This window comes from Cupriavidus basilensis OR16, from assembly GCF_000243095.1.
Lineage (GTDB): Bacteria > Pseudomonadota > Gammaproteobacteria > Burkholderiales > Burkholderiaceae > Cupriavidus > Cupriavidus basilensis_D.
Genome location: NZ_AHJE01000100.1, coordinates 1 through 52,350, shown reverse-complemented (window position 1 = coordinate 52,350; position 52,350 = coordinate 1). Strand labels below are relative to the sequence as shown.

Below are 52,350 nucleotides of genomic sequence, written 5' to 3'. Positions count from 1 at the left end.
GCGAGCGGCCGGTCTGGTCGAAACCGCCGCCCGGGTTGGCGCCAATCATGAACTTCACGCTGTCGAGCGCGAACGCGGGCGCGGCAGCCACGGTGGCGGTGATCGCGGCCGAAGCCATGACGACGTGGGCAAAGCGATGAATCGAACGACGCATTACGGTCTCCTGTTCTTTTTTAGAGGATTACCGGTGAACGGTTGCCGGCGAAGCTGGCGAGGACCGACCCGGAGGTGTCCGGCTGGCAGTGAAGCGGGCTGTCGGGGGCGGGGGAGTCGTGCGGTGCGCCGGTGCGCCGGCGCTGCGTGCGTTGAGCGCCCGGCTTGGCCTTGTCTCCCGTCCCTGGCAGCGCTTGCATGCCGGACTTGTTCTTTGGCTTTCTGACTTGGTCTGGCCAGTACGGCGGCCATGGCGCGATTCTAGGGGGTAGAAACTGTCAAAAGGCTGTCAATTCGTCAGGGAATGGGGTGGGGTTTACGTGGGGGTGGATGTATGGACATTGGGTTCTCTTGGGCTTTTTCGGGCTTTTTGATTTTTTTGGCGCCTTCTCATTCCCCGATCGGCAGCGCCAGGACCGCCCTGACTCCTTTGCCCTGCACTGCAATCCCCAGCTCCACCGTGCCCCCGAACCGCGCGGCCATCTCGCGAGAAATCGCCAGTCCCAGGCCGGAGCCCGGCTCTACATTGCCAACCCGCCGGTAGAAACGCGCAAACACCTTTTCGCGCTCCTCGGCAGGAATGCCCGGCCCATCGTCCTCCACCACCAGGCAGGCGCTATGCGCCAGGCGCGAGGCGGAAAGCGTGATGCGGCTGCCGCGCGGCGAATACTGGATCGCGTTGTGGACGAGATTGGCAAAAGCCTCGCGCAGCAGCGCGGCATCGGCCCGTACCGGCAGCGCCAGCCCCAGCGGCCTCTCCCAGCCAAAATCCTGCTGCTTGCCGCGCGCCAGCGGCAGGTAGTCCAGCGCCACCTGCTCGGCCACGGCCACGGCGTCGATCAGCTCCAGCGGTTCGGCGTCGCCGGGCGTGTCGCTGCCCGGGTGTTGCCGTACCCGCGCCAGCGCCAGCAACTGGTTGGTCAGGCGGGCGGCCTGCTCCAGCTGCGTGACGATGCCGCCTACCGCCTCTCCGGCGGCATCCCGCGCCTGCGCGGGATCGGCGCTGGCGCAAAGCTGGCGCTGGGCGAATTCGGCTTGCGTCTTGAGGATGGCCAGCGGCGTGCGCAGCTGGTGCGCGGCGTCGGCGATGAATTGCGCCTGTCGCGCACGCGCGCCAGCGGGCGCAGCACGTAGGTGATGCCGGCCACCAGGATCCCCGCGCTGATCAGGATCAGCAGCACGTCGCGCGCCAGCGCGCCGCGCCACACGGTGGCGATCAGCGCAAAGCGCGGCTCGGCGGTTTCGGCCACCTGCACGATGACGCGCATGTGCGCGTTGGGGCGATACACCGGGTGCGCCAGCACGGCGATGCGCACCGGGTCGCCGCGATAGTCGGCGTCGTAGAAGCGCGGCTGGTTGCTGGCGATCTCCCCCTTGGGCAGCGGCAGGTCGTCATAGCCGGTGACGGTTTCGATCTGGCCGTTGCGCTCGAGCGAGACGCGGTAGAAGACATGGGTCTGCGCCGCGGTCTCGAACATCTCCATGGCGGCGTCCGGCAGCGCGATCTGCACGCTTTCGCCGGCCATGCCGATGGCGTTGTCGATGGCGCGCACCGAGCCGTACAGGGAACGGTCGTAGGCCGCGTTGGCAGCGTCGCGCAGCGTGCCGTAGGTGAGCCACGTGTCGAGCGCCATCATGGCCGCCAGCGCGGGCACGAGCAGCAGCAGCAACTGGCGGCGCAGGCTGCCCTGCAGCCAGCGCCGCAACCAGTGCCGTGGCAGGCGGCGCAGCATCAGGGCTGTCCTTCCGGTTCCAGCAGGTAGCCGAAGCCGCGCAGCGTGACGATGGTCACGCCGTGGCCCGAGAGCTTCTTGCGCAGCCGGTAGACCAGCACTTCGATGGCATCGGGGCTGACGTCGGCATCGAGCGAGAACACCTTGTCGAGCAGTTGCGCCTTGGTCAGCGGCTGGCCGCTCTTGGCCAGCAGCGCGCCCAGCAGCGTCGACTCGCGCGGCGTGAGCGCCAGGGGCGCGCCGGCCAGCGAAAAGCTGCGGGTCTCGCCGTCGAACACCAGCGAGCCGCACTGCAGGCGCGGATGGGCGCGGCCGCGGCTGCGCCGGATCAGCGCCAGGATGCGCGCTTCCAGCTCTGCAATGGCAAAGGGCTTGGGCAGGTAATCGTCGGCGCCGAGGTTGAGCCCGCGCACGCGCTCGTCGAGCGTGTCCTGCGCGGTCAGGATCAGCACCGGGGTGCGGTCGTCGCGCCCGCGCATGGACTTGAGCACGGCCAGGCCGTCCTTGCCGGGCAGGCGCAGGTCGAGCACCACCACGTCGTATTCCTCTGCCATCAACCGCGCCTCAGCCTGCAGGCCATCGGCCACGTGCTCGATGACGAAGCCACCCTGCTCCAGGGCGCGCGCCACCCAGCGCGCCAGTTCAATCTCGTCTTCCACCAGCAATAAGCGCACGGCGGCCCTCCCCTGCTCGATAAGCGTCCGTTCTGAAAAAACGCGAGGGCCCCGCCGCCATGGCTGGCAAGGCCGCCGCCGCCGCGAGGACACGCCGCGGGCGCTTATAATACCTCCGCCCAGGGCTGCGCGCGGCGAGTGCGCCATGGCCCCTTCTGGCCACCGATGTCACCACCGATGGTTCCCGCCTTGCGCAAGCTGCCCCCTTTCCCATCCCGCCCCCAGCCTCCCGCCAAGATCGCCGAACCACCCGCGAGCTTGGACCGGCGACGCCTGCTGGTCACCGCCACGGCCGCCACGCTGGCGGCGGGGCTGAGCCACGGCGCGCATGCCCAGGCCGTGCCGCCGGTGCCGGCGGGCTACCCGGCAAGCTATGCCGAGATCATCGCGCGGGCCGTGCAGGAAGGCTCGGTCAACGTCCATGCCTCCACCGACACGGAGATCGCGCGGCCGCTGCTGGCCGCGTTCGAGGCGCGCTACCCGGGCATCAAGGTGCGCTATCAGGACCTCAACACGCTGGAGCTGAATAGCCGCTTCCTGGCCGAGAGCGCCGCCCTGGGCGCGGGCCAGGCGGGCGGCCCCGACTACGCCGACGTGCTGTGGAGCACGGCAATGGACCTGCAGATCAAGCTCGTCAACGATGGCCACGCCCTGCGCTACGCCTCGCCCGAGCGGGCCGGCCTGCCGGCGTGGGCCGCCTGGCGCGACGAAGCCTGGGGCACCACCTTCGAGCCCGCCGTGATTGTCTACAACCGCCGCCATTTTGCCGGCATGCGCCCGCCGCGCAGCCGCACCGGTCTGGCACGCCTGCTGCAGGAGAACACGCCGCGCTGGCGCCAGCGGGTGGTGACCTACGATGTGGAAAAGTCCGGGGTGGGTTACCTGCTGGCGCAGCAGGACGCACGCATGGGCGACGAGTTCTGGTACCTGGCCCAGGCGCTCGGGCGCTGCGGCGTGCAGTTGTCGGCGTCCACCGCGAACATGATCGAGCGCATCGCCTCCGGCGAATTCGTGATGGGCTACAACCTGCTGGGTTCGTACGCGCTGTCGCTGATGGAGCGCGGGGCCGAGATCGATGTGATCGCGCCGCGCGACTACACGCTGGTGATGTCGCGCGTGGCCTTCATCGCGCGCCGCGCGCCGCATCCCAACGCGGCCCGCCTATGGCTGGATTTCCTGCTGTCGCGCGCGGGCCAGACGTTGCTGGGGCAAAGCGCCTCGCAGCTCTACACGATCCGTACCGACACCGACAGCGTGCACACCGCCGCGGCGCTATCGGAGCGGCTCGGCTACGCGCTCAAGCCGATCAGCGTCGGCCCCGGCCTGCTGGCGGCGCAGGACACGCTGCGCAAGCGCAATTTCCTCGCGCGCTGGCGCGAGGCCGTCCGGGGCTGAGCGGCGCTCGCGCCGCCGCGGGATCAGCCGGGCAGCGCCTTGGTGGCAAGTGCTTGCGCGGCCTGTTCGGTCTCGGCCTTCTTCTTGGCCTCCTGGCACATCGAGGCCACTTCTTCCTCTAGCTTCGGCACAGGACGCGCCACATAACCCCGGCGCAAGGCCGGCGACAGCTTGAGGGTGTCGATGAAGGCATCGGCCACCCGCTCGGCATTGCTCTCGAGATCGAAATCCTCGGGGGCGAACAGCCAGTGGGACAGCATGCCGCCAATCGAGGCGTGGAACACGTTGACGGCAAGGTCCAGGTCGAGGTCGGCCGGCAACTGCCCGCGCTCCATCGCCATGCGCAGGTGCTCGCGCATCTTCACCGCGCCCTCCTGGTGCGACTGGCGCTGGCGCTCGAAGATAGCGCCGTTGTCCGCCACCATCTCGCACTTGTGGAAGACGATCTCGAACACGCGCCGCCACTGCGGGTTTTCCACGGTCTGGCGCAACACAAAGGCGCAGATGTCGCGAATGCTGCCCAGCGGGTCTTCCTGGCTGGCGATGCGTTGCGGCTCGCACAGTGCCTCGAGCGGCAGGTGGACGCGGTCGGACATCGCGGCGAAAACATCGCTCTTGTTCTTGAAGTGCCAGTAGATCGCGCCGCGCGTCACGCCGGCCGCCTCCGCGATATCGGCTAGCGAAGGGCGGGCAACGCCGCGGGCGTGAAAGACCGCCTCGGCCGCGTCGAGAATGCGATGGCGTGTTTCAAGCGCCTCTTCCTTGGTGCGTCTGACCATGATGTTCTCTGGTGCCGGCCACGAAGGACCGGTCTGGTTCTGTCTCCCTGAGTGCTGGCGATGAAGCCCGCCTTGCACTTTGCGCGCCGCGCTGGCGCGTTAGGACGTGAATATATAGGGCGGCCATTGCCGCATTGCAACAAGTTCTTACATACATGCTTGAATGTATATATAATACGCGTTCGCCTGACTTTCGGCCAGCCCATCGGCGTGATGGGCGGCAGACGGCGGCGCGCGCCTCTCCACGGTTCGCGCTGCCATGTCGGCTTGTCGTTACTAATTTGCAACCTTTCGTCGCATGAGCCACGAAAGTGTTGCGGATTGTGGCTAGCATTACTCTTTTTGCCCGCCTCTGTGCCTTATGCCAGCGGTGGGCCGCGCCGTATCCGGATACGACACCGGGAGCGCATGCGGCCGATCTCAAATTGCCATCATGGGGTTATCGATGAGGAAGTCCCAACGTATCACTTGCGTTGCCGCGGCCGTGTTGTCGGCGCTTGCGCTGTCCGCCTGTGGCGAAAAGAAGCCGCAGGGCGGCGCCATGCCGCCGCCGGAAGTGGGTGTCGTCACCGTCACGCCCACGACGATCGCTGTTATCAATGAACTGCCGGGCCGCCTGGAAGGCGTGCGCACTGCAGAAGTGCGGGCGCGGGTCGCCGGCATCGTGCTGTCCCGTAACTACACGGAAGGCGGCGAGGTCAAGGCCGGCCAGTTGCTGTTCAAGATCGACCCCGCGCCCTACCAGGCCCAGCTCGAATCGGCCAAGGCCAGCCTTGCCCGCGCCGAAGCCAACGCCGTAGCCGCGCGCCAGAAGGCCGAGCGCTACAAGCCGCTGGTCGCCGTCAATGCGGTGAGCAAGCAGGAATACGACGAAGCCGTGGCGGCCGCGGGCCAGGCCACCGCCGACATCGCCTCGGCCAAGGCTGCCGTTACCACCGCCCAGATCAACCTCGGCTACACCGCCGTCACCGCGCCCATCAGCGGCCGCGTGGGCCGCGCGCTGGTGACCGAAGGCGCGCTGGTCGGCAGCGGCGAAGCCACCAAGCTGACCATCGTCGAGCAGGTCGACCCGATCTGGGTGACCTTCACCCAGCCCGCGAGCGAAGTGATGAAGCTGCGCCGCGCCATCGAGAGCGGCAAGGTCAAGGGTGCCGACGGCGGCGCCCGCGTCCACCTGTTCATCGAGGACGGCCACGAGTACGAGCAAACCGGCAAGCTGCTGTTCTCGGACATGACGGTAGACCCGACCACCGGCGCCATCACGCTGCGCGCGCAGTTCCCCAATGCCAAGCGCGAGCTGCTGTCGGGCACCTTCGTGCGCGTCAAGATCGAGCAGGGCATGGACGAAAACGCGCTGACCGTGCCGCAGCGCGCATTGATCCGCAACGCGCAAGGCGCGTCGGTGATGGTGGTGGGCGGCGACGGCAACGTCGCGGCGGTGCCGGTCAAGGCGCCTCAGGCCATTGGCGAGAACTGGATCGTCACCGAGGGCCTGAAGGGTGGCGAGAAGGTGATCGTCGAGGGCTTGCAGAAGGTCAAGGTCGGTGCGCCCGCCAAGGCCGTGCCGTTTGTCTCGAAGACCGCCGCCGCCTCGGCGCCCGCCGCGCAGCCGGCCGCCAGCGGAGCCTCGGCTCCTGCCGCGGTGACCGCTGACAAGTCGGACGCCAAGCAGGGCTAATCACAGCGCAATTCGAAGGGAGCCAGTGTTATGGCCAAGTTTTTCATTGACCGGCCGGTGTTCGCGTGGGTGCTTGCGCTGATCATCGTGCTGGGGGGCTTGCTGTCGGTGGTGCAACTGCCGATCGCCCAGTACCCCAACATCGCCCCGCCGACGATCTCGGTCACGGCGACCTATCCGGGCGCATCCGCCAAGACGCTTGAAGACTCGGTCACCACGGTGATCGAGCAAGAGCTCAACGGCATCCCCGGGCTGCTGTACTACAACTCCACCAGCGAAGCCACCGGCCTGTCGACGATCACGATCGCCTTCCAGCCGGGCTCCAACATCGACCTGAACTCGGTCGAGGTGCAGAACCGTCTCAAGCGCGTGGAAGCGCGCCTGCCGGCGGAAGTGCGCCAGCAGGGCGTGCGTGTGGACAAGGCCGGGAACAACTACATGATGTTCCTGACGGTCGCGTCCAAGTCCGGGCAGGCCGACGCCATCCAGCTGGGCAACTACATCTCGTCCAGCGTGATCGATTCGATCCGCCGCGTGCCGGGCGTGGGCCAGGCCGACCTGTTCGGCACCGAGTACGCCATGCGCATCTGGGTGGATCCGGCCAAGCTGACCGGTTTCAACCTGACCCCGCAGGACGTCACCGCCGCCATCTCGGAGCAGAACGTCCAGGTCGCCGTGGGCGAACTGGGCGGCACGCCGTCACCCAAGGGCACCGAGCTCAACGCCACCGTCACCACCGAGAGCCGCCTCACCACGCCGGAGCAGTTCGCCAACATCTTGCTGCGCACGAACCCGGATGGCTCCTCGGTGCGCATCAAGGACATCGGCCGCGTCGAACTCGGCGGTGCCGATTACTCCACGCTGGCCCGTACCAACGGCAAGGCCTCGGCGGCTATCGCCATCAAGCTGGCCCCGAGCGGCAATGCGCTGGCCACCGCCACCGCGGTGCGCGCCAAGATGGAAGAGCTCTCCAAGTTCTTCCCGTCCGACTACCAGTACTCCGTGCCTTACGACACCTCGGCCTTCGTCAAGATCTCGATCGAGGAAGTGATCAAGACCCTGGTCGAAGCCGTGGTGCTGGTGTTCCTGGTGATGTACCTGTTCCTGCAGAACATCCGCGCCACCATCATCCCGACCGTGGTGGTGCCGGTGGCCCTGCTGGGCACCACCGGCATGCTGCTGGCCTTCGGCTTCTCCATCAACGTGCTGACCATGTTCGGCATGGTGCTGGCGATCGGTATCCTGGTGGACGATGCGATCGTGGTGGTGGAAAACGTCGAGCGGATCATGAGCGAGGAAGGACTCTCGCCACGCGACGCCACGCGCAAGGCCATGGGCCAGATCACCGGCGCCATCATCGGCATTACGCTGGTGCTGACCGCGGTGTTCATCCCGATGGCGTTCTTCTCTGGCTCGGTGGGTAACATCTACCGCCAGTTCTCGCTGTCGCTGATCGCGTCGATCGCGTTCTCGGCGCTGCTGGCCTTGACGCTCACGCCGGCGCTGTGCGCCACGTTGCTCAAGCCGGTCGAGGCTGGCCACCACCACGAGAAGAAGGGTTTCTTCGGCTGGTTCAACCGCACCTTCGCACGCGCCGCCACCGGCTACCAGAGCATGGTGGGCCGCATCCTGGCGCGCGCCGGACGCTACCTGATCATCTACGCGCTCATCGTCGTCGGCATGGTGGTGCTGTTCAAGCGCCTGCCCTCCTCCTTCCTGCCCGAGGAAGACCAGGGCTACATGATCACGGTGGTGCAGCTGCCCAACGGCGCCACGCAGGAACGCACCATCGGCGTGCTCAAGCAGATCGAGGACTACTACCTGCAGAAGGAATCCAAGGTGGTGGACCAGATGATCACCGTGGCGGGCTTCTCCTTCTTCGGCCGCGGCCAGAACGGCGGTATCGCGTTCGTGCGCCTGAAGGACTGGAAGGAGCGCAGCGGCAAGGACGAGACCGCGCAGGCACTGGTTGGCCGGGCTTTTGGCGCCCTCTCCTTCATCAAGGACGCCATCATCTTCCCGCTGAATCCGCCGGCGATCTCTGAACTGGGCAACTCCTCGGGCTTCGACTTCCGCCTGCAGGACCGCACCGGCCAGGGTCACGCCAAGCTGATGGAAGCGCGCAACATGATGCTCGGCATGGCGGCGAAGAATCCTGCGCTGGTGGGCGTACGCCCCGAAGGCCAGGAAGACGCGCCGCAGCTGCAGATCGACATCGACCGCGAGAAGGCACGCGCGCTGGGCGTCTCGGTGGCCAATATCAACGCCACGGTGGCCATCGCCTTCGGCTCCTCCTACGTCAACGACTTCATCTATGAAGGCCGTGTGCGCAAGGTGATTGCCCAGGCGGAAGGCGACGACCGCAAGCTGCCCGACGACCTGACCAAGCTGCGCGTGAAGAACAAGAACGGCGACATGGTTGCGTTCGCTGCCTTCGCCACTTCCAAGTGGATCATGGGCTCGCCGCGCCTGGAGCGCTACAACGGCCTGCCGGCAGTGAAGATCGCGGGCCAGGCCGCACCGGGGCGCAGTACCGGCGAAGCCATGAAGATCATGGAAGAGAACTTCGCCAAGCTGCCGCCGGGCTTCGGCTTCGAGTGGTCCGGGCAGTCGTATGAAGAGCGCCTGGCCGGTTCGCAAGAGCCGATGCTGTACACGCTGTCGCTGATCATCGTGTTCCTGTGCCTGGCCGCGCTCTATGAGAGCTGGTCGATCCCGGTCGCGGTGCTGCTGGTGGTGCCGCTCGGCGTGCTCGGCGCGCTGCTCGGCGTGACCTTGCGCGGCATGCCCAACGACGTGTACTTCAAGGTGGGCCTGATCGCGACCATTGGCTTGTCGGCGAAGAACGCCATCCTGATCGTGGAATTCGCCAAGGATCTGCAGGCGCAGGGCCGCAGTGTCATCGACGCTACGCTCGAAGCCGTGCACCTGCGGTTCCGCCCGATCCTGATGACCTCGATGGCCTTTATCCTGGGCGTGCTGCCGCTGGCGATCGCCTCCGGCGCGGGCTCGGGTGGCCAGCGCGCCATCGGTACCAGCGTGATCGGCGGCATGATCACCGCCACGGTGCTGGCGATTTTCCTGGTGCCGGTGTTCTTCGTGGTGATCCGTAGCCGCTTCAAGGGCAGCAAGCGCGAGCAGATGCTGAACGAGCAAGGGCTCGAACCCAAGGAAGGAATCTGACATGACAAAGACACTGACCACGCTGTTGCTGGTGGCGGGCGTCCTCTCGGGTTGCACACTGGCACCCGTTTATGAACGCCCTGCCCCGCCGGTGGCCACCAGCTTCCCGGCTGCGCCGGAAGGCTATGCGGCCGCCGAAGTGAAGACCGGCGAAACCCGCCGAGCGAGCGAGATCGGCTGGCGCGAGTTCTTCCGCGACCCGCGCCTGCAAGCATTCATCGCCACTTCGCTGGAGAACAACCGCGACCTGCGCACCGCCGCGCTGCGCATCGAGGAAGCGCGCGCGCTGTACCAGGTGCAGCGCTCCGACCTGCTGCCCACGGTGAACGCCACTGGCGGTTTCAACCGTTCGCGTACCCCGGCCTTGCAGTCGGCTTGCAGTCGGCCACGGGCAAGCCGTTCGTCTCCGAGTACTTCCAGGCGGGCGGCTCGATAGCGTCCTACGAGCTGGACTTCTTCGGCCGTGTGCGCAGCCTCACCAACGCAGCGCTGTCGCAGTACTTCGCCACCGAGGAAGCACGCCGTTCCGCGCAGATCTCGCTGGTCTCGGAAGTCGCCAAGGCGTATCTGTCGGAGCGCTCCTTCGCCGAGCAGTATGAGTTGGCGCAGAACACGCTGAAGACGCGCGAGTACACGCTGAGCCTGGCCAAGCAACGCTTCGATGCGGGCGCCACATCGGCGCTGGATCTGCGTGACAACGAATCGCTGGTGGCGCAGGCTCGCGTCTCCGCCGCGCAGCTGGCACGCCAGCGCGCGCAGGCGCAGAACGCGCTCGAAGTGCTGGTGGGCAAGCCCCTTGGCACCATCGAGAACCTGCCTGCGGCGATGAGCTTGTCGGACGAGCGCATCATCAGCGACATCCCGGCCGGGCTGCCGTCGGACCTGCTCGAGCAGCGTCCCGACATCCGCCAGGCCGAGCAGCTGTTGCTCTCCGCCAACGCCAATATCGGCGCGGCGCGCGCGGCGTTCTTCCCGCGCATCACGCTCACCGCCAATGCCGGCGCGATCAGCCCGACCTTCTCGAGCCTGTTCGATTCCGGCACCGGCGCGTGGTCGTTCGCACCGCAGCTGGTGCTGCCGATCTTCGACTACGGCCGCAACCTGTCCAACCTGGACCTGACCAAGACGCGCAAGAACATCCAGATCGCCAACTACGAGAAGACCATCCAGACGGCCTTCGCGGAAGTGGCGGATGCACTGGTCGCGCGCGGCACGCTGGAAGAGCAGGTAACCAGCCAGGAGCAGGTGCGCAACGCCGAGGCAGCACGCTACGAGTTATCGACGATGCGCTTCAGGAATGGCGTGGCCAGCCAGCTTGACCAGCTCGACTCGCAGCGGCAGCTGTTCGCTGCCGACCAGGCCCTGATCCAGGCGCGGCAACTACGCCTGAACAATGCCATCGACCTGTACCGGTCGCTTGGCGGTGGCCTGAGCGAGACCGGTCCGGTGGCCTCGGCCGACACCAAGCCGGCGGCGACCACGCAGTAAGACAGCCTTTTCGTCCTGCCATCCGGCGCATGTCGTGCTGGATGGCCTCAAGCGAAGTGCCTTTGGCACTTCGTTTTTTTTGTGCGCCCGGCAGGGCGCGTCCCTGTATGTCGCGCTGGGCTGGCATGCGACGAGTGAGATGGCCAAGGCCATGCGCGTGTAGCGCCTGTAGCGCCTGTAGCGCGTCTGGCGCGGGCTAGCTGGCCCAGCGCAGCGCCAGGCAATCGTCCGCCGTCCGGATCACGTGCGTGCCTAGCTTGCCACCTTCGCGATCGAGCGTGGCGCGCAGCCATGACACGCCTTCCCGTGGCGCGCGGCGCAGGCTGAAATGCCGGATCTGCATCGGCACGGCGGACAACGCGCGCAAGGCGCCGGTCGCGGCGTCGATGTGCGTGAAGTACATCAGCGCCAGGTCCGGCCGATAGGACTGTTGTCCGCCAATGCCTTCGTAATCGTTGAGGAAGTCCCCGCAGCCGTAGAGGATCAAGCGGTCGCGATACACCTCGATGCCTTTCACGTGATGGGATGAATGCCCGTACACGATATCGGCGCCGGCGGCGTCGATCAGCCGGTGCGCGAAAGCCCGCTCCGCACGCGATATCTCGAAGCCCCAATTACCACCCCAATGCAGCGACACCACCACGATGTCGCCCGCCTGCCGTGCAGCCGTCACGTGGCAAGCAATATCATCGGCGGCGCGCGCCGAGATGGAGGGCAGGAAATTCACGCCGGCCTGCCCCGCCGCCGCGGCCCAGTCTGCCGGCACACCGCTGGTTTCGGTCGCGTAGGCAAATACGAGCACCCTTGCGCCTCGCGCAAGTCCGATCACGGCGGGCGCTGCGGCTTGTACCGCGTTGCGTCCGGCGCCCGCGGTCCGCATACCGGCGCCGTGCAGCACGGCCAGGGTTTCGTAGAGCCCGGCGCGGCCCCAGTCCAGCACATGGTTATTGGCAAGCACGCAGCAGTCGAGCCGTGCGCTGGCGAGGCACGACACATTGCCAGGGTGCATCCGGTAATGGATGCCCTTGCCCGGCTGCGCATCCTCGCTGGTGGTCACGGCCGTTTCCAGGTTGACGATGCGCGCATCCGGCTGGCATTGCTCGAGCAGCGCGAGCGTGTCGCCCCAGGGATAGGCAGGATCAACGGGCCGCGGTATCGCGCCTGTCGCGCGCTCGGCCAGTTCGACGTAGCCGCTCGCCGAACGCAGCCAATGCTCGTACAGGTGCGGCTTGCCCGGGTGCGGCAGGATCTGGTCGATGCCGCGGCCCGTCATCACATCGCCGCACAGGAACAAGCGCACGCATGTGCCGCTGGCCGAAGCCAGATCGCCGGGTGTTGTCCGGGTCGCATTGTCCATCGCGCACGTCCTTTCTCACCAGCGGTGGGCACGCGGGAACCGCATGCCGCACCGCCGTTTCCATTTTGCGCCGTCGCTCGAACCATGCGCGGCTCGGGGCGGGGCGCGAGCGCCAAATGTGCAGCCAGGCAGGCAGAAAGGTGGCATGCCTGCGGTCAATGACTAGCGCAGGCGATCCAATGCGCGCCGCTTACGCGCCGACCGGCTTGCCTTCCTTGTGCCGTACCACGATGGTCGACGACCTGGCCGGCTTGCTCGGGTCGGGCCACTGGTTGGTAGGGTGCTGGATATTGATGAAGAAGGTGGTCAAGTCCGGCGTATAGGCAATGCCGGTGATCTCGCAGCCATGCGGTCCCACGAGGAAGCGCTTGCACTCGCGTGTCTGCTGGTCGACAAAATGCATCGAATTCGCGCCGAAGACATTGGTGGTGCTGCTGCCGGTGCCAGCGTCGGTCTGCACCCACAGGCGTCCCTTGGGATCCACGCGAATGCCGTCCGGGCTCGAGAACGTATTGCCCTTGATATTGCCCTTCAGGTTGGCGGCGGCCAGGGACGGGTCGCCGGCCAGCAGGAAGATCTCCCAGGTAAAGGTCGTGGCCAGCGGCGAGTCTCCCGCTTCCTTCCACTTGATGATGTGGCCGTGCGAGTTGTTCACGCGAGGATTGGCTGCGTCGGTCACCAGGCGTCGACTGTTGTTGGTCAGCGTACAGAACAGGCTCTTGTCCACTCCCACCGTGATCCATTCCGGCCGGTCCATCAAAGTCGCGCCAGCCACGCGCGCCGCCGCCTTGGTATTGATCAACACATCCGCCTGCGTGTTGAAATCGACCGTCACCGGTGTCTGCGGTCCCTGCGTGGTATTGCCCGGATCGGTTGCGCCAGTCACCAGACCGTTCTTGCCTTGCGTCAGCTCGATCCACTGGCCGGAGCCGTCGGCATTGAACTTGGCGACATAGAGCGTGCCCTTGTCCAGCAGATTGATGTTGGCCTGGCGGTTGGTTGGATTGAACGCGTCCGCGGGAATGAACTTGTAGATGCAGCCCGGCGTGCTGTCGTCACCCATGTAGAAGGCGACATGGTTGTCGCCGTTGGTCATGAAGGCAGTGTTCTCGTGGTCGAAGCGTCCCATCGCGGTGCGCTTCGTCGGTACCGCCAGTTCGTTCAGCGGATCGATCTCCACGACCCAGCCGTAGCCGACCTCCGGATTGGTCGGATCCAGGTAGTTGTCGGTAGTTTCTTCGCAGGTCAGGTAGGTGCCCCAGGGCGTGTTGCCACTCGCGCAGTTGTTCAGCGTGCCGACCACGCTGGCGCCAACCGCGCTGGCGGCGGGGCCGCTGACCTTGTAAAGCGTGTTGCCGGTATAGCGCTTGTTGTAGCGCGAGTTCTTCTTGACCTGCCACTTGCCGCCAACGAGTTCGATCTCGATGATGGATACGCCCACCGAGGACAATGCGATCTTCTTCTGCTCTGGCGTCGCCGTGGCGGCACTATAGCTGCCGCTGGCAAACAGGATGGCGGCATCCAAGGTTTCGTGATTGATCGCCAGCAAGCCGCCCTTCTGCGGGTCGACGCCCGGCAGCGCAAAGAAATGCATGCCGTCATGATTGCCGCCGGCCTGACGCTCGGTTTCGGCGGACGACTGCGGCGTACCGCTGTATCCGGGCGCACCGACTTCGACCGGATCGCCGGCCGAGAACAGCACGTCGTACGAATAGGTGGACGGCAGGGTCACCGTGTCGGCGGTGACCTTGTCCGCCACCGGCGTGAAGCGCACGCTGTAGTCCAGCGGCTGCACGGGCGCCGGCGCAGGGGTTCCAGGTGCCGGCGCTGGCGTACTGGCGGGCGTGGCGGCCACATCGTCGTCACCACCGCAGGCGCCAAGCAGGCTGCTCGTGCCGAATACCGAAAGGAGCGACAGGCTCAACCCGCCTCGCAGGACGGTGCGGCGCGCCGGATTGGCGGCCACGATGTCTTCAAGCATTTGCCCTGGAACGGTAACGACACCTTCGGCGTTACGGCGCGGTGCACGGGCCTTGTCGGTAAGGTAAGACATGACTAGGAACCTCTCTGGTCGATTCGAATCCAGCGGACCGGGTAGTGAGCGGTACGGTGGGGAGGGGCCAATAGTAGAGAGGGAATATGACTTGTGTGTTACTGGATGTATTGTCATTGATTCATTAACTGGCGCGGCTGGACCTGCATTCCGCATCGCGACATTGCGCGCCTCGGTCTGATGGGCCGCAAGAAGCTCACCGCCCCCAATGCGCGGGATGACAGCTGAAACCGAACGGCCAATTTCCACAACAAGTGCAATCCTTCGCATCGCTTGCGCGTGCGCTTGGACCTTTCGTGAAAATGTGAACAGACCCTAGAATGAACCTGGCCGGCGCCGACGGCCGGGCCCTCATGCCCCGACGATTTCCAGGAGAGCAGGATGACTGTCACCAATGCCCGGTCGGGCACCAACGTCCACGAAATCGCGGACGGGATCTATCGGATCAATACCCCGGTCCACATCGACGGGGGCCCGGGCGGCTTCTCCTTCAACCAGTACCTGATCGTCGACGACGAGCCGCTGTTGTTCCACACGGGGCTGCGCAAGATGTTCCCGCTGGTGCATGAAGCCGTGGCCAGCGTGATCGCGCCGGGCCGGCTGCGCCATATCGCCTTTTCGCACGTGGAAGCCGACGAGTGCGGCTCGCTCAATGAATGGCTCGCGGCGGCGCCCCATGCAGCGCCGCTGTGCGGCACCGTTGCCGCCATGGTGTCCGTCAACGACCTGGCCGACCGGCCCGCGCAGGGCCTGGCGGACGGGCAAGCCGTGCAGCTTGGCGGCCATACCGTGCGCTGGTTCGATACGCCGCACCTGCCGCATGCCTGGGAGTGCGGGCTCATGATGGAGGAGCGCACCGGCACGCTGCTCTGCGGCGACTTGTTCAGCCAGGGCGGCGCCGAGCTCCCGTCGCTCACCGAAGCCGACATCCTCGGGCCGAGCGAAGCGTTCCGGCGCGGCATGGATTACTTCTCCCACACGCCGAGCGCCGGCGCCATGCTGGAGCGCATGGCGCTGCTGCAGCCGACCACCCTGGCCTGCATGCATGGCAGCGCCTGGCGCGGCGACGGCGCCGGCCTGCTGCGCGCGCTTGCCCAGGCCCTGGCGCACTAAGCACGGATGGCGCGCGGCGGTGGGTCAGGCCTGTGGTGTGTCCTTGAACACGGCAAGCCGTTCGGCAGCCGCGCTGAACGCCGCCAGCGCCGGATACGCTGACGCCTCAACGCACGCCGGCAGCATCAGCTGCGTGAAGCTCCACGCCACGGCGGCGCTCACATCGGCCTGCGTAAGCAAGCGCTCGTCCGTGGGAAGCGCGGCCCCCGCCAGTTCCGTCTCCAGCGCCGCGCAGGCGGCATGCAACTGTCCCTGCACGCGTTCGATCCACGGCGCGTGCTGTTTTTCCGCCGGGCGCAGGTTGCGCTCGTAGACGATCTGCACCGTTTTCTCGCAGGCGGCGAGCGCCAGGCCGGTCACGCGCAATGCGTGCTGGCGCTGCTCGTGCTGCGCGGGCATCAGGCTGCGCGTGGCCAGCATCTCGGCGTAGTCGAGGATCAGGCCGGACTCCATCAGCACCACGCCGTTGTCGCACACCAGGGTGGGCGCCTTCACCACGGGATTGATCGCGCGGAATTGATCGAACGTGCTGAACACCGAGACTGCCTGATGCTCGAACGGCAGGTCCAGCAGCCGCAGCGAGATGGCCACGCGGCGCACATATGGTGAGTCGAGCATGCCGATGAGTTGCATATTGCCTCCGGAAAGATGTCTGGCCGCGCATCTGGTCGCAAATCGGGCCGCGCTGGGTTCCAGCATAATCTCGGCATGCCATCGCCATGAATGGCAAGGCATCGGAAATCGGCACCGCGCGCCGATGAATCATCGGTGGCGCACGACAGGTGCCTGCCATAGGAGGAGGGGATGGAGCTGGACAAGAAGGACCGATTGATCCTGGAAGCGCTGCAGGCCGACGCCAGGCAGAGCCTGGCAGCGCTCGGCAAGCGCATTGGCTTGTCGCAGCCGGCCATGAGCGAGCGCGTGCGCAAGCTGGAGGACGCGGGCGTGATCGAGGGCTACGGCGCGCGGGTGAACCTGCGCGCGCTGGGCGTCGGCCTGCAGGCGATCATCCATATCGAGACCACGCACGCCTACATCCAGAAGTATGTGAAGCTGTTCGAGAGCATGCCCGAAGTGCTGAGCGCCGATCGCGTGACCGGCGCGCACTGCTTTATCGTGCGTTGCGCCATCGCCGACCCGGCGGACCTGGAGCACGTGGTGGACACGCTCGCGGCCCACGGATCGGTGACCACATCGCTGGTGCTCTCCAGCCCGGTGCGCAAGACCGTGACGATCCATGCGGCCAGGGCGCCGGAGAAGCAAAAATGAAAGGCAGCCCCGGGGCTGCCTTTCATGCGTCCACTGTTTCGGCGAATCGGCGGGACGTTGCTTAAGCGCTTCAGAACTTGTACGTCGCCGCCACAAACATGATCAGCGGGTTCGGGCTGAGGCTTGCCTTGGAGGTAGACAACACCGTGCCGTCGGACGCCTTGATGATCATCGACGACGTCGTCTTGAGCGGGATGTAGGTGACGGATGCGGTCAGGCCCCACTGGTCCGTGATCGCAAAGGAGCCACCGATGTTGAACACCGGCGCGAACGAGTTCGACGCCTTGGCCTCCACGGAAGTCGGCCCCGGCTTGCCGGCCCCGGCGGCCAGCGTTGCACCCAGGTTGTTGTTGACCGAGGCGGCGAACGCCGGGTTGAGCTCGATGTTGGTGAAGAAGTTGTATGACACACCGATGCCCAGGAAAGGACGCACGCGCGCGGTAGGCTCGAAGAAGTGGTACTGCACCATCGACGCCGGGCTCCACTGGCGCGCGCTGGTGATGATCGGGTTCAGGCTGGGGTCGCCCAGCGGCTGCTGCCCCAGCGCGCCGGCCGGGCCCGGCGGGATCAGGTTGCCGTGGCCGTAAAGCTTGAACTTGGGCGGAATGCCGCCCACCGCCGTCAGCGCGATGTGGTCCGTGAAGAAGTGGCTGAAGGTCAGCCCGAGCGTGTCCGCATTGGACGTGCTGATGCTGCTGCCCGGCGCCGTGAATGACGACGGCAGGCCCAGCGGGCCATTGATGGGCGCATCGATCACGCTGGTGGTGAAGGGGCTGCTTTGGCCGCTGGTGTTGATGTGGAACCAGCCGGCGGAGACGACGTTGTCACCGGCTTTCTGTGCATGGGCTTTGGGCATGCCGCCCAGGCAGGCCAGCGCGGCGAGCAGCCATGGCCCTGCGAAACGAAAGGCATTCATCGTCATCTTGTCTTCCCGGAATGAGTTGGATCGCATGGCCGTCATTGCACGAAGGCGCCAATGGTGAAGTAAGGGCTGCCGCTGCGCGACTCAAGGAAGCCGAACACGCCGCCGGTGAAGATGAGCTTGCCCGTGGGGCTGCCCGCCGCGCCATCCTTGCGCGTCGTGGTGATCACGCCGGCCTGCTGCTGCGAGAAGTCCAGCTTGAGCGCCGTGGCGAGCGAGGCGTCCGACGGGTGGAACGGGTCGAGCATGGCGGCGTCCGCTGCCACCAGCGCGGTGGTGCGGTAGTCGAAGTTGCTGTCCACGCCGACGTATTCGCCGTTGACCGTGCCTTGCGTGAGCGCGATGGCCGGCGCCATCATGCCGATGCCGATCTCGTCGTCGGCGCCCAGCGGCATACCGTTGGTGACCGAGCTGTTGGCGTAGCCCACGCGGATCATCACCGGGACCAGCTGGCCGCGCAGCTTGCCCACGATCAGGTAGGCGCGGCCCAGCGTGGCGCCGAGCGTGGGCGGATCGATCTCAGCCTTGTAGTTGGCCGACATCAGGCTGCCGTTGGCCTGGGGCACGAAGTTCTTGCCCTTTTGCGAGCAGGTGCCGCCCGTCTTGTTGTCGCACACCTGGAACGAGCCGTCGGCCGCCAGCGCCATGCGGTAGTCCTGCGCCACCGTCTGGAAATTCTTCGACGGCACCTCGTGAAAACCATAGCCGTTGTACTGGCCGGCGATCTTGGTCAGGTCGGTTTCGGTCTGCACGAAGCCGATGAACTGGAAATACGGGAACGTGGTGTCCGGCACCGCGCCCGCACCCAGCACCCCATTGAACTGGATGCGCGCGCCGGGAATGGTGCCGCCGGCCACGCCCTCACCCACGAACAGCCGCGCCGGGCGGTTGGGGTCCAGGCTTGCGCCGTTGAGCTGGAACGCGCACTGGTTGAGCTTGTCGGTGGGCAGGCCGGTTTCCTGCGACAGCGTGCCCGTCATCACGTTCTGGCCGCCGGTGGTGTCGCTGCGGGTCGGCTGCACCGTGCCCGTGGTGCGCGGTACCGAGGAATCGAGGAAGGTCACTTGCCAGGTCTTCCTGGTGGTGTCGATCTGCACCTTGACCAGCTCGCCCGAGCCGGTGCCGCCGGTGAAGGTGGTGGTGTAGTCGAGTGACGCGGGACACAGCCGCACCGGGATCGCCGGGGCGGAGCTGGTGCTCGCCGCGGTGCCGCCGCCTCCGCCATCGCCGCCGCAGGCGGCCAGCATCGCGGCGCCCAGCAGTGCCGTGCCATAGCGCAGGGCCCGCTGTCCACGATGATTTCTCCACGGCGTGTGCTGCCGATCCTGTTCGTGCTGCAAAGGATGCTGATGCATGATGCTGGTCTCCTGAAGCGCTGTGTCGCGCGTGGTGCTGCTCTGATTATTCTTCGTGGTCTGCGGGGCCGGATCAGGGGCTCGCGAATACGCTCACGCGGAACGTCGGGTTGGCGCCGGCGGTGCCGGCAAGGTGGGCGAACACATGGCCGGTCGAGATCAGCGCGCCGGGCGTGCCGCTGTTATCCACTGTGGTCACCAGGCCGGGCTTAGCCTGCGCAAGGTCGAGCTGGTAGCCGCCCTTGGCGTTCATGGTGAGCGGATCGATCAGGCCCACTGCGTTGCCCTGCACGATCGACGAGGTGTAGGCCAGGTCGCTGCCCGAGCCCACGTAGCCGCCATTGAGCTGCGCGTTGGTGAGGTTGGTGGTGGGCGCGAGCATGGCCAGGCCGGATTCGTCGTCGACGTTGATCTCGAAGTCGAGCGGGTCCAGGCTGATGCGCGCATAGCCGGTGCGGATCAGGAGCGGTACCTGCTGGCCACCCAGCTTGCCGACGACCATGATGCCCTTGGCCTTGCTGCTGTTGCCGGTGGTAAACGACGAGGTGTAGAAGTACGGGTACTGCTTGCTGGCGCTGTAGTTCGCGCTTTCGAAGGCGCCGTCGTTTTGCGTGCGGGCTTTCCACGGGTTGCCGGTGGAGCGGCAGCTGCCGCTGGCGGTGGTGCAGGTGCCGTCGGCATTCAAGGTCTCGACCGTCTGCGCGGTGGCTGGCAGGAAGTTGCCCGCGGGGCCCAGGCTGCCGCCCGATGGCACCAGGTGGTAGCCCAGCAGGTTGTACGTGCCCGCGACCTTGGTGAAGTCGGTCTCGGTTTGCGCGAAGGCCAGCACCGGATAGATCGGGAACGTCTTCGATGGAATCACGCCGAGCCCGGCCACGCCTTGATAAGAAATGGTGGCGCCGGGAATGCCGCCGCCCGCCACGCCGTTGCCGACAAAGATCACCGGCGGGTTGGCCGGATCGATGATGGCTTGCGAGGTGTTGTCCGAAGGCGTTGCGCTCTGCAACGCCAGCGCGCAGCGGTTCTGCTCGGCCGTGGGCAGCGACTTCAGGTTGGCGATCTTGCCGGTGAATGTCACGCCGGCACGTGTCGGATAGACGCTGTTGGTGACCTTGGGCACCGGCGATTCGATGATCTGCAGCTTGTAGGTCATCGCGCTGGTATCGAACTGCAGCTTGACGAGCTCGCCGCCGCCGGAGCCGCCGGTGAACACCGTCGTGTTATCGAGCGAGGCCGGGCACAACGGCGTGGCCGCCGGGCCGGTGGTGGCCGGGCCCGAGGCGGGGCAACTGTTGGTGCTGGTGCAGGACGCAACATCCGCCTTGCCTGGGCTGGGCGCCCCATCGCCGCCGCATGCGGCGAGCATCAGTGCGAGGCTCGTGCCAGCCATCGCTGCAAGGCCTTTGCATACATTCAGACGGGCCATGACTTGTCTCCTTCTTATCGGTCTTGTTGTTTTGCTCGCCGCTTTGCGCGGCAATGCACTGTCCTTTCAGTGCAGCGACTCTCGCTGCCGGGGCAAGCGAGCGTCAATAGAGCGCGCGTTCCAAACATGGCGCGCGATGCCTGTGCCACGGCGGCGCAAGCGCTCGCGCCGTTTGTTCAAACCGCTGCGCGGATGCCCGCGCAGGAGAATTCAAACGCGCGTGATGCTGCCTGGCGGGCATGGGAGGTGCGCATCAGAACTTGTAGTCGCTGTTCTTCGCATCGAAGGCGCTGGCGTCGAATGTCTTGCGCACCGCCTTCTCGAAGACAATTTTCTCGACCATGTTGCCCTCGGCATCCCATGCGGCTTCCACGCGTGGCCAGGGGTTCTTCAAGTCCAGCATCAACTGCACGCGCTTGGCGTAGTAGCGTGGCGCGCCGGCCGGCAGGTCCCAGGTGAGCGCAACCATGCGCGTGCCCTGCTCCTGCACGATCTCCGCGCGGGTGAACTTCTCCGTGAGCCCCGCGGCGCGCAGCGACCTGGCATCGCGATCGAGCATCGACACCACATACTGGAAGCCCAGGTCGCGCACCGTGTGGTTGGACTGCGCGCGCGCGATGGTGCCGTCGAGCGCGATCCACATCGAGGTGAAGCCCAGCATGCCGCCGAGGTGGCCGTACATCTCATCCTTGCGCTGCGTCTCGTCATAGATGATTTCCTGGCCGGCCTGGCTGCCGCCCGGCAACCACTTCGCATAAAGCTGGCGGGGCGCATGGCGGTAGCGAATCAGCATGCGCGCGGGCTGCTCCTGCCATTGCCCGTTGAGGCGTTCCTGGCGGCTCATCCAGTACTCGTACTCGGGGTAGCGGTTCATCTCGGCCTTGGCCCACAGCAGCGCGGCTTCGGGCTGCAAGGCGTTGATGGCCGCAAGCAGTTGCTCGTCGGGCAGCTTCGCCAGCTCGCCGCTGGCGATCTGCTTGGAGAGCAGCGCGGCCTGTTGCTGGGCGCCGAGCCCATCGAAGGCGGTGCCGGAACCGGCGCTCGCCTGCGGCTGCGCCTGTGCGAGTGCCGGCAAGGCCATCGCGAATGCGAATGCGGCGGCGGCCGCAAAGTTGCGCGACAAGGGCAATGGCTTTCTCAATGCGGATACGGGTGCGCTCGGCGCATGGGAATACAGGGCTTTCACGATGTGGGTCTCCTGTTGTGGTGCTGGCTTGCGCGAAAACGCGGGCGACAGCGGTCCACCGCGTGCGCTTCACGCACGCGTGTTGTCGTTGAGAACGGAATGCCTGAGTGCGGATCGCTGCGGAAACGCCGGGCTAGGGACGGCCGGATGCCTGGCTCAAGCGGGGCTCTCGCAACTCGGGTTCCTGGAGGCGGCAGGGCGTGCGCCGGCGGTTGACCGGCACTGCCGCGCCGCTAGGTTCTGGAGCGGGTACGCATCCAGTCGTCGAGCGGATTGCTCGGGAAGACGATGGGGTGCTCGCGCGCGCCACGCACCGCCATGCTGGTGACGGCGGCACGCGTCGTGCCCTCGTTGCGTGCCGCGCGGCGTGTCTTGCGCGCGGCAACGGATAGGGTGTCGGCGCGTTGCGCCTGTTCCGCCACGAGGGCGGTCAGCGCGGCTTGCCTGGCATGCTTTTCAGCGTGCTGGGTCTCGCCGATCTGGAACACATCCTGCAGCGCGCACAGCTGCTGGCTGGCGGGCACGGGTGCCTTGAGCGCAGCCACCACCATCGCGCTCAACTGCGCGAGCACGTGCGCGTCGCTAAGGTCCTTGCCTTGCGTGAAGGCCGGCAGCAAATTGCCAAGCTCATCGCCGGCCAGCACACCGGCCAGCGGCTTGAGCGCGAAGTTCAGGCGCCAGCCCAGTTCTTGCGGCGGGATCTCGGGCAGCGCGCGGGCGAAGGCGTCGGAGAAGCGGCCGAACACCGGCGCGTAGTGGCCAAGCAGATAGGACTGGATAAATGGCGAGGTATCGGAATACACGCGCCCGAGCAGCCGCAGGAACGACGGGCCGCCCGCTTCGGGCTCGCGCGCCATTTGCAGCGCGGGCACGAAGAGCGCACCCATCACGTGTTCACAGCGTATCTGGGCCCCCGGCCAGCGTGCCTCGCAGGCATCGAGCAGTGCCAGGCGGCGCGTGTTGAGCGGGTCGAGCCGGCGGCCCAGGACCGCCTGCATCATGATCTCTTTACTGCGGAAATGGTAATTGACAGCGGCCAGGTTGACGATCGCGCGCGATGTCACTTGCCTTAGCGAGGTGCCTTCATAGCCAACCTCGATGAACAAGCGCTCGGTGGCGTCGAGAATGCGGGCCTTGGTGTCTCCAGCGGAGCCTCTTCCGGTCTTCATAGGGGGCGTCTCTCTCATGGTCATGCCGTGCAACCCCAGCAAAATTCCACGCACTGCAACAGCTCCTTGCTCTGACGGCAAACGGATGCTTGAAACAGTTGTACGGAGCCTAGCTAGCGCTGCGGGCGTTTCACAAGTGTAATTTTGGAGCGATGCCTCTAATCCGATTCGATTGTGCCCGCATGGCACGCACGCCATGCGGGACTTTGCTTCCCTGCTTAAGGGGGGCGAGTCCTTGCGGGCCAAGGCCCGTAGCCGCGCGGATTGACGGGCCGCGCTCATCCGGCCAGCCGCGCCGCCAGCGCTTGGGCATTCTGCGCGCTGAGTGCGAACACAGACAATTGCGGATTCGCCCCTATGCTCGTCGGAAACACGGAACCGTCCAGCACCGACAGGTTGGCCAGCTGGTGATGGCGGCCATGGCTGTCGACCACCCCGCCCTGCGGCTGGTCGCTCATGGCGCAGCCGCCCATCAGGTGCGCGGTGAACAGCGCCGCGCGGAACTTGGCTAGCGGCAGCGTGGCGATGCCCTGGCGGGCTTGCGCCCAGCTGTCGTAGTACGGCGCGTCCAGGTGGGCCGGGCGCACGCGCAGCGCGCCGGCTGCGAACTGGGCCTCGGCCATGCTCAGCCAGGCGCGTCGCATGCCGTCCCAGACGTAGTCGCTCAGGTCATAGTCCAGCACCGGGCTGCCATCGTCGGCAATACGCACGCGCCCGCCTTCGCTCTGCGCAACGAAGCCATCGCGCAGCAGCGCCAGCATGGCGTTGGTATGCGGCAGCGCGGCCATGTCGGCGCGCAGCGCCTCGCCCACCTGGTTGAACACGCCCGCGCTGATGCCAGGGAACAAGGGCGGCACCTCCAGCTTGTAGCCCATCGGGCCGGTGGCGCCATCCTTCCACTGGAAGTGATCGGAGGCGATCGACTGCGGCGCGCCGTAGTAGGGATCGACCTGCTCGGGCATCACCGCCACGCTCAGGTTGACCGGATGGATAAAGGTGCGCACGCCAACGCGCTGATACGGGTCCGGCACGCGCGAGCGCAGCAGCAGCGCCGGCGTATTGATGGCGCCGCCTGCCGCCACGTAGTGCCGTGCGCGCACTGTCACCGCGATGCCCAAAGGCGTGCGGCCATCGGCACCCAGCGCTTCGCCGGCCAGCGTGGTGACCGCCTTGCCGTCATGCTCCAGCGCGCGCACCCGCACGCGGTGGACCAGTGTGGCGCCCTTGGCCAGCGCGGCGGGAATGGTCGAGACCAGCATTGATTGCTTGGCGTTGACAGGGCAGCCCAGCCCGCAGTAGCCGGAGTTCCAGCAGCCTTTCACATTGCGCGGGATCACGTGCGACTCCCAGCCCAGCTTGTCGCAGCCGCGCTTGAGCACCGCATTGTTGTTGTTCGGCGGCATGCCCCATGGCGCCACCGACAGCCGTGCCTCCATGCGCTCGAACCACGGCGCCATGTCCGCGGCGCTGTGGCCGCTCACCGCGTGGTGCGTGGCCCAGTGCGCCAGCGTTTCCTTCGGCGTGCGAAAACTCGACGACCAGTTCACCGTCGTGCTGCCGCCAACCGAGCGTCCTTGCAGGATGGCGATGGCGCCATCGGAGGTGGCCCGCGCCGCGCCCTCCTGATACAGCTCGCGATAGGCGCGGCCCTCGTCCATGTCCTTGAAGCTGTCGGAAGTGCGCAGCGCGCCCTCCTCCACCAGCACCACGCGCAAGCCGGCGTCGGCGAGGATCTCCGCGGCTACGCCGCCGCCTGCGCCGCTGCCGACAATGACCACGTCGGCGTCGAGCGAAAGCGGCGCGGTGAGCGCGGCGCCGTCCACCACGTTCCAGCCGGCGGCGATGCCGGCACTGTAGATATCGGGTAAGGCCATGAGGTACTCGCGTATTGGATTTCAGGCGTGCAGCGCACGAAAGACCGCCGGATTGGGGCCGGGATAACCGCTGCCCGCCCATGCTGCCGGCAGCAGGTAGTAGCCCACGCTGCTGAGCTTGACCAGCACCACGGCGCCGGCATTCAAGGTGGCGAAGCGGCTTGCGCGCCAGCGCGCGAGAAAGCGGCGCGCCTGCTGCGTGTCGGTGTCCTTCCAGTCCTGGCCCACGCCCGCGAGTGCCCAGCGCAGCGGCCCGATGGCGAGCAGGTCAAGCAGCTTGCGCAACTCCGCGCGCGCGTTGGCGTCCATCGCGGCGCAGGTGGCGTCGACGTTGCGCACGGCCTGGCCGAGTTGCAGTTCACGCGCGCCACGCTCGCGCTCGGCCAGCTCTGCGACGACCGCGGGCAGCAGCGCGGTAAACAACGCCACGTCGCCATCGCGCAGAAACTGCATGCCGGTGGCGGGTGGCTTCTGTGCGGGCGAGCAGCCGGACAATGCCGGGACCAGGCCGGCGCAGGCAAGCGCGGCGCTCAGGCCAAAGCCGATCTTGAGAAAGCCGCGCCGCGACAGCGCGTACGCGCTCGGCTCGGTGGCTGGGGTGTGCATGGTGTGTCTCCTGTCTTGCGCTTATCCGTCTGCCTGGATGCATCGCGCGTGTCTTCCGATGCGCGTTGCCGATATTGCGGATTGACGCTCGCCGCAGTTTGGATAAAGATCGGGCCCCGGTCTTGATCCCGCATGACAGGTGAATTGATGCCACGCGCCAACGCGGCGCTCCCCGCCGCTGCTATCACCGACATCGCCAGCGCTGCTTACGTCGCCGAGATGCCGGGCACCGTGTCGCTGCCCTATCTGCGCACCGTGCTCGACTACGGCGAGGCCGCCGGCATTGCGCCGGCCGACCAGCTCGTGCTCGCAGGGCTCGATCCCGCCTTGCTCGACAGCGCGGCCGGCCCCGCCACGCGCATCGGCGTTGCGCACTACCTGACGCTGCTGGATGCGCTGGAGCGTGCCACCGGCGATCCGCTGCGGGCCTGCACGCGGGCGCGGCGTTCCGGCCACGCCACTACGCCGAGATGGGGTACGTGGTGCTGACCACGCCCACCATGCGCGAGGCCATCCTGCAAGGCATCCGCTATGAACTGCTGGCCAACGATATCGGCCGCACCCGCCTGTATGAAACAGCGCAGGGCGCGTGGATGACGTGGGAAGCACTGCACGGCCCGCTGTCGCGCCACGCGCACGAACTGCACATGGCCACGTGGACCTGCTTTGGCCGCTGGCTGCTGGGCGACGGCTTCTTTGCCGAGTGCATCGAGTTTCCCCATGCGCCGCCACCCGGCGGCCACGCCGACGGCTACGCCCGGGTATTTGGCTGCCCGGTGGTCTTCAACGCGGGCCGCCACGCCATGCACATCGATCCCGCGCTGCTGGCGCGTCCTTCGATGCAGGCCGATGCGCAAATGCAGACCCAGATGGCGCGCATCGCCCAGACCCAGTTGCGCGCGCTGGAGACGGAGGGCGCCGGCGAGATCGCGCAGGCGCGTGCCTTCATCAGCGCGGCGCTGCACCGGGGCGACGTGCCGATCGCGGCGGTGGCAGCGCATCTGCGCCTGCCGGTGCGCACGCTGCAACGGCGGCTGCAGGCCCAGGGGCTGACCTACTCCGCGCTGGTCGACGGGGTGCGCCGCGCGCAGGCCGAGCACTACCTCGCGGACCCCGCCATCAGCCTCGCCCAGTTGGCCATGCTGCTCGGCTTTTCCGAGCAGAGCGCGTTCAGCCATGCGTTCAAACGCTGGACGCAAGAAACCCCGAATGCGTGGCGCAAGCGGTTGCTCGGCCGCGCGCCGGGATAACAACCGTCGTCTTTCGGCCATGTTCGGCGGATCGAGGCTGGTTTCAAACGCAGCGGTGGATGCGCCCGCCAGTGCGGGAAAACACGCTTTTTACCCGTTTCATGCGCTCAAAACACCACTAAAATCCGCTAAAAATTAGAGTGGCGATTCAAAACTGAATATTGACCCCGGGCGCTGGCGTGCCTACGATGACATCCATCAATGTCACAATCAACGATGTTGCGGCGCACTACGGCATCCCGTCGTACACGCCAGCGGCACGAGAGACAGCTTATGAACGCGCCAGCGGACCTGCCCCCGGAGTTATCCACAGCCAAGCCCTCGGCCAAGGGCTCCGGCCCCACCGAGTATTGCGATATCGCCATCATCGGCACCGGCTTCGCGGGCCTGGGCATGGCGATCCGCCTCAAGCAGGCGGGCCTGCATAACTTCGCGCTGTTCGAGAAGGCCGGCGCGGTGGGGGGCACGTGGCGCGACAACCACTATCCGGGCTGCGCCTGCGATGTGCAGTCGCACCTGTACTCGTTCTCCTTCGCGCCCAATCCCGATTGGTCGCGCATGTTTTCGCCGCAGCCCGAGATCCGCGCTTACCTGGAACGCTGCACCGACCAGTTCCGCTTGCGCCCCCACCTGCGCCTGAACCACGAACTGCGCCGCGCCGCCTGGGACGACGCCAGCGGCGCGTGGCAGCTCGACATGGCCGACGGCAAGCGCGTGCGGGCACGCGTGCTGGTGTCCGGCATGGGCGGCCTGAGCCGGCCGGCCTATCCCAATATCCCGGGCCTGGAGCGCTTTCGCGGCGAGGCGTTTCACTCGCAGCACTGGAACCATGGCTACGCGCTGGCGGGCAAGCGCGTGGCGGTGATCGGCACCGGTGCCAGCGCCATCCAGTTCGTGCCGCAGATCGCTGCGCAGGTGGCGCACCTGGACCTGTTCCAGCGCACGCCGCCGTGGATCATGCCCAAGCCCGATCGCGAGGTGTCTGCCATCGAGCGCGGGCTGTTCCGCCGCCTGCCGTTCGCGCAAAAGCTGATGCGCACCGGCATCTACTGGGCACTGGAGTCGCGCGTGCTTGGCTTCGTGGTGCATCCCAAGCTGATGACGGTGGTGCAGCGCATCGCGCGCCGCCATATCAAGCGGCAGATCGCCGATCCCGCGCTGCGTGCCGCCGTCACGCCGGACTACACCATCGGCTGCAAGCGCGTGCTGATCTCCAACGACTACTACCCCGCGCTGGCGCGCGCCAATGTGGATGTGGTGACGCACGGCATCGACCACGTGGAGGAGGACGCCATCGTGATGCGCGACGGCACCCGCCGCAAAGCCGACTGCATCATCTTCGGCACCGGCTTTCACGCCACCGACCCGATTCCGCGCGGCGCCATCCTTGGCCAGCGCGGCGCCGACCTGCTCGACGCCTGGCGCGATGGCGCCGAGGCGTACCTGGGCACCACCGTGGCTGGCTTTCCCAACCTGTTCCTGGTGGTGGGGCCGAATACCGGCCTGGGGCATAGCTCGATGGTGTTCATGATCGAGTCGCAGGTGAACTACATCCTCGGCGCGCTCAAGGCCATGGGCCGGCAGCGCGTGCAGGCCATCGACGTACGCCCGAGCGCGCAGCGGGACTACAACGCCGCGCTGCAGCGCAAGCTGGCGGGCGCCGTGTGGTCCGAGGGCGGCTGCGTGAGCTGGTACCTCGACCCGAAGACCGGCAAGAACACCACGCTGTGGCCCGGATTCACCTGGCAGTTCCGCCGCGCCACGGCGCGCTTCCGGATGGCCGACTACGAGATCCGTCCGCTGACGCGCTACGCGCTCGCACCCCGCGAAGCCAACGAAGCCAGCCGGTCCATCGAGGCGTGAGCGCGTTGCGTGCCCGGCTGCGAGCAAGACCATAAGAACACCGAGGAGACACGGCATGAAGGATTTCAAGAACAAGGTGGCCGCCATTACCGGCGCAGGCTCCGGCATGGGCCGCTCGCTAGCCCTCGCGCTGGCGCGCGAAGGCTGCCAGCTGGCGCTGTCGGACCGCAATGAAAAGGGCCTCGCGCAGACGGCGGCCGAGGTCATGCGCGCGGCGCCGGGCCTGGTCTTCACGCAGCACTGCGTGGACGTGTCCGACCGCGCCGCGATGTACGCCTGGGCCGAGCAGGCCGCGCGCACGCACGGGCGCATCAACCTGATTTTCAACAATGCCGGCGTAGCGTTGTCGAGCACCATCGAGGGCATGAGCTACGACGATCTCGAATGGATCATGGGCATCAATTTCTGGGGCGTGGTGCATGGCACCAAGGCGTTCCTGCCCTACCTCAAAGCCAGCGGCGAAGGCCACGTGATCAATACATCAAGCATCTTCGGCATCTTCGCGCAGCCCGGCATGAGCGGCTACAACGCGAGCAAGTATGCGGTGCGCGGCTTCACGGAATCCTTGCGCCAGGAGCTCGACATGCAGGACTGCGGCGTGTCCGCGACCTGCGTGCACCCGGGCGGCATCAAGACCAATATTGCGCAGGCCAGCCGTATCTCCGCGAATGTCACCGGCTTCCTGGTGCACGACGAGCAGCAAGGCCGCGACGAGTTCGAGAAGTATTTCATCACCACGGCGGACAAGGCCGCGCGCGTGATCCTCAACGGCGTGCGCCACAACCGCCGCCGCGTGCTGATCGGGCCGGATGCGGTTGCCGCCGACATGATGGCGCGGCTGCTGCCCGCGGCCTACCAGAAGCTGGTGGTGTTCGACGCGCGCCGCAAGGGCCCGCTCGGCCAGCCCGCCGCCGACGCGCCGGGCACGCTGCCGGCCAAGGCCAGCGGCAACGGCGCGGACGCACCATGAACCGCGCCGCCATGCCGGCGGATAGCCGCCTCTCGCAGCCACCCGGCGCGCTCACGCGCTGGCTCGGCCAGGGCCGTATGGGGCTGTTCAGCCTGTCGCGTGAAACGCTCGCCAGGCGCCATGCGCTGCCCGCTTCGCGCTGGGTGCAGGTAATGGGCGCGCTGGTGCATTACACCGATGAAGGCGTGCCCGGCGGCGAGCCGCTGCTGCTGATCCACGGCTTCGGCGCCTCGCTGCATACCTGGCAAGGCGTGCTGCCGGCGCTCGCGCAACGCTATCGCGTGCTGCGCGTGGACCTGCCGCCGTTCGGCCTGACCGGGCCGTTGCGCGATGCGCGCGGGCGCATCCTCACCATGGATGTCGAAGCGTACCGCCACTTTATCGACGCCTTTTGCGACGCCATCCACCTGCAGCGCGCCAGCGTCATCGGCAACTCGCTGGGCGGCCTGATCGCGTGGGACATGGCCGTGCGCCATCCCGGGCGCGTCGACAAGATGGTGCTGATCGATGCCGCCGGCTTCCCGATGAAGCTGCCGCTCTATATCGCATTGTTCAACCACGCGCTGGTGCGCTGGTCAGCGCCGTGGCTGCTGCCGGAGTTTGTGATCCGCGCCGCCACGCGCGATGTCTACGGCGATGCCTCGCGCGTGGACGAGGGCACCTTCCGCCGCTATGTCGATTTCTTCTACGCCGAGGGCAGCCGCGAAGCCGTCGGCCGCATGGTGCCCAAGCTGGATTTCGATGCGCTGGACACGCAAGCGCTCAATGGCATCCGCTCGCCCACGCTGGTGCTGTGGGGCGACCGGGATCGCTGGATCCCGCCGGCGCATGCGCAAGCCTTTGCCGAGCGCATCCCGGGCGCGCGGCTACAGCGCTACGCGGGCCTTGGCCATATCCCGATGGAAGAGGATCCGCAACGCGTGGCGGCGGACCTGCTGCCTTTTCTCGACGGGCGCTGAGACCTACCGCCGAAGCACCCGGCGCACCCGAAGCACCCGATGCACCCGACGCATTCCACGAATCGACAGGAGTACTCATCATGATGCCAGTCCGACGCGATGTGCATCCCCACTTGCCTGCCAGCCGCATCAGCGACTGGCACGTGCGGGGCCGCCATGTCACCCACTTCGTCAACGCGCTCTCGATCTTCTTCCCGGCGGGCGAACGCTTCTTCATGGACAGCGTGCGCGCCTATCGCGACGACGTGGCCGACCCGGAACTCAAGCGCGCCATCGCGGGTTTTATCGGCCAGGAAGCCATGCACACGCGCGAGCATATTCTCTACAACCGGCTGATGACGGATGCGGGCCTGCCCGCCGAGCCGCTCGACCGGTTCGTGGGCAAGCTGCTCAACGTGTTGCGCAAGATACTGCCCAGGTCATGGCAGCTCGCGCACACCATCGCGCTCGAGCATTACACCGCGATGCTTGCCGGCGGGCTGCTGGCGGACCCGGACCAGATGGGCGGCTCCGAGTCTGGCTATCACCAGGTGTGGATCTGGCACGCGCTGGAAGAAACCGAGCACAAGGCGGTGGCCTACGACGTGTGGAATGCCGTGATGAAGCCGGGGCCGTATCGCTACCTGTTGCGCACCTTCACCATGCTCACCACTACGCTGACGTTCTGGGCCATGGTGTTCGTGTTCCACATCCGGCTGGTGATGGCGGATCGCGAGTGCCGCAACAAGCTCGGCGGCTTTGGCGGCGTGCTGCGTTTCCTGTGGGGCAAGCCTGGCGTGCTGCGCAAGATGATTCCGGAGTGGTTCGATTATTTCCGGCCCGGGTTCCATCCGTGGGATCACGACAACCGGGCGCAGCTGGCGCGCATCGAGCCGCTGATCGCGCAGATCGAGGCCACTTCGGCGCGGGCCGGCGTATCCAGCCGGGCGCCTTCGGTGAGGGCCGCGGCATGAAGGCCTGGCAGTGTGAGATTTGCGGGCTGGTCTACGACGAAGCCGCCGGCATGCCGGAGCATGGCATCGCGCCCGGCACGGCATGGAGCGCCGTGCCGGAGGACTGGAGCTGCCCCGATTGCGGCATGCGCAAGGGCGATTTCCAGATGGTGGCGCTGTAGCTTGCTGGCTCGCGCTCTCCCGCTTTCTCCCGCATGCGCGGGCGAGAGCGGGCGCGTACCTGTATCAGCGCTTGGCCTTGCCCGGCCCACCCGTCGGCGCATTGCCCCGGCCGCCATCTTCCGGCGCGTCGTGCAAGTGCTCGATGATGGCCGCCACGCGGTCGCCGAGGTATTTATTGGCCGACTGTTCCAGCGCTCGCATCATTTCAGCTTCTATCGCCACCGTCGCCATCTTGCGGATGGCTTCCAGCGTGCGGTGGTCCATTTTCCGTCCATCTCGCTTCATGACAACCCCGGCCCTACCGAACTCCGCCGGCTTGCGGATTTGTTGCCTAAATTCCTGACTGCTCAGCAATACTGATCTGAAGAACATCCACTGTAATCAGCCGTTTCGCCTCATCTTTCGGATTCGTCTGATTGCTTTCCTGCACTCGTCACATCAGCATACTAGTGAGTCGTTTCACGGTCACAGGATGAGCGCCGCAACGGTCATGCCGCAAAACGTCAAGTGGCTTGTCCTCGCTGTCAGGGAAGTCCAATTTCCAGGAGCGCTTTCGCATGGGTAATCGCTTGCCGTTTTCCTCTCGTACCGTCACCGTTTCCGGGCCAGCATTGCCGGAGCTATATGGACAGTCTGTTTTCACTCTCGTTCGGTTGGAGGGTCGGGAGGCCCTGTGCGACCTGTACGAATATGAGATCGAACTCAAGACGCAGGACAAGAATTACAACTTCTGCGGCCCGGAGGGCAATTTCGACCTACGCGAGATGAATGGGCGCGAGCTGACCGTGCATATCCAGTTGGATGGCATGGGCACCGGTCTGGCCGGTGGCATCGGCGCCGGTACCCGCGAGATCAGCGGCATTGTGGATTGCGCCCGGTTCCTGCGCGCCGAGGGGCGGCACTTCGTCTATGGACTGACGCTGCGCCCGTGGCTGTGGATTGCTTCGCAGAACAGGAACAGCCGCGTCTTCGAGAACCGCACCGATATCGAGATCATCGAGGAAGTCCTGTCCGCCTATCCTTTTCCGGTCGAGCGGCGGTTCGACACTGCCAAGTATCCCAGGCGGGTCTATCGCACCCAGTGCGACGAGAGCGACTACACCTTTGTCGCCCGGCTGATGCAGCACTGGGGACTATCGTGGTTTTTCGAGCACTCCGAGGGCAAGCATCGCCTGGTGCTGGCCGATCACGTCGGCGGCTACCGAACCGTGCCAAGCGAGGCCTATCAGGTTCTGGAAATCCACCCACCGGGCGTCAAGGTCGATCAGGAGTATCTCGATACCTTCTCGGTCATCGATGCCGTGGTGGCCGGCAAGTACACGACCAACGCCTATAGCTTCACCCAGCCCCGTGGTGACCTGACGGCCAGCAGCTCAGACCCGCGCGAAACCGGCTTGAACAGCGGCGAACTGCACCAGGAAGTCTACGACTTCCCAAGCGAGCACGCCCAGCCGGCCACCGACAATCGGCCCTGGGACGAAGGCGAGATGATTGCCCGCATCCGCATGGAAGCCATCCGTTCGCGCGGCCTGCGCTGCTTCGGCGCGGGGAACCTGCGCGCCGTGGTACCCGGCTGCACGATGAACGTCACGGGGCATCCCCAGCAAGCCGCGAACTGCGAATACGTGGTTCTCGGGACAAGCCTCAAGCTGGAAGACGTAGCCGAAGCCTCGGGCGAGGGTCAGCGCTGGCAATGCCGGGTGGAGTTCGAGTGCCACCCCGCCCGCGAAGTCTTTCGCCCTGCCCTTAGCATTCCGTGGCCGGTCGTCGCCGGCCCGCAGAGCGCCACCGTGGTGGGCCCGGACCATAGTGTTACGTGGCCGGACGAGTATGGGCGCGTGCGCATCCGGTTCCCGTGGGACCGCTTTAAAAAGATGTCCTGCTGGGTGCGCGTCGCCACGCCGTGGGCAGGCTCGCAGTACGGCCAGGTCAGCGTCCCGCGCATTGGCAACGAAGTACTGGTGATGTTCCTGGACGGTGGCGACCCGGACAAGCCCATCGTGATGGGCTCGGTGCCCAACAGCATGAACATGCTGCCCTGGCAACTGCCGGACCAGCACGCGCTCACCGGCATCCGCAGCCGCGAACACGAGGGAGGCGGCAGTAACCATCTGGTGTTCGATGACACCAAAGGGCAAATCCAGTCGCAATTGTCCTCGGATTACCAACGATCCCAGCTTAGCCTGGGCCACCTGACCCGCATCGAGGACAATCGGGGCCGTCGGGATCATCGCGGCGATGGCTTCGAGTTGCGCACCGACGGCCATGGTGCCGTGCGCGGCGGCGACGGCCTGTTGATCAGCACCGAGGCGCGACCCGACGCGAAGGCGCACCACAAGGACATGGGTGAAACGGCGGCCAGGCTGGAACAGGCGCACCATGCTCACGACACAACTGCACAATTGGCGCAGCATCACCTTGCGCAGGACACCGAACAGCAGGATGTGGCCAAGGCGCTCAAGAGCCAGCACAGTGAAATTCGTGGGTCTGGCGAGGTCAACGGCGAGCTGACGGCGCCGCATTTGATACTGGCTTCTCCTGCGGGACTAGCTGCGACCACGGCCAGGTCCACACACCTGCATAGCGGCGAGCACCTTGCCGTGACCGCGGGCAAGCATACCTCCATTACCACCGGCGGCGGCTTCTTCGCCAGTGCGGCGCGGCGCATTGCGCTGTTCGCGCACAGCCTTGGCGTGCGGCTGGTGGCCGCTACCGACCACATCGTATTCGAGGCGCACGACGGAGATATCAAGGGCACCGCCAAGCGCAACATTCATTTCCGGGCGCTGGGCGATATTGTCTTCGAAGCCGATCAGGGCATTTTGTTCAAGGTCGGACAGACCTATCAGCGCTGGACCCCGTCGCAAATCATCGAAGGCATGCAGGGCATGAAGCGGGTCCATGCCAGCGATCTGAGCGTTGACCCCCCCGATGGTATGGATCTCAGCGCATTTGCGTTGCCGCAGAGCGATTTCGACCAGGAGGTGTACTTGCACCTGCCGGATGGTTCACCTGCCAAGAACCGGCGATTCCGCTTGACGCAATCCGACGGCAGCGTGATCGAGGGCGTCACCGGCCCCGATGGCCTGACCAAGCTACAGCAGAGCCAAGGCGCCGAAAACACCATGATTCAAATTCTGGAGACCGCAAGTGGCAACTGATCGTATCCACCTGCCGATTGGCGAAGAGATTGGTGGTTACGCCGGTGCCACCGTGGCGCTGACGCCTTCGACCGACAAGCGCCGCATCAGTTTGCCGGTGCCGCCGGATTGGGTCATCCCGATCATTTTTATTCCTGGCGTGATGGGCACCCACCTTCGCATGGGCAAGAAGCGGCAGGCAGACCTTGATCGCGAGGATAACCGCGCCTGGCGCCCCGACGAAAAGCTCGACAGCCTGTCCCGGCGGAACGATCCTCCGAAGCGGAGGCAACTGAATTTCGATCCTGACGAAACCGAGGTCGATCGTTACCAGATTACCGAGGACGCCGGGAAATTCGATATGACCGGAGAAGCAACGGCGAACTCCGACAGGCGCCACGGCAATGTTCCCGACGGGTTACCCAATATCGGCTTGCTGATGAGCGCACCTTTGCCCCCGGCGGCAGAGCAGTGGAAGGCGAAACGGGGGAAACAAGAAGCCACCGCCGCGCAGAAGGCCCGCTGGCGCGGGTGGAGTGAGGTCATGTTTGAGTCCTATGGGACCGTCATCAAGCTCCTGGAGGCGCGGATGAATGAACTGCTGACCCCGACAGGCGATGTCTCGCTGGGGTGGAAGATGCCCTTGAGCATTCCCGTGCTCGGGGTGAATCCGCGCGAATGGGGTTGCGCTGGCGATCCACTTACCGAAGAGGAGCTCCGGCGCGTGGGTAATTGCTGGTATCCGGTCTACGCGATGGGCTACAACTGGCTGCAGAGCAATGGCGTGTCAGCGGGAAAGCTCGCCACGCGCATTGACGAAGTCATCAAGATGTACCGAGCCAATGGCCGCCGCTGCGAAGAGGTCATCGTTGTCACCCATTCCATGGGCGGGCTGGTTGCCAGAGCTATGCTGAACCCGAAGTATGGAAAAGGCATCGGCGAGAAAATCCTTGGCATCTATCACAGCGTGCAGCCCCCAATCGGGGCGGGGGCGGCCTACAAGCGCGTGCGCACGGGCATCGATGACGCGAAGGGCAGTGTTCCTGCTGCGATAGCTCGTGCAGTCATTGGCAAGACAGGCAAGGAAGTCACGGCCGTCTTTGCTAACGCCTCCGGACCGCTTGAACTATTGCCAACGGCCTCCTATCCGCGCGGATGGCTTCGCGTGCAAACCAGCGAGTACCGGCAGGTGATGGCGCTGCCAATTGCCTCGGACGCACCACTCAAAGCCTATTTCGACGAACTGGACCTGCACAAGAAGCTTGGCACCGCGAAGCCCGCACCGCCCGTGGCGGTTGGTGATCCCGTTTATGACATCTACGCCCGCGAGCCACGGGCTTGGTGGCGTTTGCTGAACCCGGATTGGGTTAATCCCGCCGACAAGAAATATGAAGGTGCTGATCCAAACAAGATCACATTGGAGCGGATTGCTGAAACGCAGAAGTTCCACAAGAACATCAAAGACCTCTACCACCCGACCACCTACGCCAGCTACGGCGAGGACCCGTCGCAGAAATCCTACGGCACGGTCACGTACCGGGTGAATGCGACGGATTTGTCGAGGTTTGGCGATCCGCTTTCGTGGACCTTCGAAAGCGAAGACGGCGAAGGCCGCATTGTCGTTCGGGCAATGAACCGCCAAACGCTGCAATTGCGGCTGGAGCCGCCCATCGACGCCGGTGACCAGACCGTCCCCAGCGAAGCTTCCGCCTCGCATGTACGGGCCACGATGGTATTCCGGCAAACCGGCTATGAACACCAGAACAGCTACAACGACGACAAGGTGCTTGCGTCGACATTGTATTCCATCGTCAAGATCGCCAATACGGCGCCATGGTGGAACAAATGATGCTTCGCGGCAGTGCCATGGCTTTGCTGAGCGTTCTCGCTCTGATGGCCTGTCAGCCGTATTCATACAAGGAGAAAGGCGTGCCGAATCAAGTTGAACTATCGCCGCGACTGCAGGCACTGTTTGCCAAGAGCAAATTGGTTTGCTTCGGGCGCTATGTCATGGAGGTGCCTGACGAAGCCGAACTGATATTCGGCTCGCAGGACTTTCCGGGGAAGATCGTTACCCATGCTGGCGCCGCGAATCGCTTGAAAGAGTCGGCGGAAGTCTATCGATCCAAGATGCGCGAGCAAAGCGACTCTGCGGAGATTACCTACTTTGGAGAAGGACCGGCCGAAAATAGTATTGAAGTCCGGTTCTTCCCGAGCGACTCCGCCAAGAGCTACGGCAATGAACGGAAACACACGTTCATCGCGGCTGGATCTCACCTATTCGAATGGTTCTATGGTGGCGAAGAGCTTGTACCTTTGGCATGGGGTCTGCGTGCTCGCGAGAATACCGAGGTCCCCAAGGATCCTGGTGTGTGCATCGATCACGGCTTCATCGCCGACCGCAGTGGGACATACCAGGAAATCCTCCGGGCAGGCATTGCACTACCGAGCCTGCCGGATGTCAGCTTCTCCGTGGACTCCAACAAGCTGGCCAGCGCTGAAGGCGAAAATGGGGAAGGCCTGCTGGCATCCATTGCGCGGCAAAGGTCGGATCTGGGCGAGCGCTACCCGAAGCTGACCACTTTGCGCGAAGGCAAGCGAAGCGTGGGCATATGGCAGGGAGAAGAGTCACTGGTTCGCCGCGCTGATGGTACGCACGATTTTGAATGGGAGGCCGTTGGTAAGGAGCGGACCACCCTCCATCCATCATCCATCGGTGCAAAGTTGTATAGCAAGGTGGCCGCGAATCGCATCGGTGCTGCTGATAAGGCATCGTTGACCGACAACGAGGCTGTGGCACTGTGGGACAAGTTGTTGACTGGCGTGCGCTTTCGCGTCAACGCCCCGCCAACGCAAACCGGCGACCCTGTGACCGTGCGTTCTGGCGGGATCACCCCTGCATCAGGTATGTGGCGGGCCTCGCTTCCCGCAGGCCATCGCAATGCAGATTGGGTCGCGAGCAAGTCCAGCATCTCCCGGCAAAAGGGGATGCCGATGATTCGCTTCGGTCTTGCCCCGTCGGACGAAGCGCAGATTCTGTGGACGTGGATGGGCGAGGCCAGCCCTTGAGCCGGCGGATCATCACTGTTGGCGACGAGACCGATCACGGCGGCGTGGTGCTGACGGGTTCGGCCCATCACAAGATTGGCGGCAAGGGGATGGCGAGGCTCGGGGATAAGGTGTCCTGCCCCTTGTTCTACCCGGACAAGCGCCCGCATGGCATCAACGAGATTGTCACAGCATCCGGCCCGAGGATGGGCGGGATTCGGACCGCCCTCGATGGTGACCGAGCGGCCTGCGGCTGCAAGCTCATCGGCACAGCATCCGTGCGCGTTGGGTGGTAGGTGCCGATTGGAACCAGGAAAAAGGGCAATATGGCAGTCCGGAGAAGTGGGCGGGCCCCCAATTCTGCGACGTCCCCCCCGGCGTACCCATCTCAGCGCGTGATCTTCCCCGGCCCGCCCTTCGGCGCCTTGTCCTTGCCATCTTCCGGCGCGTCGTGCAAGTGCTCGATGATGGCCGCGACGCGGTCGCCGAGGTATTTATTGGCCGACTGTTCCAGCGCCCGCATCATCTCGGCCTCTACCGCCACCATCGCCAGCGGGCGAATCCGCCAGAGGATATCCACCAGCCGCGGCACGTCCTGCGGCGGCGGCAGCTTGCCTTCGCCGAAGCGATCCAGCTCGCGCACCACCATCGCCACGATCCGGTCCGATACGGCTTCGAAGTGCCCGCGTGCGTGCTCGATGATGGAGAGCACGTCTTCCAGCGCAAATCCTGCGCGCGCGATCTCGGCGCCGGCGGCGAGCGTGCGCGGGCTGCGCGCGAGGTAGCCCATGCCGTCCGGCTCCAGCAGGCCGAGGGCGATGGCCTTGGTCAGCGCGGGGCGCGATACCGCGCGGCCGAACAGCTTGGCCAGCGCCAGGTAGGAATAGTGGCGCGGCGCTTCGTCCGTCCACGGGCTGCTGATGGCGGATTCCAGCCCGAGGATGGAGCGCAGGTCGTGCCCTTCCACGATGGCCTTGAGCAGCTCCTGGATATTGTTCAGCGTGTAGCCGCGCGCCAGCAGGTGGTTGATCAGCCGTAGCCGGCCCAGGTGCGCCTGGGTGTAGATGCCTACCCTGCCGCGCCGCTCGGGCGGATCGATCAGGCCGCGGTCCTGGTAGGAGCGCACGTTGCGCACCGTGGTGCCGGCCGCCCGCGCGAGCTCGTCGATGGTGTATTCCGGTGGCGCGCCATTGCCGGCGCCGGCGACATCCTGCGCGGAGGAGGAAGACGGGGAGGTGGGCGCGGCGCCGCGCTTGAAGAGGGCCATGGCAAAAATTCTACCCGAGTCGTGCCGCCGCCGTGTGTCATGTCGCATGCCAGGCGCCGCGTGCCGCGCGCGTACCGCTACAATCGTCGCAGCGCCTCTCGCCGGACGGCGGCATTTACCTTGGTTGTCCCCTTTCCACTTCTCCACGCGCCCTGGCGCGAGTCCCTATGCATATCCGCTGGCTTGAGGATTTTGTGTGCCTGGCCCAGGCCGGCAGCCTCGCGCGCGCGGCGGAGCTGCGCAACGTCACGCCGCCCGCGTTCGGGCGGCGCATGCAGGCGCTGGAAGTCTGGGCGGGCGCGCCGCTGATCGATCGCAGCGTGTTCCCGGTGCGCCTCACCGATGAGGGCCGGCAATTCCTGGAGGCCGCGCAGAGCGCGCTGCGCACGCTGGACGAAACACGCATGTCGCTGCGCGCCGCGCATCGCGCCGATGCCAGCACCGTGGTGATCGTCACCGGCAAGACGCTGGCGCGCTCGATGGTGCCGGCGTGGCTGGCCGGCCTGCGCCATGCGCTGCGCAACGACAAGGTGGCAGCGGGCTTTCGCACGCGGCTTTCCACCTTTGCCACGCACGACGCGCTGGCGATCTTTACCGAAGGCGACGCGGATTTCCTGCTTTGCTACAACTCGCCCGAGCAGCCGGTGACGCTGGACGGCGCGCGCTACCAGTACCACCTCGTGGGCGAGGAGCGCCTCGTTTGCGTGAGCGCGGCGGCCGACGGCGGCGCTCCGCAGTACAAGCTGCAAGCGCGCGGCCAGCGCGCGCCGGTGCCGATGATCGCCTACGCGCCAACGCTGACCCTGGGCCGCATGGTCAACGGCGAGATCGCGCGGCGCGGGCTGGCTAGCCGGCTCGACGTGATCGCGGTCAGCGACTTCGCCGAGTCCGTGCATGAAATGGTGCGCCAGCGCATGGGGCTGGCATGGCTGCCCGCCCGGCTGATCGCCGATGACCTGCGCACGGGCCGCCTGGTGCGCGCCGGGCTGGAGGTGGGCGGCGAAGCCGACCTCGCCATGCAGATCCTGCTGTACCGCCCGCGCGCGCCCATGCGGGCGCTGGGCGAGGCCTTCTGGCATGCGGCGGTGGCCAGCTAGCCGGCCAGCGCCACCCGCCGGGACCGCCTTGGCGCGACCGGCGGCCCCGATCCCGTCACCTGACTCCCCACCCTTGCCAAAACGGCAAGCGCCATTGCCAAAGCCGCACGTTGCTGCGGCCGCACGCTCTCTAAGATCGCCGCATGCCTGCATACCCTGCCTGTCTGCATACGGCGCAAATCTAGAAACGGAGAGACCTGCCATGAACAAACTGCTGCGTGCGGCTGCTGCCGCATCCTTCTGCCTGCTTGCCGGTGGCGCTGCCGCCTCGGGCTGGCCGACCAAGCCGATTTCGCTGGTGGTGGGCTACACCGCGGGCGGCAGCGTCGACCTGGTGGCGCGCACCATCGCGCCGGAGCTGGGCAGGCGCCTGGGCCAGAGCGTGGTGATCGAGAACCTGGGTGGCGCGGGCGGCACCATCGGTGCGTCCAAGGTGGTCAAGGCCGACGCCGACGGCTACACGCTGCTGATGGGTTCGGGTAGCGAGGTCTCGATCGCGCGCCTCACCAACCCCGCCGTGCGCTACGACGGCGAGCGCGACCTGGCGCCGATCACCTTTGTCGGCACCCAGCCGATGGTGCTGGTGGGCAAGTCCGCGCTGCCGGCCAAGAACGCCGACGAGCTGATCGCGCTGGCCAAGGCGCAACCGGGCAAGCTGGCCTATGCCTCGTCCGGCGTGGGCACGCCGCTGAACCTGGCCGGCGAGCTGATCAAGCAGCAAGGCAAGGTCAACATCACCCATGTGCCCTATAAGGGGGCGTCCGCCATGTCCACCGACCTGCTCGGCGGCCAGATCGACCTCGCCGTGATGGTGCTGTCGTCGGCGCTGCCGCATATCCAGGCCGGCCGGGTCAAGGCCTACGGCGTGACCGAAGGCCACCGCGCCCAGGTGGCGCCCAACGTGCCCGCGCTGGCGGAAAGCAGCACGCTCAAGGGCGTGGACATGGGCGTGTGGTTTGGCCTGATGGCACCGGCCAATACGCCGCGCGCCGTGGTGGATCGCCTGAACACCGAGATGCAGGCCGTGCTGGCCATGCCCGATGTGAAGAAGAAGCTGGCCGAGGCCGGCGTGGAAGTGGCGCCGGGCGGCCCGGGCCAGTTCGCCAGCTTTATCAAGCGCGAGACGGTGAAGTACAAGAGCATCGTCCAGACTGCGGGCATTCACGAATAAGGGGGGCGGCGGCAGGCGTACCATTTGCTTGCCGCAAGTGGCGGTGCCGGTGATTGCCGCCCGCCTTTCCTCGATTCCCTGGCTTCTTTCGCTTTTTTTTGCTGCTTTCGCTGTTCCGCCGCCATCACTGGCAACCTTGCCGACCTGAAAACATGACGACCACTGCCCCCAGCTTCGACGCTTACCCGGTTGAAGTCGAATTCCCCGATATCTCCGCCTACGCCGCAGGCAACGCCGGCGTGGCTTACGTCCACACCTTCGACAGCGGCGTGCCTGGCCCGCATGTGATGGTCAACGCGCTGACCCACGGCAACGAAGTGTGCGGCGCCATCACCGTCAAGGCGTTGCTGGACCTCGGCCTGCGCCCGCGCCGCGGCCGCCTGACGCTGGCCTTTGCCAACGTCGACGCGTACCACAGCTTCGACCCCGCCCGCCCGGACGCATCGCGCTATGTCGACCAGGATTTCAACCGCGTGTGGACGGCAGCCGTGCTGGACGACACCACCCGTGACTCGTCCGAGCTGCGCCGGGCGCGCGCCATGCGCCCGGTCATCGACACCGTGGACCTGCTGCTCGATCTGCACTCCATGCATGAGAAGAGCTTGCCGCTGATCGTCTCCGGCCCGCTCGACAAGGGCATCGCCCTGTCGCGCGCGGTGGGCGCGCCGGCCAACGTGATCGTGGACGAAGGCCATCCGGAAGGACGGCGCATGCGCGACTACGAAGGCTTTGGCGACCCCGCCAGCGCCAGGAACGCACTGCTGGTCGAATGCGGCCAGCACTGGGAAACCGCTGCCGTGGGCGTGGCCCAGGACAGCACCGCGCGCTTCCTGCTCAATGCCGGCGTGATCGATGCGGGCGACGTGCCCGCCGGCTGGCTCCTGCCCGTGGCAGCGCAGCGGGTGGTACGCGTGACCGAGCCCGTGGTCGCCAGCAGCATGGATTTCCGCTTTGCCGGCCCTTACACCGGGCTGGAGACCTTCGCCGAGGCCGGCACCGTGATCGGCTGGCGCGACGGCGAGCCGGTGGTCACACCGTATCCGGATTGCGTGCTGGTGATGCCGTCGCTGCGGCAACTGCGCCCGGGCGTGACCGTGGTGCGGCTGGGGCAGTTGGTCGGCTGATGCTCAGGCTGGCGTTGCTGGCGAGGCCGGATACGGCGGCGCCGAGGGTGCGGGCGGCGCACCCGGCGTGCCGGCCGTGGACGGCTTTGGCCGCATGCCGGGCAGCAATTGCTCGAACAGCTCGTCGATCTTCATCTCGGGCGGGACCAGATTGCTCAGGTTGATGCCGCCGGCGCTGCGCAGGGCGTCGTAGTTCGCCTTGCCGGCGCGCTCGCCGTTGATATAGACGATGATCTCCGCCGTACTCAGGAAATCGCGCCAGTATGTCTGCCGTTGCATGTAGATCGTGGCGGTGTAGGGGCACGAAGCCACCGACGCGCCGGGCGACAGCATCTTGAACTCAAAGCCGCGCTGCTGCACCGAGTCGCGGACGAATTCCGCATAGGCATTGCCACCGCTGCCCGGGTTGGCGATCACGCAGAACAGCGTGCCGTCGGCGGGCTGCATGGAGGCGATACGGTCGCCGCGGTCGACCGGGATGACGGCCTGGTACGTGGCGCAGCCGGTGACCAGCAAGCCTAGGCTGGCGGCTAGCAATGCTTTTTTCATGATGTTCCTGGAAACGCTGCTGCAAGGGTGCCGAACCGTGTTGTCGGCAGTCGCGCCCGCCAACTTTAGGCCATCCCGGCGGCGGCAATCGGTGGAACAGAGCGGGGAAACCGGTCCGGCGGCGCGCGCTGGCCGCCAAGGCAAAAAATGGCCAGTCCGCGTGGCTGGCCAAAGAGGGGGCTTGCCTTGGAGACCCGCTTTCGGGTCGGCTGTGCAGGGTTAGCCCCAGAGCACAAAGGCCTGGCGGCAGCGCAGTGCCATCACCTGCGCCTCGAAGGCGCGGGCGGCGCGCTGCGCGAGCTGGTCGCGGCGGCGCTGGCGGGGCCTGGGGTGCGATGGGCCAGCGGGCTGGCCCTTGGCGCCTGCACGGCGGCAATCTACGGCGAGGGAAGCGGGCCCGCTCACGTGCCACTCCTGGCGCGTGATGGCGAGGATGCTGGTGAGTGCCTGGGCTTGCGGTGCGGCCATGCTGCCCGGGAGGAGATCTTCCATCATGATATTCAGCGCGGCCCGCGCTCCTGGGAGCTGCCGGCCTTGTCGCGTCGTTGACGTTTGTTCGTCTTGTGATGGAAAGATACACAGCGCCGTAACGCGCCATCATCGACGGCGCGCCGATCTTGCTGTGGGAGTTGTCCTACAAAGCGGTGGAGGGGCGAGAGCGGCCGTCATCACAGGCGGCCTTGGCCCCGTCTGGTGGACTTCTGGCGGTCTTCGTCAGGCGCCTCAGGCCTTTGCCGCGCCGTCCGCGCCGGACCATGGTGCCGCGCGCCTCGACCTCGCAGGTGCGCCCGGCGGGGCCGCAAATCTGGATCGGCAGGAGCTTGGCGCGCACTAGCAGGGACGGGCTATTGGAGCGGATATCCAGGAAGACCGTGTCGTCGCCCTCGCGCCGCACGCCACTGGCCACGCCCTCCACGATGAAATACTTGCCCAGGTAGCGGTCGTTGGCCGCGCCGGTGTTTTCCTGGTAATCGTCGACGAGCGTGTCCGCCTGGTATTGCGGCAGGATGTCGGTGGAGCGGTTCGGGTCAATGCTGATCGGGTCCAGCGTGCCGTTCTTGGGCACGCCGCGCGCGCCGGCATTTGGCTCAGGCACCGCGGCGGACGCTGCCGTGACCGGCTCGGGGGCCGGCTCTTCCTGCTGCGCTTCGTGGTTGCCGGTGAGCCACAACATGCCAAGGACGGCAAGGGCGACAACGCCGATAAGGATTTGCTGGGTACGGTTCAACATCCGGGGTTTCCTGCAATAGAAATTGGCCATTGCGCTGGCAGGCACCGGCCGCGCGCATCGCGCGCGCGGCGCTGCGTGCGGCACGCTCGGCCGGGCGGCCAGCCCGCCTGTGGCAAGGCCTGGCGGTGCCAGTTCAGGCGCTCGGGAGGGGCTCGCCAAAAAAGTTGCCCACAGCTTTGCCCACAGGGTTGTTCGGTCTTCTCCACAGACTTGTCCACAGCCTGGGCGGGGTGCGGTGTGGAGATGCAGGTGGGCATGCGCAAGCACTTCATGGCGAGTGGCGTGGCGTAGCGTGGCGTGGCGTAAGGCTGGCTTGTCACGGGGCTGCCGGGCCGCCTCGCATCATGCCGCGATCGGCGAGCAGCGATCAGTGAAGGTGCCGCAGCCCGGTTTCGTCGTCGTCGTCTTCGTCCTCTTCCCAGTCCTCATGCTCGACCGGGGTGTCCGGCGCCATGTCGAACACCATCGAGTGGTGCTGCACGGTAAACCACTCACGGAACTGCTGCAGCGTCAGCGTTTGCGGCCACAAGCTTTCGTCGAACCACTCCCCCAGCATGAATTCGAAGAAGGCGCGCCAGCGCTGTTCCACCCACTGCAGCGCTTCCGGCGTGGTCGAGACATCGTCCGGCACCAGGAACACGCTCTGGTCCTCGCGCACATGCTCAAGGGTCAGCGTGGCTACCGGGTCGATATCCACGGCCATGATCCATTCGAAGAAAGGCTGCTGCGGCACCAATACGACGAGCGAGCGATTGAGGGTAAAGCGGGGATGATCGGTCATGGCAGGGGCTCGTTCGCTGAAACGGCCCATTGTAGCGGTTGCCCGTGCCCGCATGCGATTCATCGGCGGGCACGCGGCCCGGCAAGGCCAGGCCGCCGCCGCCGCGGATCGGCATTCCTAGATGATGGGGCGTCCCCGCCTGGCGGGGTCGGCGCCAAAGGCGTCCCGAGGCGGCAAGGCGGCCGCTGGCGGGGGCGGTGCCGGGGTGGGAACCCGGGTGGGGAATAGCGCATCCTTCAGCGCCAGGAAGCGTTTTTCGATCAGGTGCCAGCTCAGCAAGGCCGCCGCGATGGAGGCGCACAGGCACGCCGCCGAAAAGCCCAGTTGCCACGGGATCTGGCTGCCGAACAGCAGGCGTGGCTCGCCGAACGCCCTGGCCGCCGCCACGCGGATGATCGGGTGGAACACGTAAAGCGCATAGCTGTACTTGCCCAGGAACACCAGGTACCGGTTGCTGAACACGGCGTGCCGGTCCGTGGCGCAGGCGGCGTAGACCAGGCCCACCGCCACCACGGCAACGACCGAGAAGCCCACGGTATAGATCAGCGGGCTGGATTCCAGCCGCGAACCCATGGCCGCGAGGCAGCCGACCAGCACCAGCAGCGCCAACGGCGCCGCCTTCACCAGCCAGGGCTTGAAGCGCAAAGCATGGCCATGCCGACGCGCACCGCCAGCGTACCCGCCAGCAGCACGAAGCACAGCCGGCGCATGGCGGCCAACGGCAGCAGCAGCACCAGCAACGGCCACACGGCGTAGAACTGCTCCTCGATGGCAAGCGACCACAAATGCCCAGCGCCCGCGCCAAAGAACGTGCCGGTCAGTGCCTGCTTGAGGTTGGACAGGTACAGCAAGAACCACGGCCAGCTGGCCTGCACCGCCTCCAGCTTGGCCTGCTCGCTGTCGCCGACCCGGTGCGAGATCAGCGGGAACAGCAGCAGGAACAGCACGGCCAGGTAGACGTAGTACAGCGGAAAGATGCGCAGCACGCGGCGCCCGTAGAAGGCGCGCAGGTAATTGGGCGCGCCCTTGGTACGCAGCAGGATGCCCGTGATCAGGAATCCCGACAGCGCAAAGAAGATATCCACGCCGATCCATCCCGTCATCGACAGCTGGTAGAACACCCGGTCAAGCGGCAGGTCCGACACCAGGCCCACGTGGGCAAAGTGATAGAGCATGACGATCAGGACCGCCAGGCCCCGCACACCGTCGAGCGCGGAAACGTGGGTACCGTCTCGGTTCATGTTGACTCCCTGCCTGGGATGGGCACGCCCCGCGCGGGCGGGCCCTCCGGACTGCCGTGGTGCAATTTCACAAAGTACCGCGCGGCCTGGTCCGCGTTGGTGTGGCAGCCAACACAGGCCAGCGCGGCGCAACGCCCGCTCACAAGGCTTGTTGCGGCAAGTCCTGGAGCGGTTCGGCTTCGCCGCTGCGCGCAAGCGCGCTGCCCTCCTCGCCCGCCGCCGCCAGGGTTGCCGCCTGCGCCCGCTTGCTGAGCCAGCTTCTGAGCCGCAGGAAAGGCGCTTCGACCAGCGTGTAGCTCAGCGCCGCGGCCGCCAGCGCCTCCAGGATGCAATAGGGGAAGCGCAGCGCCAGCGGCGATGCCGCGCTGGTAAACAACTGCTGCCACACGTACAAGCTGAACGAGATCGTGCCGATGAACACAAAGGCCTTGCTCCTGAGCAGGCGCGATATCCACAGCTCCGGCCGCTCCACCACGGCAAGGATCAGCAGGCCGACCGCCGCCGCCAGCGCCACCGGGCCATAGGTCGCCGTCCAGATGCCGCCGGCCAGGATGCCGACGAGCGGCAGGCCAAGCAGCAGTACCAGAATCAGCGCCGGGAGCGCGAACGTGCCGGCGAAGCGCGCGTTCAGCGCTGTCTTCAGGCGCTCGCGGTCCAGCGCGATATAGCAGCCCATCAGCACCGGGTCCACGCCCGTGTGCAGCATCAACCCCAGTTGCCCGCGCAACGAAGGCGTCGCGAAATAGCAAAGCACCCTGACCAGCGGCATCAGCAAGATCACCAGCAACAACCACCGCGGATCCTTGCCGCGCAGCAGCACGACCAGGATCGGCGGCCACAGCCAGTAGAACTGCTCGTCCAGCGCCAGCGTCCAGAAATGGCCGAGCAGCCATGCGCCGACGGGATGCGCCATGTTGACGTTGCCCAGGCCAAGCATCTCCGAGTAATTCCAGAGGTGCACCGCCGCAAACAGGATCTGCCGCGCGTCGACGTCGATCAGCCCGGCGATGCCAAACAGGCCCAGGGCGATGAGATAGACATAGAAAGCCGGCCAGATGCGCAGCGCGCGGCGGCCATAGAAGCGCATCAGCTTGATGGAGCCGCAGGCCCGCCACTCGGCCTGCAGCAACTCCGTAATCAGGAAGCCGCTCAGCACGAACGAGATGAACACGCCGACGCCGCCGTTCGCGAAATACCGCAGTGGCGCGAGGAATCCCGTGTACCCCCCCTTGGCCATGTGTTCCGCATGGCTGATGACCACCAGCATTACCGCGACACAGCGAAGCCCGGTCAGCTCTAGAACGCGACGGCTCATTGTTCATTACCCCACTCAAAGTGCCGGGAGGCGCGATGCTCCGCCACGACTCCTCCGCTTGCCGCCTCGCCAGGACGCTCTGCGGCGTCGCGGTGGCCGCGCGCGGCCGATGGGCATGCGGCATGAATCTAGCCCGCCTCGCGCCCGCGCTCTGTGCGCCGGCATACCAAGTGTGCTAACCAAGCGCGTGCTAACGTGTTGGCATGACGAACGCGCGGCTACCGGTTCGGCGGCAAGGAGGCAGGCGCCATGGGTTTCAAGGTCGGAATCACGCTAGCGGCGGAGGGCCTGCTTTTTGCGGCCTTGCTGTTTGGCGCCGCGGGCACGCTGGCCTGGCCGGCAGCCTGGGCCTATCTCATCCTGTTTTTTGGCGGCGGCTACTGGATTACGCTGCGCCTGGCGCGGCACGATCCGGCGCTGCTCGCCGAGCGCATGAAAATGCCGCTGCAACCTGGCCAGCCGTTCTGGGACAAGATTCTGCTGCCGTGCGTGGTGGTGGCGTGGATTGCCTGGATGGTGCTGATGGGCCTGGATGCGGTGCGCTTTCACTGGTCCGCGATGCCGCTCTGGCTGCAGTGCCTGGGCGCGGTGCTGCTGGTGCTGTCATACGTCGCGGTCGATCGCGTGTTCCATGAAAACACCTTTCTCGCGGCCGTGGTCAGGATCCAGGCCGAGCGCGGGCACCGGGTGGTGTCGAGCGGCCCCTACGCCGTGGTCCGCCACCCGCTCTACGCCACCATGCTGGTGTTCCTGCCGGCCAATGCGCTGATGCTCGGCTCCTGGTGGGGCGTTGCCGCATCGCTGGTGCTCGTTGGCGCCATTGTGTTTCGCACGGCAATGGAAGACCGCGAGCTGCACCGCGGCCTTGCGGGCTACGCGGCCTATGCGGCCCGGGTGAGGTACCGGCTGGTGCCGTTCGTCTGGTAGGCGTCCATCAGGCGTCCATCAGGCGTCTTCCTGGCGTTGGTCAGGCAGCCGGTCTTGGCTGCTTATCGCAGAGGATGGCAAGCGATCAACGTATCGAAGCCTCAATGAATCTGCATCCCGCGCATGGCGTGGATGCGATCGTGATGCCACTGGATGCCCTCGTACTGGCGCTGCACCACCGCGCGGATCTCGGGTGGCATGTCCTTCATCAGCGCTGACTGGTATTCCCGTTTCGCCGTTTCCTCATCGCGTTCGCAGAGTTGCAGCACCGCATCGTCGTTGTGCGGCGCGATCACGTGCAACACTTCCATCCAGCCGCGATGCAGCGTGCCGCCCATGCTGCCGCGATCCCGCGGCTCCGCGCCCAGCGATGTCACCAGTGCCTGCAACTCCATCACCGAAGCGCGGCACGATTCCGCCGTGCCCGTCAGGATGGCGCGTATCTCGGGGTTATGCACTTCACGGGCGCCGGTTGTGCAACTGAGCTCGCCGTCCTTGCCGACCTCGATCAGGTGGTTCAGGGTGCCGACGATTTGTCCTTGCGCGTTGGTCATGATGATCTCCTTGCCGGTCTTGCATGGACAGGAGCCCGCGTGAATCCTCGTGTGAACCCCCGCGTACATCCTCGCCGCACGCTACACGCCTGGCGTCGATGCCGGTTCGGGATTCAGGCCCCTGCTTCCTGTGCTTCCAGTGCTTGCTTTGCTTGCCGCGCGGCACTTTTGCGATGGCCCGCGCGCTGGCAGCCGCGTGGACCAGCGCCGGGGCGAGACGGGGGTGGGATTTCAGTATAGGAGGGTGTGCGCGCTCATTGGAGGGAGGGCTGGCCAGTTTGTGCGCCGCAGATCGCCGACATCGACCCGCATGCGCTTATCTGCACTTTGCCAACAACGGAGCCAGAAAAAACCGCAAAATCTGCAAACCGGCTGCCGGTAGATTGCACGCCATGGAGACCACATGAAGCCCGAAACCCGAATCCAGTACGCCCAACGCATGGAACCCGTCCTGCGGTGGCTGGCAAGCCACCCCGACGCCGATCCGGAGCTGTACCAACTGGCCGACCTGGCCTGCCTGTCACCGTATCACTTCCATCGCGTCTATCGCGCGATGATCGGGGAAACGGTGAACGCCACGGTACAACGCCTGCGCATGCACCGTGCGGCAATCGCGCTGGCGGGTACCGAAACTTCATTGCGTGATGTGGCGCTGCGCGCCGGCTACGAGTCGGACGCAGCCTTCAACCGGGCATTTGGCGCGGCCTTCGGCATACCGCCGGGGCGCTATCGCGCAGCCCGCTCCGGTCCCTTCAACCCTCAGGAGCTAGCCATGTATCCCATCACGATCGAAACCCTTCCCGGCACCGTTCTGGCCACGCTGCCCCATCGTGGCAGCTATCAGGAAATCGGCCCGGTATTCACCCGCGTGTTCATGCTGGCGGCCAGCCGGGGCCTCGCCAGCCCGGACGCCATCGGCTTTGGCGTGTACTTTGGCGACCCCGAGCAGGTGCAGACGGAGCAATTGCGATCGCTGGCCGGCATGCCGGTTGCGCCGGATGCCGACCTGGGCGAGGAACTGGAGCGATTCGAAATCCCGGCGGGCCGCTGCGCGATACTGACTTACACCGGCCCCTACAACGAGATGGGCAAGGCCTATAACTGGATGTTCTCGGAATGGCTGCCGAACAGCGGGGTCGTGCCGGCGGACTTTCCCATGTTCGAGCAGTACATGAACGATCCTCGCACCACGCCGCCCGCGCAGTTGCAGACGCGGATCTGCATGTTGGTGAAGTAGGCCGGAAGTAGGCCTGAAGCCGGTCTACTTGCCGGTACAAAACCGCGTAAGAAAGCGTCCCCGGCAGGTCATCGCTGCTGAACTCGCCGGTGATGCCGTTGAGATGGTCCTGCGCCACGTCAATCTTGTTGACCGAACGCAAGGTCAGCGAGCCCGGGCGCAGGTGGCCGGAGAGGTGGTCGTCGATGGGTCGGCGCGGCCCACGGCTTCCCGGCGCTCTCGACACCGATTCCCACGCCGCCCGTTTCGTCAGACCGATACGGACGATTCCACGCCAAAGATCAGAAAATTCCCAACGTTAATAAGTGCGATTCTCATTTATTATCTGAGCGCTAGGTTATCCGACGATAAGCGCTTACTCCAACAGGCCTAACACGCAGATTTATTGCTCGGTATTGGTTATGGTCCCTGCGGAGGAAAACGCTATGAATCTCACATTCAGGAGCAACGCTTCAGGCCGGGATGGAAGTGAAATCAGGCTCAATTGCTTGCGCATATTTCAAGCAGTTGCTGCCGGATCCTTGATTTTCAACTATCGGAGGTTTAAAAATGATCCGCCATTCTTTCGGCTTGGTTCTGCTTCGTAAACTGCCAATCCAGTGTTTTAGTTTCCCCAGGTGGAAATCAGTGCTTGCTGTGACCATGATTGGATTTTTAACTGGATTGTCCCTCGCAGAGAACGGGATGGTCGACGCAGAACATTTCCCTCTTCCAGTAACTATTGGCGCAGGCATGGTTGCATCGTGGGCTGCTTTTATCCTAATCTACGCAATTCTCAATTGGTGGGTTCGGCGCGGCGCTCGCTGGGACGGCAAGGGGGATCTATTTAATCTTCTGGCAGCCGCCACTCTGTTTTCCGGTATTGTTTCAGGCGTATTACTTTTGTTTATTGATTCGCCTGTCGTCATGTTTGTGGTTTGGTTGTACTCGATCTTGATTGCCGTGGAGGCTCTAAGTGCAACCATGGAAAATGTGACTCGCATTTACTCACTCTGCGGAGTCTTGATGGCGCAGGTCATTTCCATGTTTTTCTGCACACTTCTTCTTGTGACCCTCTTCTCCATATTTCTCAGATTTATCAAGAACTGATCGATCTGGGGTCGATCAGCCATGCCAGCTATGTCTGCAGGGAAATGAATGAAACCGATGGTGTGGTGTTTCCCGCCGCTGTATGGGGTGGGATGGTGTTGGAGGAAGGTTAACCCTCGCATTGGTTGCGAGTATGCCGTATATGTCGGCATACCATTTCGTCAGCGTCGTGTTTCGCCATATTAACCGGAGGTAACGGTAGTAAAGTGTCAGCGAGACTGCCGTTTAGTCTCGTCTGCTCTTTGGGAGATTCCCTTGGAAAAACTAAAGAAAGTCACCGGATCCCTGATTTATTTCCTATTTGAGATTTGTGTGGGAATGATAGCCGGGTATCTTCCCTCCATCATAATTGGCCTCGCTTTGTATTTCCTGGGAATGGAAGCCAAGGATTGGATAGAGAGAATGTTCTCGGGGTCATGAGCAAGCGGTCTTGGAGAGATAGATTGAAGCGTTTGATGGTTTTGGCATGCTCAGGCTATCCGCTAGCGTAGTCGCGGTTTCTCACGATGCATAGCCTAGTTGGTCTAGGGTTTGGCGGCCCATCATTGGCGTCACTTGGCAAGCCTTGCTATTCGATTACTTCCCAATACAAAACCGCGTAAAAATCGTCCCCAGCAGGTCATCGCTGCTGAACTCGCCGGTGATGCTGTTGAGATGGTCCTGCGCCAGGCGCAGTTCTTCCGCGAACAGGTCCAGCGCCTGTGCTTGCTGCGCGGCGCGTTCTTCGGCCAGGTCCAGGTGCGATTGCGCGTTGCGCAGCGCGGTGAGGTGCCGCTCGCGCGCGAGGAAGGTGCCTTCGTTGCCCGATTGCCAGCCCACCAGCCGCAGCAGCTGGCCGCGCAGCAGGTCGATGCCGGCGCCGGTGCGCGCGGAGATCCATACCTCGGGCGGGGTTCGGGCCGATGGCGGCTACCACGTGCGGGCGATCGGTGCCGAAGGTGGTGCTCGCCGACCAGTGGGCGCCGAGGTCGATCTTGTTGACCACGCGCGAGGAGTCGGCGGACGGCCC

The 52,350-nt window shown here is 65.6% G+C and carries 43 protein-coding genes and 4 pseudogenes; 23 read left to right on the top strand and 24 right to left on the bottom strand.

What is annotated here, in order from left to right:
- Positions 1–543: 543 nt before the first annotated feature.
- Positions 544–1,886 (bottom strand): annotated as a pseudogene (locus OR16_RS30815) (sensor histidine kinase).
- Positions 1,886–2,560 carry a response regulator gene (locus tag OR16_RS30810; RefSeq protein WP_006162575.1) on the bottom strand — a complete coding sequence of 225 codons (675 nt, stop codon included), beginning with the start codon at positions 2,558–2,560 and terminating at the stop codon, positions 1,886–1,888. The pseudogene OR16_RS30815 and the gene OR16_RS30810 overlap by 1 nt, the downstream one beginning before the upstream one ends.
- Positions 2,561–2,818: 258 nt before the next feature.
- Between OR16_RS30810 and OR16_RS30805 the strand changes: the two genes are divergently transcribed.
- On the top strand, positions 2,819–3,955 hold the full coding sequence (locus tag OR16_RS30805) for an ABC transporter substrate-binding protein (RefSeq protein WP_006162574.1): 1,137 nt from the start codon (positions 2,819–2,821) through the stop codon (positions 3,953–3,955).
- A gap of 23 nt (positions 3,956–3,978) precedes the next feature.
- Here OR16_RS30805 and OR16_RS30800 read toward each other — a convergent pair whose 3' ends face one another.
- Positions 3,979–4,734 (bottom strand): TetR family transcriptional regulator, encoded by a 756-nt coding sequence (locus OR16_RS30800; protein WP_006162573.1) that lies wholly within the window; start codon positions 4,732–4,734, stop codon positions 3,979–3,981.
- Between the two features lie 445 nt (positions 4,735–5,179).
- Here OR16_RS30800 and OR16_RS30795 point away from each other — a divergent pair, with 445 nt between their 5' ends.
- The 3 genes and pseudogenes from OR16_RS30795 (at position 5,180) to OR16_RS30785 (ending at position 11,083) form a co-directional block, all read left to right on the top strand.
- Positions 5,180–6,412 (top strand): efflux RND transporter periplasmic adaptor subunit, encoded by a 1,233-nt coding sequence (locus OR16_RS30795; RefSeq protein ID WP_043421826.1) that lies wholly within the window; start codon positions 5,180–5,182, stop codon positions 6,410–6,412.
- 30 nt (positions 6,413–6,442) lie between these two features.
- Positions 6,443–9,595 (top strand): efflux RND transporter permease subunit, encoded by a 3,153-nt coding sequence (locus OR16_RS30790; protein ID WP_006162571.1) that lies wholly within the window; start codon positions 6,443–6,445, stop codon positions 9,593–9,595.
- Between the two features lies 1 nt (position 9,596).
- Positions 9,597–11,083, top strand: a pseudogene (locus tag OR16_RS30785) (efflux transporter outer membrane subunit).
- 196 nt (positions 11,084–11,279) lie between these two features.
- On the opposite strand, the gene OR16_RS30780 reads toward OR16_RS30785, so the two are convergent.
- Both OR16_RS30780 and OR16_RS30775 read right to left on the bottom strand, forming a co-directional pair.
- The gene (locus tag OR16_RS30780) at positions 11,280–12,440 is read right to left on the bottom strand and encodes a CapA family protein (protein WP_006162570.1); all 1,161 of its coding nucleotides are present in this window, start codon (positions 12,438–12,440) and stop codon (positions 11,280–11,282) included.
- A gap of 190 nt (positions 12,441–12,630) precedes the next feature.
- Entirely contained in the window at positions 12,631–14,493 is a 1,863-nt protein-coding gene (locus OR16_RS30775) for a PhoX family protein (protein WP_043421823.1), read from the bottom strand.
- 381 nt (positions 14,494–14,874) lie between these two features.
- Here OR16_RS30775 and OR16_RS30770 point away from each other — a divergent pair, with 381 nt between their 5' ends.
- Positions 14,875–15,606, top strand: coding sequence for an MBL fold metallo-hydrolase (locus OR16_RS30770; protein WP_006162568.1), 732 nt, complete (start codon positions 14,875–14,877; stop codon positions 15,604–15,606).
- Positions 15,607–15,630: 24 nt separating this feature from the next.
- On the opposite strand, the gene OR16_RS30765 is transcribed toward OR16_RS30770, so the two are convergent.
- Positions 15,631–16,239, bottom strand: coding sequence for a glutathione S-transferase family protein (locus OR16_RS30765; protein WP_006162567.1), 609 nt, complete (start codon positions 16,237–16,239; stop codon positions 15,631–15,633).
- Between the two features lie 171 nt (positions 16,240–16,410).
- Between OR16_RS30765 and OR16_RS30760 the strand changes: the two genes are divergently transcribed.
- On the top strand, positions 16,411–16,875 hold the full coding sequence (locus tag OR16_RS30760) for an Lrp/AsnC family transcriptional regulator (protein ID WP_006162566.1): 465 nt from the start codon (positions 16,411–16,413) through the stop codon (positions 16,873–16,875).
- Between the two features lie 70 nt (positions 16,876–16,945).
- Here OR16_RS30760 and OR16_RS30755 read toward each other — a convergent pair whose 3' ends face one another.
- The 7 genes from OR16_RS30755 to OR16_RS30725 all read right to left on the bottom strand — a co-directional run bounded on the left by OR16_RS30755 (position 16,946) and on the right by OR16_RS30725 (position 25,413).
- Positions 16,946–17,797, bottom strand: a complete 852-nt coding sequence (locus tag OR16_RS30755; RefSeq protein WP_085961330.1) for an OmpW family outer membrane protein — start codon at positions 17,795–17,797, stop codon at positions 16,946–16,948.
- A 35-nt stretch (positions 17,798–17,832) separates the two neighbouring features.
- Entirely contained in the window at positions 17,833–19,044 is a 1,212-nt protein-coding gene (locus tag OR16_RS30750; RefSeq protein ID WP_100228016.1) for a DUF2957 domain-containing protein, read from the bottom strand.
- Positions 19,045–19,225: 181 nt separating this feature from the next.
- The gene (locus tag OR16_RS30745) at positions 19,226–20,578 is read right to left on the bottom strand and encodes a DUF2957 domain-containing protein (protein ID WP_006162563.1); all 1,353 of its coding nucleotides are present in this window, start codon (positions 20,576–20,578) and stop codon (positions 19,226–19,228) included.
- A gap of 253 nt (positions 20,579–20,831) precedes the next feature.
- Positions 20,832–21,659 carry a DUF1571 domain-containing protein gene (locus OR16_RS30740; RefSeq protein WP_081488923.1) on the bottom strand — a complete coding sequence of 276 codons (828 nt, stop codon included), beginning with the start codon at positions 21,657–21,659 and terminating at the stop codon, positions 20,832–20,834.
- Positions 21,660–21,997: 338 nt separating this feature from the next.
- Entirely contained in the window at positions 21,998–22,933 is a 936-nt protein-coding gene (locus OR16_RS30735; protein ID WP_006162561.1) for a TetR/AcrR family transcriptional regulator, read from the bottom strand.
- A 278-nt stretch (positions 22,934–23,211) separates the two neighbouring features.
- The gene (locus tag OR16_RS30730) at positions 23,212–24,807 is read right to left on the bottom strand and encodes a GMC family oxidoreductase (protein WP_006162560.1); all 1,596 of its coding nucleotides are present in this window, start codon (positions 24,805–24,807) and stop codon (positions 23,212–23,214) included.
- A 21-nt stretch (positions 24,808–24,828) separates the two neighbouring features.
- Positions 24,829–25,413, bottom strand: a complete 585-nt coding sequence (locus OR16_RS30725; RefSeq protein WP_006162559.1) for a hypothetical protein — start codon at positions 25,411–25,413, stop codon at positions 24,829–24,831.
- Positions 25,414–25,560: 147 nt separating this feature from the next.
- Here OR16_RS30725 and OR16_RS46585 point away from each other — a divergent pair, with 147 nt between their 5' ends.
- The 7 genes from OR16_RS46585 to OR16_RS30695 all read left to right on the top strand — a co-directional run bounded on the left by OR16_RS46585 (position 25,561) and on the right by OR16_RS30695 (position 31,569).
- On the top strand, positions 25,561–25,902 hold the full coding sequence (locus tag OR16_RS46585) for an AraC family transcriptional regulator (protein WP_237717287.1): 342 nt from the start codon (positions 25,561–25,563) through the stop codon (positions 25,900–25,902).
- Complete coding sequence (locus OR16_RS30720) at positions 25,884–26,663, top strand: AraC family transcriptional regulator (protein WP_237717286.1); 780 nt, start codon at positions 25,884–25,886, stop codon at positions 26,661–26,663. Before OR16_RS46585 ends, OR16_RS30720 begins: the two co-directional genes overlap by 19 nt.
- A gap of 273 nt (positions 26,664–26,936) precedes the next feature.
- Positions 26,937–28,526 (top strand): flavin-containing monooxygenase, encoded by a 1,590-nt coding sequence (locus tag OR16_RS30715; protein ID WP_006162558.1) that lies wholly within the window; start codon positions 26,937–26,939, stop codon positions 28,524–28,526.
- A 55-nt stretch (positions 28,527–28,581) separates the two neighbouring features.
- The gene (locus OR16_RS30710; protein WP_006162557.1) at positions 28,582–29,496 is read left to right on the top strand and encodes an SDR family NAD(P)-dependent oxidoreductase; all 915 of its coding nucleotides are present in this window, start codon (positions 28,582–28,584) and stop codon (positions 29,494–29,496) included.
- Entirely contained in the window at positions 29,493–30,455 is a 963-nt protein-coding gene (locus OR16_RS30705; RefSeq protein ID WP_006162556.1) for an alpha/beta fold hydrolase, read from the top strand. The genes OR16_RS30710 and OR16_RS30705 overlap by 4 nt, the downstream gene beginning before the upstream one ends.
- A gap of 80 nt (positions 30,456–30,535) precedes the next feature.
- Positions 30,536–31,408, top strand: coding sequence for a metal-dependent hydrolase (locus tag OR16_RS30700; protein WP_006162555.1), 873 nt, complete (start codon positions 30,536–30,538; stop codon positions 31,406–31,408).
- Complete coding sequence (locus OR16_RS30695) at positions 31,405–31,569, top strand: rubredoxin (RefSeq protein ID WP_006162554.1); 165 nt, start codon at positions 31,405–31,407, stop codon at positions 31,567–31,569. The genes OR16_RS30700 and OR16_RS30695 overlap by 4 nt, the downstream gene beginning before the upstream one ends.
- A 64-nt stretch (positions 31,570–31,633) precedes the next feature.
- On the opposite strand, the pseudogene OR16_RS30690 reads toward OR16_RS30695, so the two are convergent.
- Positions 31,634–31,810: pseudogene (locus tag OR16_RS30690) on the bottom strand (MerR family transcriptional regulator); the annotation flags it as partial.
- A 317-nt stretch (positions 31,811–32,127) separates the two neighbouring features.
- Between OR16_RS30690 and OR16_RS30685 the strand changes: the two are divergent.
- Genes OR16_RS30685 through OR16_RS30670 form a run of 4 tightly spaced genes read left to right on the top strand, consistent with a single transcriptional unit; the run spans position 32,128 to position 38,054 of the window.
- Positions 32,128–34,731 (top strand): type VI secretion system Vgr family protein, encoded by a 2,604-nt coding sequence (locus OR16_RS30685; protein WP_043421820.1) that lies wholly within the window; start codon positions 32,128–32,130, stop codon positions 34,729–34,731.
- Positions 34,721–36,559 (top strand): esterase/lipase family protein, encoded by a 1,839-nt coding sequence (locus OR16_RS30680; protein WP_006162551.1) that lies wholly within the window; start codon positions 34,721–34,723, stop codon positions 36,557–36,559. The genes OR16_RS30685 and OR16_RS30680 overlap by 11 nt, the downstream gene beginning before the upstream one ends.
- Positions 36,544–37,779, top strand: coding sequence for a T6SS immunity protein Tli4 family protein (locus OR16_RS30675; RefSeq protein WP_237717285.1), 1,236 nt, complete (start codon positions 36,544–36,546; stop codon positions 37,777–37,779). Before OR16_RS30680 ends, OR16_RS30675 begins: the two co-directional genes overlap by 16 nt.
- A complete protein-coding gene (locus tag OR16_RS30670) occupies positions 37,776–38,054 on the top strand; it encodes a PAAR domain-containing protein (protein ID WP_043421835.1) in 279 nt (92 codons plus the stop codon). Before OR16_RS30675 ends, OR16_RS30670 begins: the two co-directional genes overlap by 4 nt.
- 92 nt (positions 38,055–38,146) lie before the next feature.
- Here the strand turns inward: OR16_RS30670 and OR16_RS30665 are convergent, their stop codons facing one another.
- Positions 38,147–39,025: a MerR family transcriptional regulator gene (locus OR16_RS30665; protein ID WP_006162548.1), complete on the bottom strand. Its 879-nt coding sequence runs from the start codon at positions 39,023–39,025 to the stop codon at positions 38,147–38,149.
- A gap of 167 nt (positions 39,026–39,192) precedes the next feature.
- On the opposite strand from OR16_RS30665, the gene OR16_RS30660 reads away from it, so the two are divergent.
- From OR16_RS30660 to OR16_RS30650, 3 genes are all read left to right on the top strand, one after another.
- Positions 39,193–40,122 carry a LysR family transcriptional regulator gene (locus OR16_RS30660; RefSeq protein ID WP_006162547.1) on the top strand — a complete coding sequence of 310 codons (930 nt, stop codon included), beginning with the start codon at positions 39,193–39,195 and terminating at the stop codon, positions 40,120–40,122.
- A gap of 202 nt (positions 40,123–40,324) precedes the next feature.
- The gene (locus OR16_RS30655; RefSeq protein ID WP_006162546.1) at positions 40,325–41,293 is read left to right on the top strand and encodes a Bug family tripartite tricarboxylate transporter substrate binding protein; all 969 of its coding nucleotides are present in this window, start codon (positions 40,325–40,327) and stop codon (positions 41,291–41,293) included.
- A gap of 152 nt (positions 41,294–41,445) precedes the next feature.
- Positions 41,446–42,417, top strand: coding sequence for a M14 family metallopeptidase (locus tag OR16_RS30650; RefSeq protein ID WP_006162545.1), 972 nt, complete (start codon positions 41,446–41,448; stop codon positions 42,415–42,417).
- A gap of 3 nt (positions 42,418–42,420) precedes the next feature.
- Here the strand turns inward: OR16_RS30650 and OR16_RS30645 are convergent, their stop codons facing one another.
- The 7 genes from OR16_RS30645 to OR16_RS30615 all read right to left on the bottom strand — a co-directional run bounded on the left by OR16_RS30645 (position 42,421) and on the right by OR16_RS30615 (position 47,534).
- Positions 42,421–42,966 (bottom strand): hypothetical protein, encoded by a 546-nt coding sequence (locus OR16_RS30645; protein WP_006162544.1) that lies wholly within the window; start codon positions 42,964–42,966, stop codon positions 42,421–42,423.
- 219 nt (positions 42,967–43,185) lie between these two features.
- Positions 43,186–43,461 (bottom strand): hypothetical protein, encoded by a 276-nt coding sequence (locus OR16_RS30640; RefSeq protein WP_006162543.1) that lies wholly within the window; start codon positions 43,459–43,461, stop codon positions 43,186–43,188.
- 139 nt (positions 43,462–43,600) lie between these two features.
- Complete coding sequence (locus OR16_RS30635) at positions 43,601–44,197, bottom strand: OB-fold protein (RefSeq protein WP_006162542.1); 597 nt, start codon at positions 44,195–44,197, stop codon at positions 43,601–43,603.
- Positions 44,198–44,564: 367 nt separating this feature from the next.
- Entirely contained in the window at positions 44,565–44,978 is a 414-nt protein-coding gene (locus tag OR16_RS30630; RefSeq protein ID WP_006162541.1) for a hypothetical protein, read from the bottom strand.
- A gap of 117 nt (positions 44,979–45,095) precedes the next feature.
- Entirely contained in the window at positions 45,096–45,623 is a 528-nt protein-coding gene (locus tag OR16_RS47890; protein ID WP_043421816.1) for an acyltransferase, read from the bottom strand.
- On the bottom strand, positions 45,599–46,219 hold the full coding sequence (locus tag OR16_RS47885; RefSeq protein WP_081488921.1) for an acyltransferase family protein: 621 nt from the start codon (positions 46,217–46,219) through the stop codon (positions 45,599–45,601). The genes OR16_RS47890 and OR16_RS47885 overlap by 25 nt, the downstream gene beginning before the upstream one ends.
- Positions 46,220–46,358: 139 nt before the next feature.
- The gene (locus OR16_RS30615) at positions 46,359–47,534 is read right to left on the bottom strand and encodes an acyltransferase family protein (protein WP_081488920.1); all 1,176 of its coding nucleotides are present in this window, start codon (positions 47,532–47,534) and stop codon (positions 46,359–46,361) included.
- A 249-nt stretch (positions 47,535–47,783) separates the two neighbouring features.
- Here OR16_RS30615 and OR16_RS30610 point away from each other — a divergent pair, with 249 nt between their 5' ends.
- A complete protein-coding gene (locus tag OR16_RS30610; protein ID WP_006162539.1) occupies positions 47,784–48,461 on the top strand; it encodes a methyltransferase family protein in 678 nt (225 codons plus the stop codon).
- Between the two features lie 101 nt (positions 48,462–48,562).
- Here the strand turns inward: OR16_RS30610 and OR16_RS30605 are convergent, their stop codons facing one another.
- Positions 48,563–49,015, bottom strand: coding sequence for a PA2169 family four-helix-bundle protein (locus OR16_RS30605; RefSeq protein WP_006162538.1), 453 nt, complete (start codon positions 49,013–49,015; stop codon positions 48,563–48,565).
- A gap of 403 nt (positions 49,016–49,418) precedes the next feature.
- On the opposite strand from OR16_RS30605, the gene OR16_RS30600 reads away from it, so the two are divergent.
- Both OR16_RS30600 and OR16_RS30595 read left to right on the top strand, forming a co-directional pair.
- A complete protein-coding gene (locus tag OR16_RS30600; RefSeq protein ID WP_006162537.1) occupies positions 49,419–50,252 on the top strand; it encodes an AraC family transcriptional regulator in 834 nt (277 codons plus the stop codon).
- A 549-nt stretch (positions 50,253–50,801) separates the two neighbouring features.
- Positions 50,802–51,341: a hypothetical protein gene (locus tag OR16_RS30595; RefSeq protein ID WP_141639944.1), complete on the top strand. Its 540-nt coding sequence runs from the start codon at positions 50,802–50,804 to the stop codon at positions 51,339–51,341.
- A 576-nt stretch (positions 51,342–51,917) separates the two neighbouring features.
- On the opposite strand, the pseudogene OR16_RS42010 reads toward OR16_RS30595, so the two are convergent.
- A pseudogene (locus tag OR16_RS42010) lies at positions 51,918–52,350 on the bottom strand (tRNA uridine-5-carboxymethylaminomethyl(34) synthesis GTPase MnmE); the annotation flags it as partial.

Bases quoted from the DNA above. Each gene is read 5' to 3' on its own strand.
- OR16_RS30615 (WP_081488920.1), bottom strand. From the start codon at position 47,534: ATGAGCCGTCGCGTTCTAGAGCTGACCGGGCTTCGCTGTGTCGCGGTA.
- OR16_RS30665 (WP_006162548.1), bottom strand. From the start codon at position 39,025: ATGGCCCTCTTCAAGCGCGGCGCCGCGCCCACCTCCCCGTCTTCCTCC.
- OR16_RS30650 (WP_006162545.1), top strand. From the start codon at position 41,446: ATGACGACCACTGCCCCCAGCTTCGACGCTTACCCGGTTGAAGTCGAA.
- OR16_RS30610 (WP_006162539.1), top strand. From the start codon at position 47,784: ATGGGTTTCAAGGTCGGAATCACGCTAGCGGCGGAGGGCCTGCTTTTT.
- OR16_RS30740 (WP_081488923.1), bottom strand. From the start codon at position 21,659: ATGGCCTTGCCGGCACTCGCACAGGCGCAGCCGCAGGCGAGCGCCGGT.
- OR16_RS30745 (WP_006162563.1), bottom strand. From the start codon at position 20,578: ATGGCCCGTCTGAATGTATGCAAAGGCCTTGCAGCGATGGCTGGCACG.
- OR16_RS30725 (WP_006162559.1), bottom strand. From the start codon at position 25,413: ATGCACACCCCAGCCACCGAGCCGAGCGCGTACGCGCTGTCGCGGCGC.
- OR16_RS30595 (WP_141639944.1), top strand. From the start codon at position 50,802: ATGATCCGCCATTCTTTCGGCTTGGTTCTGCTTCGTAAACTGCCAATC.
- OR16_RS30695 (WP_006162554.1), top strand. From the start codon at position 31,405: ATGAAGGCCTGGCAGTGTGAGATTTGCGGGCTGGTCTACGACGAAGCC.
- OR16_RS30660 (WP_006162547.1), top strand. From the start codon at position 39,193: ATGCATATCCGCTGGCTTGAGGATTTTGTGTGCCTGGCCCAGGCCGGC.
- OR16_RS30685 (WP_043421820.1), top strand. From the start codon at position 32,128: ATGGGTAATCGCTTGCCGTTTTCCTCTCGTACCGTCACCGTTTCCGGG.
- OR16_RS30800 (WP_006162573.1), bottom strand. From the start codon at position 4,734: ATGGTCAGACGCACCAAGGAAGAGGCGCTTGAAACACGCCATCGCATT.
- OR16_RS30795 (WP_043421826.1), top strand. From the start codon at position 5,180: ATGAGGAAGTCCCAACGTATCACTTGCGTTGCCGCGGCCGTGTTGTCG.
- OR16_RS30755 (WP_085961330.1), bottom strand. From the start codon at position 17,797: ATGACGATGAATGCCTTTCGTTTCGCAGGGCCATGGCTGCTCGCCGCG.
- OR16_RS30700 (WP_006162555.1), top strand. From the start codon at position 30,536: ATGATGCCAGTCCGACGCGATGTGCATCCCCACTTGCCTGCCAGCCGC.
- OR16_RS46585 (WP_237717287.1), top strand. From the start codon at position 25,561: ATGCCACGCGCCAACGCGGCGCTCCCCGCCGCTGCTATCACCGACATC.
- OR16_RS30735 (WP_006162561.1), bottom strand. From the start codon at position 22,933: ATGAAGACCGGAAGAGGCTCCGCTGGAGACACCAAGGCCCGCATTCTC.
- OR16_RS30765 (WP_006162567.1), bottom strand. From the start codon at position 16,239: ATGCAACTCATCGGCATGCTCGACTCACCATATGTGCGCCGCGTGGCC.
- OR16_RS30760 (WP_006162566.1), top strand. From the start codon at position 16,411: ATGGAGCTGGACAAGAAGGACCGATTGATCCTGGAAGCGCTGCAGGCC.
- OR16_RS30770 (WP_006162568.1), top strand. From the start codon at position 14,875: ATGACTGTCACCAATGCCCGGTCGGGCACCAACGTCCACGAAATCGCG.
- OR16_RS30605 (WP_006162538.1), bottom strand. From the start codon at position 49,015: ATGACCAACGCGCAAGGACAAATCGTCGGCACCCTGAACCACCTGATC.
- OR16_RS30730 (WP_006162560.1), bottom strand. From the start codon at position 24,807: ATGGCCTTACCCGATATCTACAGTGCCGGCATCGCCGCCGGCTGGAAC.
- OR16_RS30705 (WP_006162556.1), top strand. From the start codon at position 29,493: ATGAACCGCGCCGCCATGCCGGCGGATAGCCGCCTCTCGCAGCCACCC.
- OR16_RS30775 (WP_043421823.1), bottom strand. From the start codon at position 14,493: ATGTCTTACCTTACCGACAAGGCCCGTGCACCGCGCCGTAACGCCGAA.
- OR16_RS30630 (WP_006162541.1), bottom strand. From the start codon at position 44,978: ATGACCGATCATCCCCGCTTTACCCTCAATCGCTCGCTCGTCGTATTG.
- OR16_RS30710 (WP_006162557.1), top strand. From the start codon at position 28,582: ATGAAGGATTTCAAGAACAAGGTGGCCGCCATTACCGGCGCAGGCTCC.
- OR16_RS30715 (WP_006162558.1), top strand. From the start codon at position 26,937: ATGAACGCGCCAGCGGACCTGCCCCCGGAGTTATCCACAGCCAAGCCC.
- OR16_RS30780 (WP_006162570.1), bottom strand. From the start codon at position 12,440: ATGGACAATGCGACCCGGACAACACCCGGCGATCTGGCTTCGGCCAGC.
- OR16_RS30640 (WP_006162543.1), bottom strand. From the start codon at position 43,461: ATGATGGAAGATCTCCTCCCGGGCAGCATGGCCGCACCGCAAGCCCAG.
- OR16_RS30635 (WP_006162542.1), bottom strand. From the start codon at position 44,197: ATGTTGAACCGTACCCAGCAAATCCTTATCGGCGTTGTCGCCCTTGCC.
- OR16_RS30720 (WP_237717286.1), top strand. From the start codon at position 25,884: ATGGGGTACGTGGTGCTGACCACGCCCACCATGCGCGAGGCCATCCTG.
- OR16_RS30645 (WP_006162544.1), bottom strand. From the start codon at position 42,966: ATGAAAAAAGCATTGCTAGCCGCCAGCCTAGGCTTGCTGGTCACCGGC.
- OR16_RS30790 (WP_006162571.1), top strand. From the start codon at position 6,443: ATGGCCAAGTTTTTCATTGACCGGCCGGTGTTCGCGTGGGTGCTTGCG.
- OR16_RS30655 (WP_006162546.1), top strand. From the start codon at position 40,325: ATGAACAAACTGCTGCGTGCGGCTGCTGCCGCATCCTTCTGCCTGCTT.
- OR16_RS30675 (WP_237717285.1), top strand. From the start codon at position 36,544: ATGGTGGAACAAATGATGCTTCGCGGCAGTGCCATGGCTTTGCTGAGC.
- OR16_RS47885 (WP_081488921.1), bottom strand. From the start codon at position 46,219: ATGAACCGAGACGGTACCCACGTTTCCGCGCTCGACGGTGTGCGGGGC.
- OR16_RS30600 (WP_006162537.1), top strand. From the start codon at position 49,419: ATGAAGCCCGAAACCCGAATCCAGTACGCCCAACGCATGGAACCCGTC.
- OR16_RS30750 (WP_100228016.1), bottom strand. From the start codon at position 19,044: ATGCTGGCCGCCTGCGGCGGCGATGGCGGAGGCGGCGGCACCGCGGCG.